Origin of the sequence: Marinobacter salinexigens, assembly GCF_008370345.1 — a bacterium.
Taxonomy (GTDB): Bacteria; Pseudomonadota; Gammaproteobacteria; order Pseudomonadales; family Oleiphilaceae; genus Marinobacter; species Marinobacter salinexigens.
In genome coordinates this window covers 172,720-229,571 of record NZ_VTUU01000001.1, presented here as the reverse complement: position 1 = coordinate 229,571, position 56,852 = coordinate 172,720, and the positions used below count along the sequence as shown (strand labels likewise).

Genomic DNA, 56,852 nt, shown 5'->3' with positions numbered 1-56,852 from the left:
CAGATACACCTCTGCTGGTGCCGGATCAGGCCAGCCCGCCACGGGTCAGTTTCAAAGGGTCCATCAGCTCTTCCAGTCGCTTCCGGCTGAGGCCACTTCGTTCTTCAGCAACATCAATCACTGGCCGGCCAGTGCTATAGGCCTCTTTGGCTATGTCCGCCGCCAGGCTGTAGCCGATTTCCGGGTTCAGGGCTGTCACCAGCACCGGATTTCTGCCCACCCCCTCATTCAGGGTATCCGCGTTAACGATAAATTCCCTGATGGCCTTATCCGCAAGCATACTCCCCGCCTTTGCGAGCAAGCTGGTCATATCCAGCAGGTTAGCGCCCACCAATGGGAGCATTACATTCAGCTGAAAGTTACCGGACTGCCCGGCTACCGCTACCGCCGTGTCCAGCCCCATCACCTGAGCTCCAACCATGGCGACAGACTCGGGTATAACCGGGTTCACCTTACCCGGCATGATGCTACTGCCTGGCTGCAATGCCGGCAGACTTATCTCTGCAAGACCATGAATAGGGCCGCTGTTCATCCAGCGCAGGTCGTTCGCCATCTTGGTCAGTACGATCGCAACACCACGGAGCTGCGCCGACAACGCAACCGGCCCGTCCACGGCGCTCTGTCCAACGAATTTGTGCTCCATCGACCGGAAACCGTACCCGGTACCAGACTTGAGGAAGCGGACGAACTGATTAGCAAACTCGGGGGCGGCATTCACACCAGTACCGACAGCGGTACCGCCCTGGGGAAGAGCCAACAGATCATCCGCAGCCCGCTCTACCCGTTCCTCGGCGGCCAGGAGCTGCTCCCGCCAGGTTCGTATTTCCTGACCAAGCGTCACCGGCATGGCGTCCATCAGGTGGGTCCGGCCGGTCTTCACCTGGTCCGAAAAATGGGCTTCCCTCTCATAGATAACGCCGCGCAGGTGCGTCAGCGCAGGGATCAGTTGTTCCTTGACCGCAATAACCGAGCTGATGTGAATAGCAGTGGGAATCACATCGTTGGAGCTTTGGCTCATATTGACGTGATCATTCGGATGTACCTGAACACCGGCCTTGCCCGCGATTGCCGAAATCACCTCATTCACGTTCATGTTGGTACTGGTTCCCGACCCGGTCTGGTAACGATCAACCGGGAACTGGTCAGCGAACTCTCCGGCAATCAACCGGTCACAGGCGTCGAGGATGGCATCGCGCTGTGGATTCTCCAGAAATCCCAGGCTCGCGTTAGCCTCCGCAGCAGCTCTCTTGATCCGGGCAACTGCGGTAATGAAATCCGGGGGCATAACCTGCCCGCTGACGGGAAAGTTCTCCACCGCGCGTTGGGTCTGCGCGCCCCAGAGCGCATCAGACGGCACCTGTACCTCACCCAGGCTATCATGCTCTACTCGGTAATCGCTCACGATACCTCCTTTCAGCGGTTACGTTCCTTCGTGGGATCTCAGCCTTACATGATCACAGATGCCGGTAACCTGCTCAAAATTCAACACCAGGGTATGCACTGTGTTGGTATAGGTATCATGCAGGTGGAACTTGAACCGCTGCTGCTTCTCGCCCTGTAACCAGGCATCGTATTCCCGCACCAGTTCGCGGACATCGCCGCCCTCTCCCTGGCTCCACGTCGCATTGAAAGGCCCCAGCACGGCACCGCCCGCCAGGCAGATGGTTACTTCATGATTGGTGAGTCGATTGTCCTGAACAGTCATCATTGCCCCCTACTGAAATTTTCGACCAACTATTCCCGGATAAGTTTAGTCGTTCCGGCGGTAAACGCCGGGGACGTGTCAGCGGGCGGACAACAGGCTGATCAGCAACGCCCTGAGGCGGTTCGGTTTGACGGGTTTGTTCAGAATCGGCAGATACTGCGCGCGGAGAAGTTGACGGGTTTCATCGCTACGGTCTGCGGTAATGATCGCGGCCGGAATATCCTCGCCCAGCGAGCGGCGAATAGCATGAATGGCTTCAAATCCGGTACGGTCGTGATCAAGATGGAAGTCTGCCAGGATGACGTCAGGGAAATCCGTTAATGCTTCCAGCGCGTCGCTGTCGCTGGCCGCGGGTGTCACCTCACAACCCCAGCGCTCCAACAGGGCCGTCATGCTCTCCTGTACTGCCGGTTCGTTGTCGATGACGAGGATTTTTACGCCTTCCAGGCCGGTATCGAATGATGGCACGGTCGTATCCCTGACCACCGGCTTATGATCCGTGAGATGCTCAGCAGGAATGGTGATGGTAAAGCGGGAGCCCCGCCCCGGTCGCGATACCACATCGATCCTGTAACCGAGTACCCGGATCATCCGCTCGACGATGGCCAGCCCAAGCCCCACGCCCTGCCTGCCACCTGTGCCCTGAGGTAATAACTGATGAAACTCGGTGAAAATATCCTTGAGTTTGTTTTCTTCGATCCCGACGCCGGTATCCCAGATTTCTATGCACAGATCGCCATCCCGGAGCCTCGTGGACAGCAGGATGCCCCCTTTTCGGGTATAGCGGAACGCATTGCTCAACAGGTTACGGACAATCCGCGCCAGCATTCGCTGGTCAGTTTTCACCACCGCCGGACAGGTCCTGACCCGAAAATCCAGCCCGGCGTTCGAGGCTACTGCATCAAACTCCTCACTCAGCGCTTTAAGCCCGAACTCCAGATCTGCGTAGATCAGGTCCGGCTGCATGGCCTGCTGATCCAGCTTGGAGATATCGAGCAGGTCCGCCAGCAGATCTTCCGCTCCCTCAAGAGCCCGATGAATCTGGTGCACCATCCGGGTTTCCGCCGGTGGCAGAGTGCTGTCCTGCAGCGCCGAGACCATCAGACGAGCGGCGTTGAGTGGCTGTAGCAAGTCATGGCTGGCAGCGGCGAGGTATTTGTCTTTGCTGCGATTGGCCTCTTTGGCAGCGTCAACTGCGACCACCAGCTCCTTTTCCACCTTTTCCCGCTCTTCGATTTGGTAGCGCAGCCCCACGTTGGCATTCTGCAGTGCCTCTGTGCGCTCCTCAACCCGGGCCTCAAGGTCCTGGTTCAGTTGTTCAAGCTTCTGCCGCGCCTGGACTCTTTCAGTAATATCAGCCACGAAGGCAACGACGATCTCCGGTCCCAGGTCCGGCCGACGGAGCAAGGTGATCGCCACATGAACGGGGGTTTGATCAGCCCTGCGAAACAGGGTTTCCCGGGCGCTCAGGCTACCGTTATCCAGAAGCTCCTGGCGGATCTTGTCGAACTCCGATACGGAGAAAAATAGCTGTTCCCGAAGCCGGATGACCCGTTTCGTCAGATCTTCCGGACTGTCATAGCCGCAGAGCCTGGCCATGGCGGGGTTGCAGGCCAGGAAGCCACCCCGGAAGTTAGCCTGAAAGATGCCGTGCAAGGCATTCTCAAACAGCCATTTGTACCGGTTACGTTCCTGTTCCAGCTCATCAATCTGTTCCTGAAGCGCCGGATAGTAGTTCTTGCGAACGGAGTGGCTGCCGAGTCCTAACAGGTCACCTATGCCGTATCGGCTGTCCTGTTCATCAGAGGGCTTCTTCATAGACAACCTGAACATCCCGCAGCGACGATTTGCGGGGATTGGTAAGAATACAGGGGTCTTGCAGGGCAAACCCGGACAGGTACGGAATATCGGAAACCGTCACGCCCAATTCAGTCAGTCTGGCTTCCAGTCCCACTTTCTTTTTCAGCTCGATGATGCGATTCATCAGGCGCGTCTTGATCTCCGGTTTGCTCATGCCACGGGTATCAATATCCATCGCTTCTGCGACCCGGCGAAAACGGTCTTCCGCTGAGGTGAAATTATAGGCAACCACATGTTCCAGCAGCAGCGCATTGCACAGGCCATGAGGCAGATCCAGGAAACCACCCAGGCTGTGAGACATGGCGTGAACCGCACCAAGAATGGCATTCGAGAACGCAAGCCCGGCCTGCATGGAGGCCAGCATGATCTGTTCCCGCAAGAAAGGATCCGAGGTGTTATTAATCAGCGGTTCCAGATTGCGGTTGATCAGTCTGATCGCTTCCAGGGCATGGGTATCGGTCAACGGGCCGCTGCCGGTGGAAACAAATGCTTCGATGGCATGAACCATGGCATCGACACCGGTACAGGCTGTCAGGTAGGCGTCCATGGTTTCGGTCACTTGGGGGTCAATAAGGGATACATCAGGTACTACGGCTTTACTGATGATCGAAAACTTGAAGCGCCGGTCCGGGTCGGAAATGATGGCAAACTGCGAGACATCTGCCGAGGTACCCGCTGTTGTAGGAATCAGGATCAGTGGCGGCGGTGGCGTGGTGATCGTATCGACACCTTCAAATTCGATAATGTGGCGGCCATCGGTCGCAACAATACCGATACCTTTCGCGCAATCCATCGGACTTCCACCGCCGATAGCCACGATGACATCGCATTCCTGGCTTTTATAGAGTTCCGCTCCGGCCATCACCTCTTCTGCTTTCGGGTTGGGCGACACTCCGGTAAATAACGTTGACCGGATGCCCGCCGCCGTCAGCAGCTCTACGATTTCCTGCACCCATCCTGCTGCCGCAACCCCCGGATCAGACACCAGAAACACATGCCGCGCACCAAAGTTGCTGGCAAAATTGGCGACCGATTTACGGGACCCGGCCCCAAAAACAATTTCCGGGGAAACAAACTTGCGGAGGGCTGAAATATCGTGACTCATGGACCTGTACTCGACGACTTGTTCTTATAGGAATAGTCGAGAGTTTAACTCAAGTTTTCCGTGGGTTCATTGGGCTTTCGGATATGTTTACGATAAAAGCTGTGAAGCCACTCCAGCATCGCCGCCTGATTTTCCTGGCGCCGGAATCCATGCCCTTCATCCTCAAACCAGAATAGTTCCGGGCTGCCACCAGCCTCCCGGATCGCCGCCACCATAGCCCGGGTCTGCTCAGGCACCACAACGCGATCCTGGCCTCCCTGAAAAAAAATGCAGGGCGCTGATATATTCGCTGCCCGGTACCGTGGTGTCCTCTCATCCCAGTGCTGTCCCGTTGAGCCCGGAGCTCCCAGCAGCCAATCCAGGTAACCGGATTCAAAACGATGAGTCACAGACCTGAGCCGCATGGGGTCACTAACACCATACAGACTGGCGCCGCCAGCAAACCTGTCGCTGCGCACCAGCGCCATTAAAGCGGTGTAACCTCCGGAACTCCGCCCCTGGATAAAGATCCGGCGGCCATCAATATTCCCATAAGCGGCCAGATAATCAGCGGCCCGCTCCATATCCTCTACATCGGCCACGCCCCACTGCCCTTTCAGGGCCATGCGGAACACCCTGCCAGCCCCCGTACTTCCCCGATAGTTAACTTCAGCCACGGCAAATCCTCGCTGACACCAGAACTGTATTTGCGGGTTGAGTACAGGGTAAACCGCCGATGTTGGCCCCCCGTGGGCAATCAGGATAAGGGGCCAAGACTGCTCTTCATCATCCCGGGGGGTGTACAGGAATCCTTGAACCGCTTCATCACCTCCCGGAAGCTGAAACCATTCCGGGAGGACCGGGGCGACATCGTCCCATGGAGCATCTCCACCGGCCAGGACCTCAATGTGGCCGGTCAACGGATCGATTCTCAGAACCGCATCCATCACAGTTGCGGAACGAGCAATGCAATAGAGATGTCCCTCGCAATAACGGAGTGCCCGAAAATCCGTCCAGTCTTCCGCTACACGGACCGGAGCCAGCAGTTCAGAATGGTTGAGCCACAATTCCCCGACACCCCTGTGATACCGAACCCTTGCCCAGCCGTCCTGAGCAAAGAGACAGTGGTGGCGTTCCCCCAACTGCCACGGGGCATTCCCGTGGTCCAGCTCAACGGTGGTGTCTTTGTGCCAGAGCCCTTGGCCCAGGCGCTCCGAAAACCGGTAGGGCTGCCACCACCCGTCGTGATCTGACAGCACCCAGAGCTGGTCACCCTCGAATACCGGCTGCTGTATGCAGCCCTGGGTCGGCGATGGCCAGCACCTGGGATTAGCCAGTTCTCCATCGGGCGTCACATCCGCTGTCCAGAGCACCGACTCTACCCACGGCATATCAGGCAACTGCCAGGACACCCAGGCCAGACGTTGACCGTCGGCCGACACCGCAGGTGCGCTATAGAAATCATTCCCCAGATGAAGAGTCCGGATCTGGCCGGTGTCGTCGATAGCAACCAGGCTCTGGGCGCCTTCATACTCCCGCACCGCCAACACCCGTGACCGCGTGTCATCGGTGACCAAACCTCCGAAATGTCCGCTGCCCTCCCGGGTAAGCTCGGTAACGTCCGAACCATCTGGCATTACCCGCAGAATCTGCTGTGTCTCTGATACGGCAAAAAGTCCTGAGGCACCTGCGCACAGCGCTCCTCCACCGTACCCATTGACCCGGCTTCGGATGGCGGCCGGCTCGACAGCCCCGGCTAACCGGACGCCCTCACGAAGGCCATCAAGAACAGCGTATCCCAGGGTCGGCTCATGGCTTAGCCAGAAAACGCCCTCCCCGGAAACCACCAGATCACCGATCTGGCGAAGCGCGCCCGCAGCCTGCCAGGCCGTCAGTCTCCTGGCAGCCAGGGAAGGAAATGGGGCGCGATCAGCCCCGGTAGAAGAGGCGAGAGTTGTCGGCATTTCGGAAGGTCAGTTCTTCAATGCCTGCCGTGGCGTGGTCGGCGGCTCTCCTCGCCGCAAGGATTCGGTCGTGATGCGGGGATTTTCCGCAAACCGGATCGGCGTTATCCGCATTGCCGGTCAGCATATAGGCCTGGCAACGGCAACCACCAAAATCCTTTGCTTTCTCATCACAGGATCGGCAGGGTTCCGGCATCCAGCTATCACCACGGTAGTGGTTGAATCCCGGGCTGTTGTACCAGACATCCCGAAGCTCCATCTCGGTTACATTGGGGAAATCGATGGGCAGTATACGTGCGCTGTGGCAGGGCAAAGCGGTACCGTCCGGCGCCACCGTCAGGAACAGGCTGCCCCAACCATTCATACAGGCCTTGGGACGTTCCTCGTAATAATCCGGGGTCACGAAGATCAGCTTCATCGCAGAGCCGGCATCCTGAAGGCGAGCCCGATAGGCATTCACCTCAGCTTCTGCCTTCTCCAGCTGCCCCCGCGAGGGCATCAGACCTTCCCGGTTTTTGAATGCCCAGCCGTAATACTGGCAGGTGGCCAGCTCGACGTAGTCCGCCCCGAGCCGGTCACACAGCTCAATGATGTCATTCATTTGGTGAATGTTGTGCCGATGGATCACGAAGTTAAGCACCATCGGATAGCCCGCCTCTTTCACCGCACGGGCCATGGCCAGCTTCTGGTCAAAGGCTTTGCGGGAACCAGCGACAGCATTATTGAGTTCAGGATCGGACGCCTGAAAACTGACCTGAATGTGATCCAGCCCGGCCTCGGCGAATGCGTCCACCTTGGCGGAGTTCAGGCCAAGGCCGGAAGTAATCAGATTGGTGTAGTAGCCCAGGTCGCGCGCTTCAGCAATCAATTCCGGGAGGTCCTGGCGAACCAGGGGCTCCCCTCCTGAGAATCCCAGCTGAGCCGCGCCCATAGCCCGCCCCTGACGCAACACACTGACCCACTGTTCTGTCGTCAGCTCACGTTCGGTCTGGGCAAAGTCCAGTGGATTGGAACAATAAGGACACTGCAGCGGGCAGCGGTAGGTCAGTTCCGCCAGCAACCACAGAGGCGGTCCAACAGAAACATTGTCGGGTTGCTTCCCCGGAGCGTTCATACCAGTTCAATCCAGTGTTGCTTCTCCGCGTCCTGCAAAAACTCCTCTACGTCCTTGCCAAGGGGCCCTGCATCGGGAAACTGCTGTTCCAGCGATGCCACAATTGAGTCTACGTTTCGCTCACCATCCACTTCTTTAAGAATAGCACCGGCGCTGCCGTTCAGCTTTACCATACCCTCTGGATAAAGCAGCACGTAGCTTTCCTGGGCTGGTTCCCACTGAAAGCGGAAGCCCCTGCGCAGCTTAGGGGTTTTAGCCATAGCTACCTCCGTCGTCTGCTCCATCACAGCCCCCGATGCCAGACTTGCTGGTCGGTGACGGTGTGATACGGGGGCGTTTGATGCATGTAAGCCATAGTCAGCGAATCCAACATAGACCATAGGATATCCAGCTTGAATTGCAGTATTTCCAGCGCCCGGCTCTGCTGGGCCGCCGTCGTGAAATGGTCGAGGGTAATCTGAAGACCATGCTCTACATCCCTCCTTGCTTCCGACAGCCGCTTGCGGAAATAACTGTATCCACCCTCTTCAATCCATGGATAGTGCTGGGGCCAGCTATCCAGCCGGGATTGATGGATTTGCGGCGCAAACAATTCGGTGAGAGACGAACATGCTGCTTCCTGCCAGGTCGCCCGGCGAGCGAAATTCAGATAGGCATCCACCGCGAAACGAACGCCCGGCAGTACATGGCGCTGATCAATCACTTCTTCCCGGCTAAGGCCGACCGCTTCCGCAAGACACAACCAGGCTTCTATGCCGCCGGCATCACCCTCATGGCCATCGTGATCCAGAATTCTTTGCAGCCACATCCTGCGCACGCTGGCATCCGGGCAATTGGCCATGATGGCCGCATCTTTCTGGGGGATATTGATCTGGTAGTAATAGCGGTTTGCCACCCAGCCGCGGATCTGCTCCGGGGTGCACTGCCCGCCATACATGGCTTTATGGTAGGGATGATGAATGTGATAAAGCTGGCCTTTGTCCCTGAGGGCCTGTTCGAAATCCTGTCGATTCATGGTGGTGTTGGCGATTGCGTTCATGACTGCCCCCACAAGTCGATGTGCATCCCATCCCAGGAAACCTCAATGCCGTGCTGACCCAGTTCGGCGCGCTCGGCAGAATCCTCATTCAGGATCGGGTTGGTATTGTTGATGTGGATTAGAATTTTACGGTCGGCCGGCATGGTATCGAGCACTTCGATCATACCGCCGGGTCCGGATTGCGCCAGGTGGCCCATCGCCTGACCTGTCTTTGTGCCCACTTCCTGACGGATCATTTCGTCATCGTGCCAGACCGTGCCATCCACCAGCAGTACATCGGCTTTACGCATCCAGCCGAGGATACGTTCATCCGGTTTACCCAGGCCTGGTGCGTACAGCACTTTCTGGCCGGTGCGGGTGTCTTCCAGGAAAATACCGATGTTGTCCCCCGGGTGCGGGTTGTCACGACGCGGCGAATACGGGGGCGCATTGCTCAACAGCGGAATGGCCGTCAATTCAATGGACGGCGCACAGGGAATGGTAAACGCCTGTTGTTCCGAGGCGACAATCTCGCGCCAGCTCAGGCCTCCGTTCCAGTGCTCAAGCATGTTAAACAACGGGAAGCCACCGCTGAGATCCTGGTGTACCTGCTCCGTGCACCAGACATCCATCGGCAGGCCCTCTCGCAGCGAGAGCAGTCCCGTAGTGTGATCCACCTGGCTGTCCATCAACAGGATGGCGTCAATGCCGGTATCCCGGAGTTGCCGGGCCGGCTGCATAGCCTCGAACGACGCCAGTTGGGCGCGGATATCCGGCGAGGCATTGAAAAGAATCCAGTGTTCTCCGTCTTCGCTGACGGCAATGGAAGATTGAGTACGTGCTTTGGCGTTCAGAGTTCCCTTGCGGAAACCATCGCAGTTGGCGCAGTTGCAGTTCCACTGGGGGAAACCGCCGCCGGCTGCGGAGCCGAGGATATGAATCTGCATGTTGGATCCCGGAAACAAATGCGGCCAGCGTTTTAGTGCTGGCCGCGCTGCCACTTAGCGGTTGGCGAAGTACATGGTGACTTCGAAACCGATGCGCAGATCTTCATAGGCTGGTTTAGTCCACATAATGCTCACCTCTTATCGTCATTGTCAGGCATTGATGGTGTATTACCGGCGTTTCCGATAACCCGAATTCCATCGTAACGGGCGTGAACAGGCCTAAATATGCTACTTTGGAACTGTTTTGGTGGGTCCAAAAGGGTGAAATTTGCTACGAAGAAAACCGTCCTGAAAGGCATAAAAAAAGGCCCTGGGAAGGACCTAAGAGAGTGACAAGAATACCCAGAAGCTCCCGCAGGAGCATCCCCGACCAGACATCGGGGATGAAGGTGCACATCCCATGTGCTGACTCACATGCGGGCCCGTGTGGATGGGCCCGTACTTCCGCTCTAGCAGATCAGAAGAAGCCCAGCGGGTTGGTGTCGTAGCTCACCAACAGGTTCTTGGTTTGCTGGTAGTGATCGAGCATCATCTTGTGGGTCTCACGACCAACACCAGACTTCTTGTAGCCACCGAAGGCAGCGTGTGCTGGGTAAGCGTGGTAGCAGTTCATCCACACACGACCGGCCTGAATACCGCGGCCCATGCGGTAGGCACGATTGGTATCACGGGTCCAGACGCCGGCACCAAGGCCAAACTCGGTGTCGTTGGCAATGGCCAGGGCTTCTTCTTCAGTCTTGAAGGTGGTCACACCCACAACCGGTCCGAAGATCTCTTCCTGGAAGACGCGCATCTTGTTGTCGCCCTTGAACAGGGTCGGCTGAATGTAGTAACCGTCATTGAACTCACCTTCCAGGTGCTCACGATCACCACCGGTCAGCACAACGGCGCCTTCCTGCTTACCGATTTCCAGGTAAGACATGATCTTGTCGAACTGTTCTTTGCTGGCCTGCGCCCCCACCTGTACATCAGTATCCAGCGGATTACCGCGCTTGATGGTCTTGGTGCGTTCAACCACCTTCTGCATGAATTCTTCAAACATGTCTTCCTGGATCAGCGCCCGGGAAGGACAGGTGCAGACTTCACCCTGGTTAAAGAACGCCAGAACCAGACCTTCCACACACTTGTCGACAAACTCAGGCTCAGCCTTCATGACGTCGGAGAAGTAGATGTTGGGGGATTTACCGCCCAGCTCAACAGTCGAAGGAATAATGTTTTCGGCAGCGCACTTCAGGATGTGTGAACCAACCGGGGTAGAGCCGGTGAAGGCGATCTTGGCGATGCGCTTACTGGTGGCCAGAGCCTGGCCAGCCTCAACGCCGTAGCCGTTGACCACGTTCAGCACGCCCGGCGGCAGCAGGTCGCCGATGACTTCCATCAGCACCAGGATGCTGGCAGGGGTCTGCTCTGCAGGCTTGAGCACGGTGCAGTTACCGGCAGCCAGACACGGAGCCAGTTTCCAGGCCGCCATCAGCAGCGGGAAGTTCCAGGGAATGATCTGACCAACAACACCCAGCGGCTCGTGGAAGTGGTAAGCCACAGTCTTCTCGTCGATATCACCGATGGTGCCTTCCTGTGCACGGAGACAGCCGGCGAAGTAACGGAAATGGTCGGCAGCCAGCGGGATATCAGCAGCCAGGGTTTCACGAACGGCTTTACCGTTGTCCCAGGTTTCTGCAACCGCGAGCTTTTCCAGGTTGGCTTCGATGCGGTCGGCAATCTTCAGCAGGATATTGGAGCGCTCGGTGACAGACGTCTTACCCCAGGCCGGAGCCGCTTTGTGTGCAGCATCCAGAGCCAACTCGACATCTTCGGCAGTGGAACGGGGAATTTCACAGATAACGCCACCGGTAACCGGGGTGACGTTTTCGAAATACTGGCCTTTAACCGGGGCAACCCACTCGCCACCGATGTAGTTCTCGTAACGGGATTTGAAAGAAACGACGGAGCCATCCTTTCCTGGTTGAGCGTAGATCATGGTGTCGACCTCTTGTTGTGTTTATCGCAGGGCAACGCGGCCTTCGCGTTTACCCATTCAATGTAGACGCCGAACCGGGATTGGTGAATGATCCGATGGAGGGGAAAAACTCATCCCTTGGTAGTAGATGGTCCGGACCGCCCTACTGGGCGGTCGCGGGAACGAGGCGACGTCCCATGAAGATGAGCAAGGCTCCGAACGCATACATCATGACACTGTAAGCGACGGCGGGAATCGACATTTCACTGGATTCAAGCAACGTGAGCGTGACCATCATTGCGATAGTTCCGTTCTTGATCCCCAATTCAACAGCTACCGCCAGCGACTCCCTCTGGGACAGGCCCAGCAAGCGGCTGCTGGCCAGCCCGATGCAGACACCGACAAGATTAAGCAGGAAGGCGGCAGGCCCGGCCTGGCTCATCAGCTCCGGAAGACGCTCCCTGGATCCCCACAGCAGGGCTATAATCAGCAACAGCAGCACCAGCCCCCCAAAAATACTGACGATGCCCTCACCTTTTTGAGCCAACTCGGGCGCGCGGGTGCGGATTAACATTCCAATGGCAACCGGCAACAGGACAATCACCACCAGCATCGCAATGGTTTTACCCACCGGCAGCGCAATACTGGCACCCTCACCGTAGTACATCTCCAGAGCATAATTGGTGAAAAACGGCAGGGTTACGATAGTGATCAGGCTGGCAGAGACGGTCAGCAGGATAGAAAGCGCAATATGTCCACGGGACAGCATCACAAACAGATTGGACGTGGTTCCTCCCGGACAGGCCGCAATGATCACGAGCCCGACAGCCAGCGCAGGGGCAAGCCCAAGCACAGCAGCCAGCGCAAAGGCTACCAACGGCATCAACAGAATCTGAGCAACGGTGCCAACCACCATGCCCTTCGGGTTTAACGTCACCTGACCGAAGTCGCGCACCGTCAGCGTTAGCCCTATACCCACCATGATGATGAACAGAGACACCGGCAAACCAATTGAAATCAACGGACTGGATTCCAAGACACACTCCTGATTTATTGTTGTTTTCGCTTTAACACCCTTTAATCGAGTGCATCTATATGTGCCTGCAGGGCAGACGGATCATTGATGGTTACCTTGCCATAAGACAGCGTCAGCAACCCGAGTTCTTCATATTCCTTGATGCGTCGATGGACACCCTGCCGGGTCATCCCCATCATATTAGCGATCTGTTCCCGGGTCAGTCTGAGGGTAACCGACTCACTACCACTCACCCGAATCCCCTGAATCTCGGACAGAAAGAGAAGCCGGCGGCCAATCCGTGCCGAGACCCCTCTCAAGGCATCATCCTCCAGAATCGAGATTGCCGACCACAACCGGCGGCTCACCATGTCCAGAACAACCGGGTAATTCTCGGGGTATTTCGCCAGCAACTGCCGGAACCCTTCCCCTGGTAATTCGATGATCGTGGCGTCCAGATGGGCCGTAACGCCGTAGACCCTGGGCATCCCGGGGGAAAACACCGCATCGCCGAACCATGATCCTGCATCGAACATGATCAGTGTGGCTTCCCGCCCCGACGCATTCACCGAGGTGATCCGCACCGTGCCACGGGCAATGACGCACAAGGTGGATTGCATCGAACCTGGATCATAGATTGGATCATCCACACTGAAACGCCGCACCCTGGCCATGGCGGCCGCTTCAGCGAGCCCCTGTTCCGGCATGGCGCCCAGCAAAGGACAGGATCCCAGCACCTCTTTGATATTTATCATTTACCCGAAAGATCCCACCAAGTCTAAAGAAACGCCCTGGCACACAATGTAAACGATTTGACAGTCTGGCGCACAATAACCAGCCTAAACTGAGATTGATCAAAGACAAAAACAACGACCGTGTCGAGAGAGGATTACGAAATGTCAGAGCCTTTAACCATTCCGTCAAAAAAAGCATTGGTCAGCGAGGAAGAGTGGCAACTCCGCGTTGATCTTGCTGCCGCCTATCGCCTGATTGCACTCTATGGCTGGGATGACCTGATTTTCACCCATATTTCGGCTCGCATCCCGGGGCCTGAGCATCAGTTCCTGATCAACCCATACGGCATGATGTTCGAAGAGATTACCGCCTCCAGCCTGGTGCGTATCGACCAGGAAGGCAACAAGATCAATCCGGATGATTTTGACGTCAATCCGGCCGGTTTCACCATCCACAGCGCAGTACACGCTGTTCGTGACGACGCCGCCTGCGTGATGCACACCCACACTACCGAAGGTGTTGCGATTTCCACCCAGAAAGAAGGCCTCCTGGCGCTGTCGCAACAAAGCCTGTTCCCGCTTTCGAATCTGGCCTACCACGATTATGAAGGTGTGGCCCTGCGTGAAGACGAAAAGGCCCGGTTGCAGGCCGATCTGGGCGAAAATAACTTCATGATCCTGCGCAACCACGGCCTGCTGACCACCGGCAGCACCGTCGCAGATGCCTTCCTGGGCATGTACATCCTGCAGACCGCCTGTGAAATCCAGCTCCAGGCCATGGCATCCGGACAACCGGTTGTAAAAATTCCGGATGAAATCCTGAGCACGATTCAGGCTCAGGCCAAACAAGCTACTAAAGGCCTGGGCGGTAAACTCGCCTGGCCAGCCCTGCTGCGCAAACTGGATCGGATTGATCCGGGCTACAGGGACTGAAGGGAGAGACCACAATGAGTGATATGAACGCCCCCAAAGCGCAATTCCACCACATGAAAGATGGCACCGCCGAGGACTGGAACCTGATTGCCAGCCAGTTCGGACAGTTTGCCAAAGGGCTTCCAGACCGGATTCTTGAACACCTGATGCTGCTGAAAGGCGACTTCGGCGGATTCCCTATCGATCGCCTGTCTCACTGTCTGCAAACCGCAACCCTCGCCCATCGTGACGGCAAAGATGACGAATACGTCGTCTGCGCCCTGCTCCACGACATTGGTGACACCCTGGGCAGCTACAACCACGCCGATGTAGCTGCTGTTCTTCTGGAACCGTTTGTCAGCGAAGAAAACCACTGGATGATCAAGCACCACGCCATCTTCCAGGGCTATTATTTCTTCCATTACATCGGCATGGACCGGAATATGCGTGATGAATACAAGGATCATCCGCACTTCAAACGCACCATCGAATTCGTCAGCAAGTACGACTCACCGGCCTTCGATCCAGAAGGTGAAATTCTGCCGCTGGAATTCTTCGAGCCCATGGTTCGCAAGGTATTCGAAAAGCCTGTGAAGTCTATCTATAAGAAGGCCGAAGCAGCCATGGAATGAGCGGGCTCCCACCCCGACTCACACAAAAAAAGGTCGCCCGGAGGCGACCTTTTTTCATCCGGCCAGACAATTACTTGCTGGCAACACGGTCCTTCGGCAGTTTGAAGGTCCAGATGGCACCACCCTGGTTGAAGTGCTTGACCACTTTGGCCACTTCACCACCCCAGAGAGGAACAGCACCACCCCAGCCGGAGGCCACGGATACGTACTGCTCACCGTCCATGGTCCAGGTGATCGGCGTACCAACCACACCGGAACCGGTGTTGAAGCGGTAGAGCTCTTCGCCGGTCTTGGCGTCAAACGCTTTCAGGTAACCTTCCGGAGTACCGGTGAAGACCAGGTTGCCCGCAGTGGTCATTACGCCACCCCACAGAGGTGCGGTGTTTTCGTAACGCCAGACTTCTTTACCTGTCTTCGGATCCATGGCGCGGAGTACACCGATGTAATCGTCGTTAGCCGGCTTGATGGTGAACCCTGCACCCAGGAACGCCGCACCTTTCTTGTAGGAGACGTTTTCGTTCCAGATGTCCATAGCCCACTCGTTGGAGGGCACATAGAAGAGTTCAGTTTCCTGACTGTAAGCCATCGGCATCCAGTTTTTGCCGCCAAGGAATGCAGGCTGGGCTAGAACCATTTCACCCTTCTTGCCATCCATATCGGCCGGGTTACCCGGGCGGCCACCTTCTTTGTAGATCGGGCGACCGGTCTTCGGATCCAGACCTTCAGCCCAGGTGATCTTGTCTACAAACGGGAAGCCCCGGATGAAGTCGCCGTTTTCACGGTTCAGGACGTACATGAAACCGTTACGGTCAGCAGTAGCTGCTGCCTTGACGGTCTTGCCGCCCTCTTTCAGATCAAAGGAAACCAGTTCGTTAACACCATCGTAGTCCCAGCCATCGTGAGGGGTGGTCTGGAAATGCCACTTTATGCTGCCGTCGTCCGGATCGATAGCCAGACGCGAGGAGGAAAACAGGTTGTCGCCCGGACGCAGGTGAGAGTTCCAGGGCGCCGGGTTACCGGTACCGAAGAACAGGGAGTCGGTTTCAGGATCGTAGGTGCCGCCCAGCCAGGTCGCCGCGCCGCCATTTTTCCACATATCGCCAGGCCAGGTCACACCAGCCTTGCCACCGGATATGCCGTTCTCGACCGCTTTGCCGTCTTTATAGACATAGCCCATGTGGCCTTCAACGGTCGGACGGGTCCATACCTTCTCACCGGTGTTGGCGTCGTAGGCTTCAACCTTGCCAACGATACCGAATTCACCACCGGAGACACCGGTAATGACCTTGCCTTTAACAACCAGCGGAGCTGCCGTGATAGCGTAACCCGCCTGGTAATCAGCTACTTTCTTGATCCACATCGGCTTGCCAGTGTCCTTGTTCAGGGCAACCAGCTTGGCATCCAGGGTACCGAAGATAACCTTGTCGTCGTACAGGGCAACGCCGCGGTTTACAACGTCACAGCAAGGCATGATGCCGTCAGGAAGGCGTGCATCATACTGCCACAGTTCTTCACCGGTCTTGGCATCGATGGCGTAAACACGAGAGTAGGAGGCGCTGACGTACATGACGCCATCCTTGATCATGGGCTGAGTTTCCTGCCCACGCATTTTTTCGCTGCCGAAGGAGAAGGCCCAGGCAGGCTGAAGGAACTTGACGTTGTCAGTATTCAGGTCAGCCAGGCTGCTGAAACGCTGGCCCTGGGTACCCATACCGTAACTGACGACGTCTTCCGGTGTGTTGGCATCGTTAAGGATATCTTTGTCGGTTACCGTTGCGTTGGCACCGTAGGACACAGCCAGTGCCAGGGCACTGGCCGCAATGCGAATCCCGAACTTGTTCGTTCTCATGGTTGCGCTCTCCAAGTCTCTTGTTGTCGGTTTCTCGGCGAACCGGGAACTTTTCCCGCCTCTGAGTTGATTCTTCTTTTTATGAGAAAGAGCAACAATTAACCCCCGGCACAGGTTTTCTCATCACTTGGTAGTAATACCTTCCCTGCAACGAAAAAACCCGCGACAGAATCGCGGGCTTTTTCAATAACCGGAGCAAGTGTCCGTCGTTCGTTCAGAGTTTGCCCTCGGCCTTGGCCAGCGCCTCCTCGCTAAGGAACTCCTTGTAGTACTGGGGCACGCCATAACGCAGATTCAGGTCCGCGAACAACTGTTCAAGCCGTCCGGATTTGACCAGCCGCCCGACAACATCCTCCAACGCATAACCCAATTGACGGTGTGACTGCTTTACCGCCATTCCCACATCCCAGACCTGCTTTCCGATTCCCGGAAAGCCATTGCCCGCCAGGCGAAACTCACGGTTCTCCGCTTTCGCCAGTTCGTGGTCAATTTCAGCCCGCATGCCCATCACTGCAGCCACTTCACCATCCCGCATCGCCCTGAACGCTTCCTCGACGTTTCTGAAATGCCTGACCTGATCCCGCAAACGGCCACGCAGACCTGATGTCAGGTAAAAATCCGGCAAAGTATCGATCTCGACGCCAATGGGGTGATACTGAAACACAGCAACGGTATCAACCGACTCCAGTCGCTCCGGGTTATAGGCAATCTGCCAGGTTTCCTGTTGATAGGGGCCGAACATCACCACCTGTTCGTTGACGTACTCACCGGTAGAGTCCTGCATGTAGGCGTATGTCTTGTCATAGGGCACCCGCAGCATGACATCCGCCAGCCTCTGCTTGGCAAGGTAATGCCCTTTCCAGACATTGTTCCGCAGATCATCACCCAGGTTTTCATCAGGCACGATCCAGTGCACCTTGAATTCCAGACCCATTTCCTCGGCGATACGTTTGCCCAGCTCAACGTCGAGCCCTCGGGGCTCGCCATTCACTTCGTAGGAATACGGAGGGAAATTCTCGTAAACACCCACTTTAAGGTAGCCGGATTCCAACACGACATCGTATGTACGATCCGCTGGCCGGTTGAGTAGCTTGTCACCGTCGCTGACTTCCTGGGCTGCGGCCCACTGGAACACCAGCATAAAAGCAAACAGTCGGGCTATTGTTTTCATTGTGAGCTCCCCGGAGAGATAGACCTGAACGACGAAAGGCCGGCACAAGGCCGGCCCGGAACCAGACCTTTTCTGATTCACCTTCTGCCCTTACTCAGGCTTGGGCAGAGACTCTACATAGGTTTTGATCGCCCACATGGCGTTCTGGTCCAGAGTCTTCTTCCAGGACGGCATGCCACGATCGGTGCCATTGCGAACACGGTTGATAAAGTATTCATCATCCCATTCGGTCAGAGCACGAAGGTCCGGTGTCAGGCCGCCGGACATGGCACGAATACCATGACAGCCCGCACAGTTACCCGCATATGCACTCTCGCCGATCTTCACCGCTTCTTCGTTCATATCCCCGTGTGCATTGCCTTCCCTGAACGGATTCTCGATCAGCACTTCGTCACCGAGCTTGGGCAGGTCGCCAGTATCCACGGCCTGAGGAGTCACGTTGCCATGAGCGATAGCCAGTCCGGCTGCACCGAAAAGCCCGGCGGCGATCAACGCTTTGAGTGAAGTGGAAATTGTCATTGTGTCTACCTCTGTTATGTCCCCGTGCGTTGGCCATTTGGAGTTATGGAAAGCCAACTTGCTGACTCCTAGTCTAGAAATACTGACACCCGATCCGAATGCCACTTTGGGGGATTCGGATTAGTTCCTTGGTAGTAGACGCCACGACCGAAGTCGAAAGCAGGAGCAAGAAACAGCACCCGACAAAAAAGCCAACGTTCCAGCCACATACCTTCCTCCTGGGAACTTTTCCCGGGTTTTTACGCTATTTTCCCGACGTTAATGCGCTGTTTTCCGTCGCAGGTGCAGCTGCCTCACGCTAAAACTCTGACCGTCGACAACACACAAGTAGGCACAACAAAAACCGAGGGAAGAGATTATGCATATCAAAACAAAGAAGAAAGCACTGCTACGGGGAATCGGAATAGCCATGGTGCTCGGCACAGCTTCCGGCCTTGCCACGCAGGCTTCAGCAAAGAACGTCACCTGGGACGACATCGCCAACGATGCCACTACAACGGAAAACGTCCTGGGCTATGGCATTGGCCCGAAGGCCCAGCGCTACAGCCCGATGACCACCGTCAACACCGACAACGTAGAGCGCCTGGTACCGGCATGGTCTTTCTCATTCGGTGATGAGAAGCAGCGGGGCCAGGAATCCCAGGCCCTTGTCCACGACGGCATCATCTATATCACCGGCTCCTATTCCCGGCTTTATGCTCTGGATGCGCGCACTGGCAAGATGATCTGGGAATACAGCCACCGCCTGCCTGAAGGGATACGTCCATGCTGCGACGTGGTCAACCGCGGAGCGGCCATCTTTGGCGACAAGGTGTTCTTTGGCACACTGGACGCCGGGATTGTTGCTCTGAACAAAGACACCGGGAAAGTGGTATGGCGCGAGAAGTTTGCCGATCACGAAGCCGGATATACCATGACTGGCGCTCCGGTTCTGGTGAAAGATCAGGAATCCGGCAAAGTTCTGCTGATTCACGGCTCTTCCGGCGATGAGTTTGGCGTGGTCGGCAAACTGTTTGCCCGTGATCCGGAAACCGGCAAGGAAATCTGGATGCGGCCGTTTGTTGAAGGCCACTACGGTCGCCTGAACGGCAAGAAAAGCACTCCGACCGGCGACCCCGATGCGCCGAGTTGGCCAGATGATCCAAATACAGAAACCGGCAAGGTTGAAGCCTGGAGCCATGGCGGCGGCGCCCCCTGGCAAAGTGCCAGCTTTGACGCCGAAACCAACACCATCATCATCGGTGCCGGCAATCCAGCACCCTGGAACACGTGGAAGCGCACCTCACCCGGCGGTAATCCTGCAGACTATGACAACCTTTACACCTCCGGTCAGGTGGGCGTAGACCCGACAACCGGTGAGGTTAAGTGGTTCTACCAGCATACCCCCAACGATGCCTGGGACTTCTCCGGCAACAACGAGCTGGTCCTTTTCGAATACACCGAAGATGGTGAGACCGTCAAAGCGACAGCCCATGCCGACCGGAACGGATTCTTCTACGTGGTGGACCGCACCAACGGCGAATTCAGGAAAGGTTTCCCGTTTGTGGACAACATTACCTGGGCCAAGGGTATTGGCAAAGATGGTCGCCCTATCGAAAACGAGGGCCAGCGGCCGCCAGCACCAAAAGACGGCGAAACCCGTGGCGAATCTATTGAAGTCTCGCCACCGTTCCTCGGCGGCAAGAACTGGAATCCCATGGCATACAGCCAGGATACCGGTCTGTTCTATATACCGGCCAACCACTGGAAAGAAGACTACTGGACCGAAGAAGTCACCTATAAAAAAGGTGCCGCTTACCTGGGCCAGGGCTTCCGCATCAAAAGGATGTACGACGACCATGTGGGCACGCTCAGGGCAATGAACCCACTCACTGGCAAGATCGAATGGGAACACCAGGAACCCATGCCACTGTGGGCCGGTGTTCTCACCACCAAGGGCGGCCTGGTATTCACCGGCACCGGTGACGGTTTCCTCAAGGCCTTCGACGCCAAAACCGGCGAAGAACTCTGGAAGTTCCAGACCGGCTCCGGAATCATTTCCTCTCCGATTACCTGGGAAATGGACGGCGAACAATATATCGGTGTGGCATCGGGCTATGGCGGGGCAGTTCCCCTTTGGGGCGGGGATATGGCTGAACTGACAAAGCCGATCTCCCAGGGCGGGTCATTCTGGGTCTTCAAGCTGCCATCATGGGCGCAAGCATCTCGGTAAACGCCTTCTGGTATTGGCCCGGCACCTTGCCGGGCCTTCCCATTCATTTCTGGAGTTCGTACCATGAACAGATTCCGCCTTGCCCCCATTCTCCTTGTAACCACACAGGCATTTGCCGGCGATTACATGGCCGAGATCGACAAAGCCCGGATTATCAACGGATGCGTGATTGAACGGGAAGCTCAATGTGCTGGCATGGACCTCAGTGGCGCCGACCTTTCCAATACGGACCTTCGCTCAGCCGACTTGAGAGGTGCCAATCTCAGTAATGCAACGCTGAACCACGCAAACCTGCGCGGAGCAAACCTCAATGGCGCCAACCTCGACCATGTAACCGGTTACCGGCTACAGGCGTATCGTGCCAGCATGCGAGGCGTAAAAGCCCGGAATGCCCAACTGCAGGGTATGCAGGGGGCGTATCTGTTCGCACAGGGCGCAGATTTCAGCGAGTCCAATCTGGCTGGCGCCAATTTCGATTTCTCACGCTTTTCCGGGGCGACGTTGCAAAACACCAATCTCGAATTCAGCAGCTTCGAAATTTCATGGTTGCCAAAAGCTAACCTCGAAGGCGCCAATCTGCATGGAGCAAACCTGCAGGAGGCTAAGCTGGGGCTTGCCAATCTGGCCGATGCCGACCTGTCAGGGGCTCGTATTCACTATGCAACTTTCGAAGGCACTCATATGGAAGGCTGCACAAACTGCCCCTTTAACTGGTGATACTCAGCGGGCTCCGGCCCGCTGCCTTTCGTCTAACTGGCCATAGCGAACCAACCCGGCATCCACCGCCAGGTGGATCAGTTCCACCGACGACTCAACATTCAGTTTGCTCTTCAGTAACGCCAGATGGTTTGACACCGTCTTGTTGCTGACACACAACCGCTGTGCGATGCCGGGTATATTTTCCCCCCGGGCATACATCAACAGCACTTCCATCTCCCGCTGGGTAACATCCCGCAACCGGTTATCCACAGGCCGCTCCTGATTCATCGCCAGGCGAGTCGCAACGGGATGCTCAATGTAGGGCTGCCCTGCGGCGACTCGTTTAACTGCTTCCAACAGTTCTTCCGGCGCACAACTTTTGGAGACAAACCCCATCCCACCCACATCAAGCGCCTGCCGGACCATCGGCAACTCATCATGCATGGTAAAAAACACAATGGAAGCACCCCGCCAGCGCTGTCGAATACGACGACCGACTTCAAGGCCAGAAATATCCGGCAGGCCCATATCCAGCAGCACCACATCCGGTTGCAGCCGCGCATACCCGCTCACTGCGTCCTGCCCATTGTCCACTTCAGTAACTTCCAGCCCGGGCATCATCGAGCGTAGAAGGTTTGCAATACCCTGACGGACCACCTGATGGTCGTCCACGATCATCAGTTTCATAATGCACCTCCACCGTATAGAGAACTCGCAGACAGAGGGATTGCAAGCAGGACACGCGTTCCGCCCCCCGCTCCGCTCCTGAAACTCACCCGACCGCCCATACAACGTGCTCGTTCACGCATCGACATCAACCCCAGCCCAGCCTTACTGTCGATGTCGTCAATGCCATCGCCATCATCATGAACTTCAACCCTGAGATTTGTGGGCGTGGTATCAACGGCGAGATAGGCATGCGAGGCCCTGGAGTGGCGGGAAATATTATTCAGCGCTTCCTGCAGGAACCGATAGAGGTGAGTCTGCTGCTCGCCGGTGAGTGCCGGCAAGGCGTCATCAAGATCCAGATGACAATTCAGACCACTGAGCTGCTGCCATTGTTCAACCAGGTGCCGGATGGCACTGCCCAACCCGAGTTTCTCCATAACCAGCGGGTGAAGATCCTGGAGCAGGTGCCGAAAATGGTTCTGAACCGTCTCACAGTGCCCCGCCAGATCCTTCGCCTGCTGTTTCTGGAGGTCACTCAGGTCCGGATCATAAACCCAGCTTTGGGCCTGCGCCCGGATGCCCGTCAGATACTGGCCCAGATCATCATGCAGAACCCTGGCAATATGCTCCCGTTCGCGGTCCTGTAATTGCAGTAATTCATTCATCAGACGGCCAACCGTGTTCTGCTCTGCTTCCAAAGCCTCCGCCATGGCGTTAAAGCGCTTTGCCAGCGAGTCCAGCTCATTCACCGACTGTGGGGGCAGACGCGATGCCAGCTGCCCTTCTCCAACAGCCTCCATCGCCCCGGACAGCGCCCTGAGTGGTTTGACCCCGGCAGACACCGCTTGGTAGAGAGCCAGAAAGCACAATGCCATGCCCACTGTGTAGGCAATCGATATCAGAACGAAGCTCTCCCAGATTTCCTCGGCCTCATCGGCGGGGGCAAAACGCCAGCCATTCGCCAGTGCCCGGCTATCACCCGCACCGATCATGTCCGCAAACCACTCGGGTGCACCTGTACGAGCTTCCGCAACAGGCACTATTGCCGGTTCCAGGTGACGGATATTGGCCACCAATGTGGTGGGCAGGTTTTCCGGGGAGTTCAGTATGTCTGCCAACCCGGCAATCCCTGCCAGTTCCCGTTGAACATCGTGCCGGGCCTGTTGCACGTAGAACAGGGCACCGGCCAGGTAAATCGCCGCAAACACGGCCAGCATGATAAGGAAGATCTTCCGGTATGCGGTCATTCTTGTTGTCCAGTCAGCGAAGAAAATGTCCTTGGTAAACCATGCTAAAGCGCCGGTTTCTGACAGGAATAGTTCTTTAGTACCGCCACTTTCCTACTTTCTGAATATTTTATGGGTTTGCCCCCTTTACTAAGCTGGAGACACAACAATAATCCGGAGAATGCGATGTCCTTTTGCCGTCGGCTAGCCGCCGCAAGCCTTATCATCAGCCTGCCAGTATCCGCGCAAGCGCTGGAGGCCCGGATTGGCTATGTGCAATGGGTTCCGGATTCCGGCCCGGTACTGTCAAACGTCATTCCCGAGCCGGAAGATGCCGGGCTGCGTGGGGCCGAGCTGGCGATCGAGGACAACCGCACAACCGGGAAGTTCCTCGGCCAGGAATACCATCTTGAAAGCCGGATTACCGATTCTGAGTCCTCCGCCCTCGAAGCCTTTGAAGCCATGCAGCAAAGTGGCGTGGATCTGTTCGTGGTCAATGCCCCGGCCGACACTTTGAAAACCATGTTCAACAAGGCTGGCGAACACACCCTTGTATTCAATGCGGGCGCAAAAGACGATGCCCTGCGCACCGCCGACTGTCAGGTTAATCTCCTGCACAGCATTCCCAGCTACAGCATGCTCACAGATGCCCTTGGCCAATGGCTGAACCAGCGTCGCTGGGATGAAGTTTTTCTGATTACCGGTCCGACGCATGCCGACAAGGCCTGGGCCAATGCCTTCCGCCGCTCGGCCAAGCGCTTCGGACTTGAGATTGTGGAAGACAAACCCTGGACGTTTGAGGCCGACTTGCGGCGCACCGCGTCGAAGGAACTCCCCCTGTTCACTCAGGCCGACGATTACGATGCCGTGGTGGTTGCCGACGTGCGCGGTGACTTTGGTGAATACGTGCCCTTCAATACCTGGCTGCCAAGACCAGTGGTGGGTACCCAGGGCATGACACCCGTCACCTGGCATCGCGTCGTGGAAAGCTGGGGAGCGGCCCAGTTGCAAAGCCGCTTCCAGGAGCTGGCTGGCCGCGACATGAACAACGAGGACTATGCTGCCTGGGCCGCTATTCGCTCCATCGGGACTGCGATCACGCAACTCAACACGACAGCACCCGCTGACATTCGATCCTTCCTGTTCAGCGACAAGTTCCAGCTCGCCGCATTCAAAGGCCGGAAACTGACCTATCGCGACTGGAACGGACAACTGCGCCAGCCCATCCCTCTGGTTCATCCACGGGGGGTTGTCGCCCAGGCGCCGTTCGAAGGTTTCCTGCATCCCGAATCACAAATGGACACGCTTGGCTATGACAGGCCCGAAAGCCAGTGTCGGATCAATGGCTGAACCATCCCTGAATCATGGCGGTTCAGCGTTCAGAACAAAAAGGAGCAAGATCGATGCACACTCTTCTTAAGCACACCGTCCTGGCGACGATGATTGGCCTCTCGGGGCCTGCCATGGCAAGTATGGCCTATGTTTCCAATGAAAAGGACAACACCCTGTCGATCATCGACACTAACACCCGGGAAGTCGTTGACACCATTGATGTCGGCCAGCGCCCCCGGGGTATCCTGCTGTCGAAAGATCACACCAAACTGTACATCTGCGCCAGTGACGATGACACCGTTCAGATCATGGATCTGGCTACTCGCAAGATCATCGACACACTGCCGTCGGGGGAAGATCCCGAGCAGTTTGCCCTGCACCCGAACAACAAGCACCTGTATATCTCGAACGAAGACGATGCCATTGTGACCGTCGTGGATGTCTCCACCAAGGAAGTTCTGGCCCAGATCGACGTTGGTGTTGAACCCGAAGGCATGGCCGTCAGCCCCGACGGCAAGTGGGCCGTGAACACCTCGGAAACCACCAGCATGCTGCACTGGATCAACACCGAGACGTTCGAGATAGAAAAGAACATCGTGGTCGGGCAGCGTCCGCGCCACGTGGAATTCAGCAAGGACAGCAAGGTCGCCTGGGCTTCTGCTGAAATCGGGGGCACCGTGCACATCATTGATGTGGACAACCTCGAACAGATCCACGAAATGACCTTCAAGGTTCCCGGAGTGAACCAGGACCGTGTTCAGCCGGTAGGTATCGAACTGACCTCCGACGGCAAATACGCCTTCGTTGCCCTTGGGCCCTCTAACCATGTTGCCGTGGTGGACGCGAAAACCTATGAGGTACTGGACTACCTGCTGGTCGGCGCCCGGGTATGGCAACTGGACCTGGACAAGGATGAAAAACACCTCTATACCACGAACGGTGTGTCCGGCGATGTGTCCATCATCGATATAGAGGACATGAAGGTCGTCAAATCCATCAAGGTAGGCCGCTACCCGTGGGGTGTGGTTATCGATCCGACATCATGACCATTGAAGCCCGAAGCCTCAGTTTTCGCTACGGTGACAAACCGGTTCTGAGAGAGGTCAGCTTCGCGCTGACCTCCGGGCGATTTCACGCCTTGCTGGGACCAAACGGCGCGGGAAAGTCTACCCTGTTTGGCCTCCTGACCCGCCTCCTGGCCCTTCAGCAGGGCGATATTTTTCTGGCCGGTCAGTCCCTCAAGAAGCAGCCCGCAGAAGCCATGCGCCAGATTGGCGTAGTGTTCCAGCAGAACGCACTCGACCTCGACCTCACCGTTCGCCAGAACCTTCAGTACCACGCGGCCCTGCACGGACTTTCCCGCAAAGAGGCCCGGTTCAGGGGAGACCAGGAACTGGAACGATTCAACCTACTGGACCGGGCCAACGATGCCGTTCGGCAGTTGAACGGCGGTCACCGTCGCCGGGTCGAAATCGCCCGAGCCCTGCTCCACAAGCCTTCGCTACTGCTGCTGGATGAGCCCACGGTCGGCCTGGACGTCGCCAGCCGAAAAGCTCTGAATGCTCATGTTCGAACGCTATGCGACGAAGACGGACTGACCGTACTCTGGGCAACACACCTGATAGAAGAAGTCAGCAATGACGACCGGGTGCTGATCCTGCATCAGGGGCAGTTGCTGGCCGACGGCGACGGACACCGGATCTGCGAGACTGAAGGCACCCGGAATCTGGCAGAAACCTTCCATACACTGACCGGAGCCGGCTGACCATGAAAGCCTCTCAATACTGGCACTGCTTTGTCGGCATCCAGACCCGGGAATGGTTGCGTTTCTGGCAACAGAGAACCCGCTTCGCCAGCGCACTTGTCAGACCGCTGCTATGGCTTGTGGTGTTTGCCGCAGGCTTCCGGGCGGTACTGGGCATTTCCATCATTCCGCCGTATGAAACCTACATCACCTACGAAACCTACATTGCGCCGGGTTTGTGCGGAATGATCATCCTGTTCAACAGTATGCAGGGCGCTCTGTCCATGGTGTACGACAGAGAACTGGGCAGTATGCGTGTGCTACTGATGAGCCCGCTGCCCCGCCCTTTCCTGCTGGTGACCAAACTACTGGCCATGGGTGTGGTGTCTGTTGGTCAGGTTTACGTCTTCCTGCTCCTGGCCTTGCTGGTCGATGTTGAACCGCCTGCCTGGGGCTATCTGGCAGTTCTGCCCGCGCTGATCCTGACCAGCCTGATGCTCGGCGCACTGGGGCTCCTGATTGCCACCTGGATCAAGCAGCTGGAAAACTTTGCGGGGGTGATGAACTTCGTGATCTTCCCGATGTTCTTCATGTCCTCGGCACTCTACCCGCTGTGGCGAATGAACGAAGCCAGTCCCTGGCTCTACTGGATCTGCCAGTTCAATCCCTTCACCCACGCCGTGGAAGCGATCCGGTTTTCACTGTATCTGGAATGGAATCCGATGGCTTACGGGATTACCGCAGGCGTAACGGTCGTGCTGGCGTTACTGGCTACCGCCGGATTCCGCCCCCAACGCACGAAGATTCTGGGAAGCAAACCCGCGTAGGACGATAAACCAGAACAAGGTCATGGCCAGGGTCGCCACCACGATGGCCGGCCCGACCGGTACATCGAAGGCCACTGAAACACCGATGGCTGCCAGGTGCCCGGCGATGGCGCAGCAGGAGGAGAGAAAAGATCCTTTTCCCACGAGCGTGCCAAGGACCAGCGGTGTCATGATCAGCGTCGCAAATACCACGTAGATGCCGGCCAGCGAGACTGAATAGGTCACTGCCACCGCAAACACCGGCATAAAAACAGCCCCGCTCATCCAGCCGGGGCACCACCACGCCAGCAGCCAGACCAACGCGGCGAGCGTGGCTACTGCAAGAACCAGAGGCCAACTGGCCCACAGCAGGTCCCCGGACGCAGCTCTGTGCAGTGCCTGGGCACCGTGGGGATCGCCACTGACCAGCAGCACGGCGAGACTCGCCCCGATCACGTAGAGAATGCCGATCCAGGCTTCCTTGGCATCCGCCAGCCTCCGGAAGATCAGGTGAACCGCCACGGCAGCCAGCAGTGCAAAGATCAGGCTGCTGACCGGTGCCCCGGCGAGGGTATGCTTGGGTAGAAAATACAGACCGGCCAGGGTGCCCAGTGCTGCCCACTGGGCAATGGCCAGATCCGCAAAGATGACACCGCGGGCAATCACCTGGTACCCCAAAGGGACCAGTAGCAGACAGAGCATGGCACTGCCCGCTGCCGGTAGGAGCAGCCACTCATAGGCCGCCATGGGACACTCCGGATGCCGCCGACTCAATCTGACGGATGATCTCACTGATGAGACCGCCCAGTGTCTCTGTCGGCCCCTCGCCCGTAACGGTACCGGGCACCACAACCACTCGTATGCCCGTATGCTCCGACAGCCATTCAGCGGGCTGAGGATCCTGATGGCTGGCGATCAGTATGGCGCTGGCCTTACCAAGGTTTGGCTCAGCCAGCAACTGGCTCAGATGGCTGGCACTGGGTGGCAGCCCCGGTTTGGGCTCCAGATCCACGGCTGTTTCCACACCAAGCCATCGTAGCAGGTACTGGAAACTTGAATGCTGAACCACGACGGAATGGCCCTCAAGCTCTTTCGCCTTCTCCCGCCATTCGGCTCGCATGCGGCTCCAGTGCCCCCGCCAACGGATATACCGCCCCTGAATGGCGGCAGAGGCCCCCGGCTCAATCTCCCCGAGCCGGTCAGCCAAAGCCCGGGCGATGTCTGGCAGTTCATCCGGCGCCAGGTGCACATGGGGATTACCCTCCGGGTGGACATCCCCCATGCTGCGATCCACATGATCATGGGGCGCATGCAAGCGGGCGTGGTCGGCGGCGAAGAACAAGCCCGGGCGGCCGGGCTGAATGTCCGGATTGGAAGCACGCTGCAGCAACATGGGCAACCAGCCCGCTTCCAGCGAGGCGCCCGTACAGACTGCAATATCCGCACGCCGCACGGCCGCGATCAGACTGGGACGTGCCTCGATGTAATGAGGGTCCTGGAGGTAACTGGTCGCCGTGGTGAGCTCGGCATCCGGGGCGAGTTCCCGAACCAGAGCCGCCCATTCCGGTTCACAGGCGAAGACACGAAGCTGCGCCTGAGCCGGCAATGCTGACACCATCAGCAGCAGTGTCATGATTGCGTGTCTGAATCCCATATCAGAAACCATGTGCGCCGTGGGCACCCAGGGACATCACATACTGCACCATCACGGTATTGTCGGCATTGCTGAAGCCAGTTGCTTCCTGATGCGTGTACTGCAACCTTACCGTAGAGAAATGCGAACGGGACCAGGACAGCATCACGTCGGTCTCATCCAGGGTCTGGTTGTGGAAGTGATCGCCGTGGGCTTCCTGAAGGTCAACTTCACCGTAGCGAACACCAGCCGACCACTGAGGAGCGAACTGGTATACGCCGGAAACGTACCAGCCTTCATTGGTGTCATCAGACGCCGCAAACTGGTTCAGTTCATCTGCGTAGAGGTATTCGCCGCTGAGGGTTAGCTGCTGTTCGCGGTTGTTGCCATTGGGGGACCACTTCCAGACCACGTCAGCGATATACAGGTTTTCGCCGGTATAGCCCGCACCATGACTGTGATCATGATCTTCCTCATGGTCATGATCGTGACTGCCGTCGCCGGTTTCCGCCAATTTTGCGTGCCGGTTCCGTAGCCAGGAGAGCCCCAATTGCCAACTCTGGGACAAACTGATGTCGCCACCAAACCGCGTATTGACCGTGTACACGCCAATGTCTTCCTCCCCCTCCGTCAGCTGGTCACCGGCGAAGGCTTCCGCACCGACCTGCCAGAAAAAGGGTGTAGGCATCAGGGCATTCAGGCGCACGCCGGTGTCATAGTAGTGGCTGCCGAGCATGGCGCGATAAGCCGCGGGACGTTCGACAAAGTCATCCTCATGCATATGACGCCCGTTGAGGTAACCCACTTGCGACAGGAATCGGCCGGCCCTGACGTTAAGTGCGTATGGTAAGCCGTTCGTTTGCAGATAAGCCTCTTCAATCAGTACCTCACTTTCACCGTCGTGCTCTTCGAACACAGCGGTGAGGCGACCTGAAAACAGATCGTCGATAGGAGAAGACAGCGAAAGCTCCGTATGGCCAAGCCCGAAGCCCTGCTCCCGGTGGGAGAGCGCAGTGTCGTTCTGTTTGTAGTAGCCGTCCAGGGTGACACTGACATCCGGGTTCAGTTCGTTGGCAACAACCCCGACTGAAGTGATCGCCAGCGGGAGCATTGCAAAAGGTACAAAACGTTTAAACATTACAACTCCAGAGATAATGCAGCAGAACGCGCCAGCAGCGGGCCGGCACGTTCTCTCAGGTTTAACGCAGATTAGTGTGAATGCTCTTCTTCGTGGTCATGCCCCTCTTCCGCCAAACCCAGCCAGGCAATGGCCGTAGCGCTGAACCCGAGATCAATGGTCCGCACAATATCGCCATTGGTGGTATCAACTTCGACAACAGACTGGTTGTGCAACACGAACAGGCGTTCCTGAGCAGCCGACACGGTCACCGCCAGGGTGCCTCCCTCAGCAGGCGCGTTGATCAGTGCAGCCGTGGTAATCAGTTCCCAGTGGTGGGCCGGGTTAAACAGCCGCAGGCCGCCATCGTCGCCGAGCACGTAGAACACTTCACCATGGGTGGTGAAGCCCTGAGCCAGCCGGCCCACGCCCTCACCCAGCGCCAGCTCGTTGTAGACCTCAGTTTCCGACTCCGGATCGATCACGAACAGACGATCACCCGCGATTCCGACCAACGCCTCGACATCGTGATTCGCAACCACCGTTCCGATTCGTACCCCCTCAGCCAGGCCTTCCGGGTTGCTCAGTTTGTTGGCCGGGTAACCCGCTTCGTGCAGATCGATCACCAGCACACCATCACTGCAGCCAAAACCAAGGCTATGGGCGTTGGCGGCGGCGCCATGAAGGCTCGGGCAAGCCTGGCTGTAGCGTTCTTCAAACTCGAAGCTTCCGCCATCCAGGTGATAGCGCTCCACGGCTGCCGGCAGGGTGGTGTCCGTAATTGAACTATCGCGATAGGTCACAAACAGATGGCCATCGATCATCTTGGCCACGCCATGCATGTTGTTCTCAAGCTCCAGGCTGGCCACCATCGAGCCGCTGCCCAGCGTTGCATCCGAAAACACGGTCACTTTTGAGCTCGCGGCGTCACCGCCGTCAAAAAACACAACACCTTCCGACTCGCCGGGTGAGTAATGTGTTGGTTTGTGATCGTTCAGAGTCAGGGCCAGCATGCTGGGCGGCTCGGCGTAGTCGTGCATATGATCGCCGTGGTCCTCGGTATAGAGCCCGCCATCAACAAAGGACACCCGGTCGTCGCCCCGCTGAATGGCGACCGCATACCGGCTGCCGGGTGATGCATAAAGGCCTGGTGCCTCGCCATCCATCGCCATGCTGGCCAGCACTTCACTGCTATCGAGGTCCAGAACTTTAAGCTGTGACGCATCGACATCAAACAGGGCCAGGCGACCTGCAGTCTCGATATCAGTATGCTCATGCCCATCGTCGGAATTGCCACTACTGCTGCCACCACAGGCCGCCAGCATCACTGCTGAGACCATCAGCAACGGCGCAGCCATCGGGCGCAGCAATGGGGAAAGTAGGCGAGATTGTTCAGACATCAAGAACTCCTTAACGTTATAACGTATCTTTCTGTGCTTCAGAGTCGCAAAATGTTATGTTATAACATATCCAATGTAAAGCAGCCGCACTTGCGGCAAACACAGACCATACGCAGGAGCATAACGATGAACCATTCCGACCCGCGACTTCCGGTTACGGTACTGTCTGGCTTTCTGGGCGCCGGCAAGACCACGGTTCTCAATCACATTCTCAACAATCGGGATGGCAAACGTGTTGCCGTGATCGTGAACGATATGAGCGAAGTGAACATCGATGCCGCCCAGGTACAGCAGGAAGTCACGCTCAACCGCTCGGAAGAAAAATTGGTCGAGATGAGCAACGGTTGCATTTGCTGCACGCTGCGCGAAGACCTTTTGATCGAAGTGCGTAAACTTGCAGCCGAGCAACGCTTTGATTGCCTGGTGATTGAATCGACCGGCATTTCAGAACCGCTCCCGGTTGCTGAGACTTTTACTTTCGCGGATGAGGACGGCGTCAGCCTGTCCGATATCGCTCGCCTGGACACCATGGTCACCGTGGTTGATGCGGTGAACTTCCTGAAAGATTACGACGAAGCCCAGTCACTGCAGGAAACCGGAGAGAGTCTAGGAGAGGAAGATGAGCGCAGCGTTGCCGATTTGCTGGTAGACCAGATTGAGTTCAGTGACATTTTGCTGATCAGTAAGACCGATCTGGTGTCTCCGGAAGACCTGAATCGGCTCAAGGGTGTGCTCCGCAGCCTGAATACAGAAGCTGAAATCCTTCCGATCTCCCAGGGCGCAGTGCCGCTGGACAAGGTGTTGGAGACCGGTCGTTTCAGCTTTGATCGTGCCCAGCAGGCACCCGGCTGGCTCAAGGAAATGCGTGGTGAGCACATTCCTGAAACCGAGGAATATGGTATTTCGAGCTTCGTTTACCGGGCCCGCCGCCCGTTCCACCCGGCGAAATTCTATGATTTCCTTCATCAGCCGGTAACCGACGGCAAGCTTATTCGTTCCAAAGGCTACTTCTGGCTGGCAACCCGCCCGGAGTTTGCGGGGCACTGGAGCCAGGCAGGAGGCATCGCCCGGCACGGATTCGCAGGTATGTTCTGGAAAGCCGTTCCCGAGAGCAACTGGCCCGAAGATCCCGAGTACCGGATGTCCATCCTGCAGAGCTGGGAAGAACCATTCGGCGACATGCGCCAGGAACTGGTCTTTATCGGACAGAATCTCGACGAAAAGCACCTCAGGAGCGAACTGGACAACTGCCTTCTGGATGATGATCAGTTGCTGGCCGGCAAAACGTTCTGGCAAACACTGAACGACCCGTTCCCGGCCTGGAGTCACTAGAGAGGCGCATCGTTGGCACTGGTAATGGTAGAATTCCGGCAGCCGGTGCTCAAAGCCACGGATTCGATAACGCGCCGGATCAACATGGCAAACACCCGTACCGGTCTTTTCCCTTACTAACCCGGAGCTGCATCAAACATGACCCGCCCGAATGCCCTGATCTCACGCCATAAACTTGTATTGGTCGTTCTGGGAGCATTCATTGCGGTGATGGGACTGCTACCCACTCCCTTATTATCAGCCCTTGCCACCCATGCCGACGCCTCCCAGCCGAAAGCCATCCCGACAGCCTCCAAAGGCTCCGGGGCGACTGACGGCGCAGCCGGGCATACAACCGATTCCGCCACGGGGAACACTAGGGTCTGGCTGGTCAGGAAGGGAGATACGCTGAGTGAGATTTTCGAATCCAGCAATGCGCCACAGAGTGATTTGAAAAATATCCTGGCGGCGGACTCCGAGTACCTGGCACTGGAAACGCTCGTGCCGGGCTCTCGGCTGTCTCTTGAGTTTGACGCCCGGGACCGGTTTACAACACTGACACTCCACCTGGATCCTGCCCGTAAGGTGGTGTTCAGCAGGCAACCGGACGGCACGTTTGAATACGACAAATACGAGGCCGAAACCCATTGGATCTCGGAAGTCATAAGGGGCAGCATCAAAGGCAGTTTTTACGCCTCTGCTGCCCAGGCAGGCCTCGACCGGGGCGAGATCCTTCTGATAGACCAACTGCTGCAAAACAAGCTGAATTTCAGGAGGGACCTGCGAGCCGGTGACACCTTCAGCGCCGTTGTCGAACACGAAGTGTCAGGACAGAAGAGCACGGGCAACACCCGGCTGTCAGCCATATCCCTCGAACGAGGAAAAACAACACACTATGCGTTCCGGTTTGAGGACGGCAATTACTACGATGAGAACGGCAACAGCGTAACACCTGCATTCCTGCGCTGGCCTACCGCCAGGCATTACCGGGTGAGTTCACCGTTCAACCCGAAACGTTTGCACCCGATCACCGGCCGACGCAGTCCCCACAATGGTGTTGACCTGGCAGTACCGCTAGGCACTGCCGTTGTCAGTACCGGTGACGGGGTTGTCCGCCGGGTTGGCAACCACCCTTATGCCGGTCGGTACGTGGACATTGACCATGGCGGTGCTCACACAACGCGCTACCTTCACCTGAGCAAGGTTCTGGTAAAGCGGGGAGCCCGGGTTCAGCGTGGGGAAAGAATTGCCTTATCCGGGAATACCGGACGAAGCACCGGTCCCCACCTTCATTTCGAACTTCACCTGAAGGGTCATCCGGTAAATCCCCTGACGGCCGACATCCCGACCGCGGCTGCGATTCCGAAGACAGAATTGGCGGCCTTCAAATCAGGAGTCCGGCAGCAACTGGCCATCATGAAATATGCGGGCAGCCGCTCCGATGTCCTGTATGCGAAGGCCCCCTCACTGTTTGACTAAGACCACTGACCGCACTCAGTCCGCTGAGTGCAACTCTCGCATTTGCCCAAGAAGCTGACGGGCTCGCCCCACTCCGCGAACGGCATCGTTCCACATCAGACGGGCGGGCTTGCCATCCAGGTACCACAGGCGGTTCGCCAGGATATCCACATCGGCTTCATCATGGGTCACACAGATCATGGCCATATCCGGGTGGTCGTCGAGAATCCGGTTTATTAACCGCTTCAATTCGTTCGCCATCACCGGATCGAGAGACGCAAAAGGTTCATCCAGCAGCAACAAATCCGGCTTCACCGCCAGACATCGGGCCAGAGCAGCCCGTCGCGCCATTCCCAGGGAAAGCTGGTCGGGAAAGTAATCCGAGTAGCCATCCAGTCCGACCTGGGCCAGCAGATCTTCAGCAGCCGCTCCCGAAACACCCACCAGCTTCAGATTGGCTTTCAGGGTTCGCCAGGGTAACAGGCGATGCTCCTGAAACAGATAACCCACGTTAAGCGCGTCGCGACCAACGACCGCAGAGGCCGGAATGGACTTATCGAGCCCGGCAATGGCGTTCAGCAGAGTGGTTTTGCCTATGCCCGAAGGCCCCAACAGGCAGATCCGGTCCCCGGCTGAAATACTGGCTCGTACCTCGCCAAGCACCGGGCGATTAAAATCCCGCCCCCGAATATCTAATTCAAGCATAGACGCCCTCAGGTTGACGCCAACGGCTTGCTCTGCGTTCCAGCGGCTGCAGGATAGCCAGTTCGATCAACTGGACAACCGCGATAAACGCCAGGCTGTATGCCAGAATCAACGCCACATCGAATACCTGGAAGGCCATGTGCAGCTGAAATCCGACCCCATTGGAGCGACCCAGCAATTCAACCACCAATACGATCTTCCAGATAAGTGCCAGTCCGCCCCGGGTCGCGGCCATCAGATAGGGAAACAGTTGAGGCAACCAGACATCGTTTAAGCGTTGCCAGCGGGAAAACCCGTACACGGATGCCATGTCTTCCAGGCGGCTGTCCAGGCTACGCGCACCCTCCCGAACCGTCACGGCCACATTGGGCACCTTGTTGATCACCACGGCCATCACCGCAGCCACTTCCACCAACCCGAACCAGACGTACATCAGGATGATGGTGACCAGAGCAGGCAGGTTCAGCAATAACACCATCAGTGGATCAAACAGGGCGTTGGTTGTCTTTGAGCGCCCCATCGCGATACCGATAAACGTTCCCATCAGCATAGCCAGCACGAAGGCTACTCCCACCCTCGCCAGGGTGGCGCCAAGGTGGTGCCAGAGGGCTCCGGATTGGGACTCCTGCAGCAGTGCATTCAGCACGTCTGAGGGCATCGGCAACAGGGGTGTGTTCAGCGTGGACGCCACGCCGGCCCATACCGCCACCAGCAGAGGCAATACCACCCAGTAACACCAGGCGGGTGGTCGTCCCGTTTCCTGTTTCATCGGGGCCCCCGATAGAACAGTTCCGCCGGCATCAGATGACCGGCGTCCGCACCGGTCAATTCCAGCAGGCGATGCAGGTCTTCGATCCGTTTGTCCGTCAGCAGGGATGGCGTTCCGACCAGGAAGCCTTTCTTTAACGCTTCAAACACTCCCGTTTCTGGATTGCCCATTAGCGGCCGAAGCCTCTGCCAATAGGCAGAATGCCCCGCCAACCCGGTTTTGGCATCGCTGAGGGAGCGAGCAAAGTGGTCAATCAATGACCGGTTGTCTGCTGCCCAGTCGGCCGGGAAAACATACCCCAGTACCGGGAGGTTGCTATCAAGATCCATCGCGCGGAGCAGGTCGGCCATCCCGAAGGCAGATCGCCAGCCCCCTTCCCCTTTGAGGCGGGCCGCAAAATGCCAATAGGTAACAATGACATCCAGCTGTTCTCTTTTGAGTGCCTGGCTGAGCAAGGGTGGCGCGGCAAACTGCACCTCAGCAGTCTCCGCCAGATCCAGTCCCTGCTGTGCAGCCACCTTTTGAAGCAGGATCCAGCCTTTGCTATCCGGCCCACCCGCCACACCAATGCGCTTCCCCATCAGGTCGGCCACCGAGTTGATGGGCGAGTCGTCAGCAACAACTATGTCACCGATCTGGGCGGAGAACGGCAGGTAGAGGTATGGTACTCCAGCTTCAAAACGAGCCTGGGCCCAAAGCAGGTCAGCCACTGCACCATCGGCTGAACCACTGGTCACGGCCAGCCTTGAAGCGGGCAGATTGGCCACCGGCTTCAGAATCAACCGATATCCGTTCTGACGATCCAGTTGCTGGTGTTTAACGTGGTCCAGTTCCCAATGGGCTGTACCGAACTGCAGCACACTGACCGTGAGCACCGGCAAAGAAGAATCGCCAGCCTCGTTGCCGGAGGCTATCCCACTCCCAAACAACACGGCGATCAGGAATGCCCGGATTCTCCAGGTGCGATCCGGCTTCCGGCGACAACGGCGTATTATTGTTTTTTGTAGATTCATACCATCACGATACGAACCCTGATAACGGTCAAGAATAGTACTTTGGTGCCTGTTTTTTGGTGCGATGGTCGCATTCAACTCATGGCCGGTATGGCGTGTAATGGAATCATCACAATAATAACCAGAGGCCCGGCGCCGCATACCAGCGCAACCTGCCCTCTGCCACAGGAGGCCGCCATGTTGAATGAGCTTGATGCCGCACTCTCTTCCGAAAACAGCTATCATGATTCGGACACAATCCCTGATACCGACAATGAGCAGGTAGATACATTCATGGAGCCGGCTTACAAAATCCTGATTGCCGACGACCACCCTCTCTTCCGGGAAGCCATCACCAGCGTGATTTCTTCAGGCTTCGAAGGTAGCGAGATTATCGAAACAGACGATCTGGACAGCGCACTGGAGGTGACCCGGGAGAACGACGATCTGGACCTGATCCTGCTCGATCTCAATATGCCGGGCATGCACGGCCTCAACGGCCTGATCACCCTGAGAAACGAGGCCCCCACCATTCCCGTGGTGATTGTTTCCGCAGAGGAAGACAAACAGGTCGTTCTTCAGGCAATCACCTACGGAGCAGTTGGATTTATCACCAAGTCGTCACCCCGGGACCAGATGACCGACGCCATCCAGCAAATCCTCAATGGCAACGTGTACCTGCCCTCCGACATCATCCGTACCGGCAAGGAAAGCTCCAGCCGCCGCAACCGCAGTGATGAGAATCCCATTTCACCGGAACTGCTGAACTCCCTGACCCGTCGCCAGCTTCTGGTTCTCGAGCGTATGTCCAAGGGCGAGTCCAACAAACAGATTGCCTACAACCTGAACATCGCCGAAACCACCGTCAAAGCCCACGTTTCCGCCATCCTCCGGAAACTCGGCGTTCACAACCGGGTACAGGCCATTCTGTCCGCCAGCGATGTGGATTTCAGTCAATACCTGAAACGCTGAACGGGTATTGGTAGCCGAAAAAGCCGGGGAAAATCCCGGCTTTTTCATACCTGAGTTACGGCCCTACGCGCCCGCCGCAACGGATCAGGTGATTGAGGGTACTGCGAAGCTTGAGTGGTTTGACCGGTTTGTTCATCAACACATGCCCGAGATCCCGGATGTGCTGTTTCAGCTCGTTGGTGTAATTGGCTGTGATCATGACCACCGGCGCCGGGGTCTGGCGCCGACCGTTGATGGCTGCAACGACATTTACGCCGGTTTCGTCGTTATCCAGGTGATAGTCAGCCAGAATCACATCTACCGGGCTGCTGGCCGGGTCTAGCTGACGCTCAAGGTCCGCCAGAGAAACTGCCGTCACCACCTGGCAATCCCAACCTTCCAGAACGGTTTGCATGCCTTCGCAGATCGCATGATCGTTATCGATGACCCAGACCCGGGCTCCGCCCAGCCCCTGATCAATCAACGGCAGGCGAGACTCGTCCGTCCCCGGCCGTTTGGGCAAAAGCTTTCCGAGAGGAACCCGAACGCTGAACACAGACCCTCGTCCTTCCGTGGAGGAGACCGTCACTTCATGCCCCAGCATTCGGGATATTTTGTCCACAATGGCCAGCCCGAGACCCAACCCCTTGTCGGCAGGGGCGCCCTCCGGACGAATGCGCTTGAATTCCTGGAAGATTTCAGAAAGCTTGTCCCCGGGGATACCCGGCCCGGTATCCCAGACCTGCATCAGCACGTGATCTTCCTGTCGACGACAGCCCAGCAGAATACGACCATGTCCGGTGTAGCGAATGGCATTGGTCAGGAAATTTCTGAGGATCCGGGCCAATAGCTGGGAATCCGATTCGACAACCGCAGACGATGGCACGAAATCGAGCGTCAGCCCCTCGGCCACCGCCATCTGGCGGAACTCCCGGGCAATGTTGTTGAGCAGATCCCGGAGGTCGAAAGCCGTGACATCCGGCTTGATCACCCCCGCATCCAGTTTCGATATATCCACCAGAGTACCCAGCAGATTCTCAACATCATCCAGCGACGTGCTGACCGATCTCACCAGCCCTTCTGCCTTCGGCCCGAAAGACTGCTCCTGCAAGGCACTGGTAAACAGCCGCGCGGCATTCAGAGGCTGTAACAGGTCGTGGCTCACCGCCGCCAGGAACTTGGTTTTGGACAGGTTTGCCCGCTCCGCTTCAAGCTTGGCATCCCGCAAACGCGCTTCTACCGCAGCGCGCTCGCCGATTTCCTGACGCAACTGGTTGTTCAATCCGGTCAGGGCCGCCGTACGTTCTTTTACCCGGCGTTCCAGGTTGTCGTATGCCTGCTCAAGTGCCAGGGCCGTCTTGCGCCGTTCGGTAATGTCCCGAATCAACACAAAGAAGCCGATAATATCGCCCTGCTCATCGAAGTTCGGCACATAGGAGCGCAGCATGTATCGCTCCTCACCCCGCTCGCCGGTTTCCTCAAATTCGAACGTGACATTGTGCCCATCCAGCACTTCGAGCATGTGGGGCATCAGGCGCTCGTAGAGTTCAGGCGAGTGAACATCCACCAGGTGCTTGCCAAGGGGTGACTCTCCGCGGCGCCCGTACCAGGCTTCGTACACCTTGTTGCAGAACTGGATAGTGAGGTCAGCTCCGACATAGGCAATCAGCGCGGGAACATGGTCGGTCACCACCCGAATCCACCGCTCACTTTCTTCCAGCGCCTTGATTCGCCTCGCCATTTCACTGTTCTTGACGTCGGTGATATCGGAATACAGAACCACCAGGCCGCCTTCACGAGTCGGCCGTTCAGTCATCTGGACCCAGCGCCCATTGGACAACAGAAATACCACGCCTTCAGAATCCGGATGGCTGTGTTCTTCCACAATCAGCCCGCAGGTAAGGGCCTGCTGCTTCATATCAACAATGGCAGTACCCGGCTCCGGCGGGTTCACCCCGGCATGGCGCCAGTAGCTGCGGAAGCGACTGTTGCTCTGGATCAGGCGGTGCTGGTGATCAAACAAGACAAAGCCATCGGCAATGCTCTCAATCGCATCGCTCAGGCGCTGGCGGGTCGTTTCGGCTTCTTCACGGGCACGGCTCAGGGCCTTGTTGCTATCTTTGAGTTCCTCCATCGCCTGATTCAGCGCCTCGGTGCGCTCACGCACCTGCTCAGCCAGCACCACGGAATGCTCAAAGGCTGCGTAGGGCTCCGGCTTGTGGGAAGAACCGGATTCAACCCGTACGATCAGGGCATCACGAATCTTGCGAAGGCGTTCATTCTCCGCCTCCAGTTCGGCAATACGCTGGTCCCGCTCATCATCCCGCCCTTCATCCCAAGAGGTATCCCCGCCATTCATCGACCGGGCGCCTTTGTCAGAAGCAGAATCGCGCTCAGAATCAGGACTGCCCGGAACGGGCATCAGGCTGACCAATGACCACCCCCGTAAACGTCTGATTGATGTGCATGCCGTCAAACTGCTCGCCATAGGTGTTGAAGCCAATGACCTTGTGATGTCGCAGAAACTCCGACACGGCCTCCACTTCTCCGGTCAGCTCCGCTTCCAGGCGTCTCAGAAAGCAGTCGCAACCGATAGTGACCAGTGGCGGCCCGACGCTACGTTCAGATGCTTCAATCTGGGTGCGCACAGTGTCGAGCAGAGATTCCGGTTCCATGGCGGTCATGACGATGCCGGTTTCTACGGCACAATAGAATGTCAGGCTTCTGTCCGGATTTACCCTCTGGATTGAACGGATGAAATAGTGCCCACCGATCTTCACGCCGAGGGGCCGAAGAGCAAACACTTTCCTGTCCAGTTCATCCACGGTCAGGCCCACTGCCCTGGCGTAGGCATCGGCAGCAGGCTCGGCGTTCAGCTCATAGACGGTGCGGCTCTCCGCACAGGCACGGGTAACGACCAGTTTCTCGCTACGATCCACCATGTGGTGTGTTGAGAACACCCGGAAATCCAGTGGCGTGTTTACCAGCAGGACGGTGGCCGCCCCGGTGTGAAATTTCCCGTCATAGAAAACATGGGTATTGGCCAGTCGCTCGTCGTCTCCGGCCGAGCCGCCAAACTGAGGAATAGTGCCGAGGGCCGCATTCAGGGTTGCCAGTACCAGCTCTTCCCGGCTTGAAAGTCCATCCAGCAAGGTAATCGCAAACGTATTGCCCTTGACCGGTGCCAGCCGGGCATCCCGGCAGGTCGATAGCAAACCATCAATGACGCCCTGTGCATCCTGCAGGGTAAAATTGTCCAGCTCACTGATCAGAGCGCAATCGATGGCAAAATACCGCTCATCAAACCCGATCGCGGTAATGCAACCACGGCCATAGCCTTCGGGGGTAATTTCACCAGCAGAGGTACAACCGCACACCCTGACCTTGCCAAACGCATGTTCCAGAGCAATTCCGAGGCGCCCCAGGTCGTATTCAGCCGAGCAAAAAAACAGAACACAGCCAAGATGTTCATGGTCAAGCTGACTGGCGAGGTTGGTGGCAGCCAGCATGGGGTCACGGACGCTGGAGCTGGCGACGCGAACCGCAGGAAGAGTCGTCGCTGGCTTCATTTCAACAGGCTCCAGACGTGAATGGGATTCTTCCGATTTTACGGCATCCACATACGCAGCCAATGCGACTTCAGTGCTTTTGATAGGTGCGCCAAAATGATCATAAGCCATTGATTTAAATACCCCCTGAATCAATGCCTGGTGGCGCTGCCGGCTCACAATGGAACAAACCGGCACTTTAGTCTTAGTACAGGTGCTCCCGACAACGGCATCCTGCAGTGCCGGGAGCTGACCCTCGCTACGTAAACGCTCAGAACGTAACGATGGCACCCAGTGCGACGGTGTCCGCATCGACAGCGTCAGCACCAGACGACTTCACGGTCTGCTCGAACATGTTGTATTCGGCAACCAGCTTGAAGTTGCTGTTTACATCATGGAACACGCCGATGGTGGTGCTTTCGCTTTCGAAGTCACCCTGTTCAGAGTCGGTCTCACCATAGGAGAGAACCAGACGGTTGCTGCCCAGGGTGTAGGAACCCTGAACCAGGAAGCCATCCGCGTCTTCCTCTGAGGCCAGGGTGGCATCAGTAATCAACACCGGCACATCGCCCTTGGAGGTAAAGCCGGAAGCGGTCAGAGACAGGCCAGCGACAGCGGCTTTAACACCGTAGCCCACACCGGTTGAGTCGATGGATTCGGACGTGGTGACGTTCTCGGAACTCTGGTAACGGCCGTTCACCCAGGCTGTCAGGGCGACTCCGCTCAGGTCAGCAGCGTAGGTCGCTTCAGCTTCAAAGCGCGGTGCAGACTGCTCCGACGTTGCTCCGGTCGTGTTGGCAGGCTCAAGAATACCTGCAGCAACCTTCAGGCCACCCATATCAGGCGTACGATAGGTAATCTGGGCCGATGGATTGGGGTAGGGGTAACCGGTCCGGATATTACCAAAGGAAACACCCGTCGGCGCACCGGGAGAGCCGAAGCCCATCAGGATTTCATCAAGGAAGATGTTGTTACGTGCGTAAAGACCGAAGTCCTTACCAATCAACACCTGACCAAAGCTGCCGTCAACGGTGGCATAGAGCTGACGAACATCGATGGCGGTATCCGTCGGTGACTGCAGACTGTCGTTAATGGTGGACCAGAATGAAGAGCGGCCACCCAGAGTCAGCTCCCCCATCTCCTTACTGAAGTTGAAGCCGATGGTATTGGGCAGGAAGCCCATCTTGACGTCAGAACTGCGGGTATCCGCAATCTTGTCGTCACGGTTCACGAAGAACGCGTTGAAATAACCGTCTACAGAAAACGATGTGCCGTCTTCGTTGTACACCTCAACAGCCGCATTGGCACCCGCGCTTGCGCCCATCGCGGCAACCATGGCCATAGCCAGCCCTGACTTTCTGAAGTTGTTGTTTTTCATAATTCCCCCGGGTTGTTGTTGGAAATCTGGGTTCTGGATACCGGACAGTCCGGTCATCCGAGGCGTGGTCTGTCGCCTGAATTCCATGGTCGGCCAGAGGGGAAATTTCGGAAATGCGTCAAGGGAGCAGGTTTTCTGCTCATTTGGGAGGCATCGGAAACAGGACTTTGGGATTAATACCCGCCCGGAAACCGCTCCAGTTCAGAAAGGCAATCATTCAGGAATGCATCGGGATCGGTCAGTACCGCCTCATCAGCCACCACACCAAACTGCACCTGCCCGCCATAGCTGACGATGCTGATTCCGAGACCAATATCGCCCGCCTGGGGAACCCAGAACATCTGCTCGGTGATCGGGCAGCCTCCGAGGTATCTCGGCTCAGGTGTTCCGGGCACGTTCGAAACTACAGCACTGGCTTTGTGGTAGAGCACATCGGATATGGGTTGACGCAAGGTTTCCGGTATCAGGGAGGCGCTGGAGGCCAGCCCCCATGAAATTCCGGGCTGCCAACTCTTTTTCAGTCTGCGGGTTTCGTGCTTGATTCGGTAGAGTCTTTCAAGAGAGCTCTCCCCATCCACCGGCAAAGGGACAAAGACCGTACCAAAAAAGTTGCCCAGATCACCCGCTTCCGGCTTCAGCGACTCCGGCAAACGGCTGCGGATATCCACCGGCACCGCCGCATGCAGGACAGCGTCATCCAGTTCAGCCTCATCAAACCCAAGCCGGGGCCGAACCGCTGCAGCGACACAACTGAGCAGCACATCATTAATGGTCACCCGGGTTGCTTTCGCAATCGCCCTGAAGCGCTCCAGGGGCACCGGAGGGGACCAGCGACAGGATCGCCTACCCAACAGCGGCCGCTTCAGCTCCGAAGGAGAATCCGCAGGTTCCACCAGAAATTCACTGAGTTCATGGACCAGACGCACACTGCTGTGAGCCAACCGCTCCAGCACTCCGCCCAATTGTTGAAAACTCACGGCATCCCGCCCTTCGTGTCCCGATTCATCAGCTGGGGAGTGCGGTTGTTCAGGTGTTTTAACCAGCTCCGCCAGCCACGCCTGGGCGGATTCAGTCCAGCGGGAGAAATCAGAACTTTCAGCAGCACCGTAGACGGCGGGATGTTGCTGCGGAGATGGCGGGCAGAGACGGTCAAAGATGCCCAGCAAAGACAGCCCATCGGCGTAACAGTGATGAATCCGCAACAGCAGGGCTGCGCCACCTTCAGCGTTAGGGGCCAGCCAGAACTTCCATCGCGGTCGATACATCGCCAACGGCTGGTTCAACCGGGCAGATACCCAATCCTGAAGCTCTTCCCGGGTGAACCTGTCGAGGACAACGTCAAGGTGATGCTTCGGGTCAAAAACCGGATCAGGCTCCCACCACCAGGCGGCAGCTTTCCTGGCTGGCATATACCGGAAACGCTCCCAGGCCAGCCAGTACACGTCGAGAAACTCCCGGAAGCGGGCGGGGGTAAGGCCCTCCACCCGAAGCATGACCGTAATGGTCATGGGATTTCCGGGTCTTTCCAGGGCCAGCCAGGCTGAATCCGCAGGCAGCAGGAGGTGCGATTGCTGGTGACTCAAACCTGAACATCCCCGGGTCATTGATGGAGGTAAGTAAAAACCGAACTCCGCATTGTGCCAGACAACCCTCATCGTCTCCATATACCAGGAGGTCGCCACCATTTACAAAAAATTACACTTGAGTAATTCGCCGGCCCTATACTGGTTATAAGCCTTAATGCAATGGTTATTAATCGATAACCAAAGTAAGGGATTGGCCCTTGGGAGCCGAAAATGCAGTTTCCAGCGCCAATAAATACGCCCTGGATTCGCGGTACAAAAGAATGACCAGCAACTTCCAAGATCAATAAAAGGCCATTGCAGTGCTGGTGGGAGAGCCGTTATGAAAGCGAGCCATGTTCGTAAACTGATCAAACCAATCGACAGTGCCTATTCTGAAATGTTTTCGGGGCGCGTCTTCCGCGTTGGGCAAGGCGCTGTTTCAGTCCGCAATCACAGCGGAGAAGCCGAGCAGACAGTGATCGGTGTGCACGGTTTTCTTGAAAACCACTGCTACTTTACCCAGGCCTATGAAGCGCCAACGACCGAGCTCATTCTGCTGACCTGTAGCAACTATCACATTCCGGTCAACGGCGTGACGCCGGAAAGCCCCCAGTGGGAAGTGCCGATCAAACACCTGGAAGCCACCATTGAATACGATGCCTGTATTCTGAACCAGGCGTTGTCCAACCTGCCAACTACCCAAAACATCCGTGTGCATGGTCATTCCCGCGGCGGCGCGGTCATTCTTGAGGCCATTAGCCAGTGGCCCGAGCTTTATGAAAATGTAGAGGTCGTGCTGGAAGCCCCGGTTCTGCCGCAAGGACGCCTGCATGCACTGGTCACCATGCTTCTGGAACCGGTCAGCCATGGCATGTGGCCCTGGTTGATCCGTTTGATCAACAGTGCGCCTTCGTCAGCCTACGGACAGACGTTCTTTGGGCGGATGAACCCGCGTAAGAAGCAGCTGTTGGACAAGCTGTTCTCCTCCACCCGAGACCACCTGACCATTGTTCGCAATATCGAGAACATCATGGACTGGATGGCCCGGACGGACACGTCGGTATACCACCATGTGCGCCACGGCACCTTCCTGATCCCGGCAGTAGACCGCATTCTCGACCGCACCGCGATGCTCGCCAGCGCCCGCCAGAGCCCCACGACCATGCGAATAGTAGAAACCAAAGCTCCCAGCCACTTCATCACGCTGGACAGCAAAGAGTGGGTACCGGGATTTGACACCCTTCCCGCCGCGGCGCAAAGCTGAATACTGCATCCCCGACCAAGCTCCGTTAAACTAGCCGCCCTCTGAAATACGGTTTAACGGAGCCACAGCACCATGTACCGAGAGCGCCTGGTCAACACCCGGGTAACGTCTGACAGCGCCCATCGGCTACAGCGCCTGCTGCTGGACTATCACGATTTTCGCCAGCACAAGAATGCTCACCCGCTGCTCGACAATACCTTCCGGATTGCCGACTGGCAGGCTCAACGCCTGAAAACCACCCATAAAGATCTTTACGAACATCCGGGCTACCACACCGGACTCGAATTTCTGCTGACCGATCTGTATGCACCGGCCGGCATGACCCGCCGCGACGACAACATCGATCGAGTCTTTCCTAAAATGGTGAAATGGCTGCCAGACAACCTGCTGGACACGTTCGCCGGACTGGTGGAACTCAACATGCTCACCCAGAGGCTGGACCTTGAACTGGCGGAGCAATTGGAGCGCAACCAGATCCCGGCAGAAGCCTTCAGCACAGAACATTACTGCGAAGCATTCAGAACAAGCGGACAACGTGTTGAGAGAGAACGGCAGATTGCTCTTGTGGCTGAAGTCGGCCAGCAACTGGACCGATACGTCCGCAACCGGACACTGGGCTGGTTACTGACAATGACGCGAACCCCGGCGGAAATGGCCGATCTCAGTGACCTGCACGACTTCCTGCACCGCGGCTATACCGCGTTCCGTAAAATGGACGATGTGAATACCCTGATCGACAGGCTGGTGGTGCGGGAAAGCAGGGTGATGGCGAATGTGGTGGCAGGCCACCCGGACCCGTTCCGGCTTCCGGGCGACCTGTAAGATGGCCGGTCAGCCGTTGCCGACGATCTGATCCAGCTGGCTGTTGATTTCCTGTTCAATCTTCGCTTTGAATGGCCGCAGCAGCATACCCAGCTCCAGGCGAATATGCAGATCGGCGTGATCGATGGTGAGCTGGCCCTTGACGCCACTGCGCTTGAACCGGAGCACGTCGCCTTCCCACTGATAGTTGACGTCGAACTGCTTCGACAAATCCTGAGCCAGTGTTTCGGCGGCCTGACGGGCATGTTCCTTGTCGAGGCTATGGGGGCGGTGTACATCAATGACAGACATGGATCAGTTTTCTCTCGGAAATTGAACGTTTTTACAGTGTAAGGCCGGATTAAACTTGTCGCTACCCTTGTCGCGCCCCCCCCAACCGTTAGAATACGTGGTTCAGATTCAGACAGGACATCTCTCATGAGCGAGCAACAAACGCCAACCGGTCAGGCCCCCAACGGCCAGAACCAGGACGACGTCACCCATTTCGGCTTCCGCAATGTCCCCAAAAGTGAGAAGGCGGGCCAGGTAGCCGAGGTGTTCCACAGTGTGGCCGGCAAGTACGACCTCATGAACGATCTTATGTCCATGGGCATCCACAGGCTCTGGAAGCGGTTCACCATAGAGCTTTCCGGTGTGCGCCCTGGCCATCAGGTGCTGGACATCGCCGGCGGCACCGGTGACCTCACCATGAAATTCTCTGACCTCGTAGGCCCCGGCGGCAAGGTGGTACTGGCGGACATCAACGCCTCCATGCTGCAGGTAGGCCGCAGCCGTCTGACCGACCGCGGTTATGCCGGCAACATCGAGTATGTGCAGGCAGATGCCGAGCACCTGCCCTTCCCGGATAACAGCTTCAATGCGGTGTCCATCGCTTTCGGCCTGCGCAACGTTACCGATAAAGACCAGGCTCTGCGGGATATGGCCCGGGTACTGAAGCCTGGCGGCAAGCTGATGGTACTGGAGTTTTCCAAGCCCACCAATCCGCTGCTGAGCAAGGCTTACGACACCTATTCATTCAGTGCTTTGCCACTGATGGGCCAGCTGATTGCCGGTGACAGCGAAAGTTACAAATACCTGGCAGAGTCCATTCGCATGCATCCGGATCAGGAAACCCTGAAGGGTATGATGGAAAACGCCGGGCTGGTGAACTGCAAATATCACAACATGACTGGCGGCATTGTGGCGCTGCACGTGGGAATTAAACCCTGATGTTCCCCGGCCCCACCCTGCTTGCGGCAGTTTCCTCGATTGTTGAGGGCGCATTGAACCGTGCCCTCGATCTGGATCCGGCCGGACAAAAAGCATTGCTCGACGCACTGCAGGGGCCGGTACAGTTCAATGTCACGGCACCTGTGCATCTCACCTATTCCCTGCAGCGAACCGGAGAACGGGTCCAGGTCAGCAGCCAGCCGGCGGAAACGCCAGCACTCGAAATCAGTGGCCGCCCGATTGCGTTCGCGGCACTGGCACTCGGTGACGACGCCGTGTTCGGTGATGGGCGACTGGATGTCGCGGGGGACACAGCCCTTGCCCACCAGCTACAACGGGCACTGAATCAGCTTGACCCGGACTGGGAAGCCGCCATGGCCAGCCACATCGGCGATATTCCCGCGCACTTTCTTGGCAAGCGCATCCGCAAAGCTGTCAGGTGGAGTCGCCAGGCCTTTGATTCAATGAACGCCAATCTCGAAGAGTATGTGCACGAAGAAAGCCGTCTGCTACCCGGCAGTCGCGAACTGAATGCCACCTTTGAGGATATTGATGATCTGAGCCTTCGCACTGAGCGCCTCGAAGCCCGCCTCAACATGATCGATAGCCGCGGTAAGACAGACCAATCGGAGAACTCGTGACCCGCCTGCAACGCCTGTTTCGAATTGCCTGGGTATTCTGCCGTTACCGGCTGGACACATTCCTTCCGCTGGCAGAACTGCCCGGGCCACTGAAAGTCTTTTTCCTGCTGGCGCCCTGGCACCTGTTTCCGCAACCCAAACTCAGTCGCGGTGACCGCTTGCGGCTTGCTCTGGAGGAACTGGGGCCGGTATTCGTCAAGTTCGGACAGATCCTGTCTACCCGCCGTGATCTGTTACCAGACGACATGGCCGAGTCCCTGAAACAGCTGCAGGATCGTGTACCTCCGTTCCCGAGTGATACCGCCCGACAGATTATCGAAACGTCTCTCGGGGCTCCGGTCTCGGAGTTGTTCAGCGAGTTCAGCCCGGACCCCATGGCCTCGGCTTCGGTGGCCCAGGTTCATGCCGCAACACTACCTAATGGCCAGCAGGTGGTCGTGAAAGTTCTGCGCCCCGGTATCGAACGGGTCATTCGTCAGGATCTGGCGTTGATGTATCTGATGGCAGGGCTTCTGGAAAAATACTGGTCCGAAGGTAAACGCCTGCATCCGTTGGAAGTGGTCGAAGATTATGATTCCACCATTCACGACGAACTCGACCTCCAACGCGAAGCCGCCAACGCCAGCCAGCTACGCCGGAATTTCGAGAACTCCTCGCTGATCTACATCCCGTTCATCGACTGGAACTACACCCGTAAATCCGTGCTGGTGATGGAACGCATTCACGGCATCCCTATTGCGGATGTTCCGGCGCTGACGGCGGCGGGCGTCAACATGAAGTTGCTGGCCGAGAAAGGTGTGGAGATCTTCTTTACCCAGGTGTTCCGTGACAGCTTCTTCCACGCTGACATGCACCCGGGCAACATCTTTGTGGATGTCAGCAACCCTGCCGACCCGAAATATATTGCCATCGATTTCGGCATCGTCGGCACCCTGGCGCCCGATGACCAGAGCTATCTGGCCCGTAACCTGCTAGCCTTCTTCCGACGCGACTACCGGCAAGTAGCTCAGTTGCACATTCAATCCGGCTGGGTACCACCAGAAACCCGGGTGAACGAATTCGAGGCGGCAATCCGGACCGTCTGCGAACCGATTTTCGAGAAACCGCTCAAGGACATCTCTTTCGGCCATTTCCTGCTGCGACTGTTCCAGACTGCCCGGCGCTTCAACATGGAGGTGCAACCCCAGCTGGTCCTGCTGCAGAAAACACTGCTGAATGTTGAGGGGCTTGGCCGTCAGCTCTATCCGGACCTGGACCTCTGGAGCACCGCGCAACCGTTCCTGGAAAGCTGGATGCGCAAACGGATTGGCCCGTCCGGCCTGATCAAGTCCCTGCAAAGCCATTTGCCTTCATGGCTGGAGCAATCACCGGAAATGCCACAACTGGTGCACGACGCCCTTTTGCAACTACGCCACACCGGGCCTACCGAGCAACAGAACAATGCTACCCTCGAGTTGCTGCGCGAACAGCAGATCCGGACCGACCGGCGCTGGCGACGCGGTCTGCTGGCCATCATGCTGGTGGCCGGTGCAGTTCTCAGTACGCAACCGGAAGCGTTCGAGTGGGTTCAGGAAACCCCGGTCTGGAGTTGGGTTCTACTCGGTGCAGCCGGCGTACTGGTTTTTCGTGGCAGCCGATAACTATCTAAGCGATCAGGATTCACAAAAATGCAAAATTCCTCCGATAACGTCGACAACCCTGACTGGATCGAAGCCGTGCGCTGGAACGACGACGGCCTGGTCCCGGCCATTGCCCAGGATGCAGCCACCGGTGACATCCTGATGATGGCCTGGATGAACCGTAAATCCCTGCGCCTGACGGCAGAGGAAGGCCATGCGATATATTGGTCCCGGTCTCGTAGCAAGTTGTGGCGCAAGGGTGAAACCTCTGGCCACCAACAGATCGTCAAGGATATTCGCCTCGACTGTGACGAGGATGTCATACTGCTGAAAGTGGAACAGAAAGGCGGCATTGCCTGTCATACAGGGCGACGCAGCTGCTTTTACCGAACTCTGAAAGACGGGCAATGGACCAGTGTCGAACCCGTTTTGAAAGACCCGGATGCCATCTACGGCAGCAAATGAAAGGAGCAAACAAGGTGAGTGACGTACTGGTACGCCTGGCACAGGTACTGGAAGACAGGAAAAACTCAGACCCGGACAAGTCCTATGTCGCGAGCCTGCACGCCAAGGGCCTGAACAAAATCCTCGAGAAGGTGGGCGAGGAATGCACGGAAACCCTGTTGGCTGCCAAGGACGCGGAGCACTCGGGTGAGATTGAAGATGTCATCTATGAAACCGCAGACCTGTGGTTTCACAGCATGGTGATGCTGTCCCGGCTGGGACTTGGGCCCACAGAAGTGCTGGACGAACTGGCACGACGCTTCGATCTGTCCGGACTGGAAGAAAAAGCATCCCGGAATAAATAATTCGGCCTACCCCTTCCGGGGGTTTCCGAACCCATGCTCTGTTAACGTACAATGCAATAAAACGGCAACATTAAGACGAGGACCCCCTGATGGGTATCAGTATCTGGCAACTACTTATCGTACTCGGCATTGTTATCCTGTTATTCGGAACCAAGAAACTGCGTAACATTGGCACCGACCTGGGCGGTGCTATCCGCGGCTTCAAGAAATCCATGAATGAGGATGACAAGCCTGCGGGCCAGGACTCCCTGGAAAACGAAGACCAGGCGCAAAACCAGCAGGCAACCGCTGATGACAAACAACGGGACAAGTCCCACAGCTGAGAGTGGCTGAATGTTTGATATCGGCTTCCTTGAGCTGCTGATCTGCGGCATCATCGCCCTGCTTGTTCTGGGCCCCGAACGATTGCCAACGGCAGCCCGTGCTGCCGGTCGGTGGATCGGTGGTGCCCGGCGCATGGTGAACCAGTTTACCTCGGAGCTGGATCGGCAACTGAAAGCCGAAGAGCTCCGGGAAGAGCTCCGCAAAGCCGGTGACGTGGGACTGGATGATGTCGAAAAGACGGTTCGTGGTGCGCTGGATGAAGCCAGGCAATATGAGCACATGATCCTGTCCGATAATGAGGCAAAAAAACCTCGCCCGGCCCCCGCAACCCGCCGGGTCGCGGCGCGCCAGGATTCAACGTCAGCAGACATCAGCTCACCCTCCGGTGAGCCCACCAAAGCGTCTCAATCCCAGGAAATCACCAAAGAGTCCGGCCACACAACGCCGACGGACTCAGAGCAAGCAGCCTCCCCGGAAAACCGTTCATGACTTCACAGCCAGCCGGCAATCAACTTCCCCCTGAGCAACAGGAAATGCCCCTCGTCGAGCATCTGCTGGAGTTGCGTAACCGGCTGCTGAAAATGGTGCTGGCGGTCATTATCTGCTTCGCGGTAGTTTATCCGTTTGCCAACGAACTCTACCTGTGGCTGTCCCAGCCCCTGCGGGAGCTACTGCCCGTCGGTCAGACCATGATCGCTACCGATGTAACCTCGCCGTTTTTTGCCCCGCTCAAACTGGCGCTGGTTGTATCACTGTTTGCCGCCATTCCCATCATTCTCTACCAGCTTTGGAGCTTTGTGGCCCCAGGGCTTTATGCGCACGAAAAGCGGCTGGCCTTCCCGTTACTGTTCACCTCGGTATTGCTGTTCTATGCCGGCGCCGCGTTCGCCTACTTCGTGGTCTTTCCTCTGGTTTTTGGTTTTTTCACCGCCATTGGCCCGGAAGGGATTGTTGAGCTGCCGGATATCAGCAGTTACCTCAACTTCGTCCTGAAAATGTTTTTCGCCTTCGGTGTGGCCTTCGAGATACCCATCGCTACGGTTCTGCTGATCCTGACTGGCGCCACAACGCCTGAGGATCTCGCCTCCAAACGCCCATACGTGGTCGTGGCCTGTTTCATCATCGGCATGTTGCTGACACCGCCTGACATCATCTCCCAGACCCTGCTGGCCGTTCCCATGTGGATTCTGTTCGAGTTCGGCATCATTTTCGGCCGACTTGCCCGTCGTAAAACGGATGATTCTGAGACGGACGAGTCTGCCAGCGAATGAACCTCGCTCTGCTCTTTGACGAAGACTTCACTGCCCCGGACAGAGTTATTCTGAGTGGTCGGCGCCTTCAGCATTTACACACGGTACTGAAGGCAAGCACCGGTGAGACCATTACCGTGGGCCGTGTAAACGGTGACATGGGCCGCGGTCGCCTGGTCCGGATGACGGAATCGGAAGCCGAACTGGAAGTGACGCTCAATACACCTCCACCCGCCCCACTGCCCCTTACCCTGATTCTCGCCATGCCCCGGCCCAAAATGTTCCGCCGGGTACTGCAAACCAGCGCCACCCTCGGGGTAAAGGACATCTGGCTGATCAACAGCTACAAGGTGGAAAAGAGTTTCTGGCAGACACCGTGGTTATCGGATGACAACCTGCTGGAAAACCTGACCCTGGGCCTGGAGCAGGCCCGGGACACCATCATGCCCGCAGTGCACATCCGCAAGCGCTTCAAGCCATTCGTGGAAGATGAGTTGCCGGCGCTGCTCGCAGGCAAACAGGCCTTTGTAGCCCACCCAGGAACAGCCACTCCCTGCCCGACGCACCTGAATGCAGCAGCGGCCCTGTGCATCGGCCCGGAGGGCGGTTTCATCCCTTATGAAGTTGAAAAACTGCAGGAAGCAGGCTGCCAGGCCGTTCACCTTGGAGCCCGGATTCTCAGGGTGGAAACGGCCGTACCCGTGCTGGTGAGTCGGCTGTTTGATGCCAGCCTTTGAGTCCGAATCTCAGGCTTTAGCGGCAGACTTCTCATTCCAGAATTTGATCAGCGGTGTCAGCACAAGCACCAGCACACCACCCGCCAGCACACCAAACAGGCCATCCGCCAGGGTCGGAATTACCGCTGCCGTCACACCGCTGAACCCCTCAGCGAAATGATGAATCGCCTCATACACCGGGTGCAGACCGTGGGTAAGAATTCCGCCACCTACCAGGAACATGGCGATGGTGCCGAGAATGGACAAGGTTTTCATCATATAGGGCGCCAGCCAGAGTATCGCCCGGCCCGCTTTTTGGGAGAACGCACCGTCACGCTGACTCAGATACAGTCCGCCATCGTCCAGTTTCACAATACCGGCCACCAGCCCATAGACCCCAACCGTGATCATAACGGCAACCACCGTCAACACGACGAACTGCATGCCAATACTCTCGCCGGTAACCGTTCCAAGGGTTATCGCAATGATTTCCGCAGACAGGATGAAGTCGGTACGCACTGCCCCTTTGATCTTGTCTTTCTCCAGGGTTTTCATATCCGTCGCAGGATTCTTCAGGGCCTCTTTCAGTTCAGACTTGTGGGCCTGCTCTTCTTTGCCATGAAAAAACTTGTGCGCAAGCTTTTCAAACCCTTCAAAACAGAGAAAAGCACCGCCAAGCATCAGCAGCGGGGTCACCAGCCAGGGGATGAAAAAGCTGATTGCCAGGGCAGCGGGTACCAGGATGGCCTTGTTGAGCAGTGACCCTTTGGCCACCGCCCACACCACCGGCAGTTCCCGAGCCGGGCTCACCCCCGTAACCTGCTGCGCATTCAGAGCCAGGTCGTCCCCGAGAACACCGGCCGTTTTCTTGGTGGCGGTTTTGGTCATCAACGAGACATCGTCCAGGATGGTAGCGATGTCATCAATCAGCGCAAGCAGGCTGGCTCCGGCCATGGGGTGTTGTTCCTTGAAATTGCAGAATCAGATACGCCGAGTTTATCTGAAACCCCACCCCTTCAGGAACCCAACCGGTTCAGGGCACCGACCACATCTGCCAGGGACGATTCGCCCACCAGTTGATTGTGCGGTTTCTCCGGCCGCCCCCTGAAGAAGAGAACCGCCGGCGGCCCCGGAACACGCCAGCTTTCGAGCTGTGCCTTCTGGGCATCGGAGAAATCAGTCACATCGAGCTTGATGAACTGCACCCGGTCCGCCCAGGCCATTACATCCGGTGTCTGAAACACTTCTTCGTCCATGATCTTGCAACTGATGCACCAATCGGCGTATATGTCGACCATCACCGGCTGTCCCTCCCGGATCACTGCCTGCAACCGATCCACATCCTCAATCACCTCAAAACGCTCAGAGGGCACACTGACTTGCGTTGCCGCCACACCGATGCCTTCCAAAGGCTGCCAGACTGAACCCTGCCCACGGGCAGCACCGACCACCAGCATGAGCCCCCACAAAGACAACAGTATCCCGGCGGTCTTGCGGGAACCTGACCAGCCCGCAGATACCTTGTCCAATGCACCCAACTGAATCCCGCACCACAGCAGCAAGGCACCCCACAGAGCCAGAGCTGCAGCTTCAGGAAGTATGCGTTCAAGCAAGCCCACTGCCACAACCAGCAGGCCGACACCAAACAACTGCTTGACCCGCTCCATCCACATACCGGCCTTCGGCAGGATTCGCGAACCGGTGGTACCGATCAGGATCAGCGGCACGCCCATACCCAGCGCCATGGAGAACAATGCACCACCGCCGATTACTGCATCTCCGGTGGTGGAGATATAGAGCAACGCGCCCGCCAGCGGAGCCGATACACACGGCGACACCACCAGGGCTGAGATCAGGCCCATCAGTGCAACACCCAGCCACTGACCACCTTTGGATTTCTGCCCAAGGCGATCGAGCCGATCACGCAGACCTGTGGGAAGCTGCAACTCATAGAGTCCGAACATAGCCAGAGCCAGCAGCACGAACAGTGCCGAGAACACGATGATCACTGCGGGTTGTTGCATCGCGGCCTGCAAATTGGCACGAGCGCCCAGGTACCCGACAGCCACCCCCAATGCGGTGTAGGTCGAAGCCATTCCCATCACATAAGCGGTCGACAGCGAAAAACCCCGGGCCGTGGACACGGGCTGATTCTGGCCGACAATAATGCTGGACAGGATCGGCACCATCGGCAGTACGCAGGGAGTGAATGTCAGCCCCAGCCCCAACAGAAAGAAGGTACCCAGGATAACCGGCAAGCCCGCATTACTGAGAAGACCCGCCAGCCCCTCAGCCTCGCTCACACCACCAGGCTCGGCAGTATCCGCGAGCCGCTCATCAGGTACTGACAGCCCCGCAGCCGCGGGTGCGGGCGCCGGAGACTTTGCCGTCGGCATTACGGTGGATGCTGCCGGGCCAATGGTCAGTTTTCTGGTCTGCGGTGGATAACACAGCCCCGCTTCTGCACACCCCTGATAACTGTATTTGAGCTCCGTCGGCTGGTTCAGTGGCACCTCTGCCGCCCAGCCCGCCCGGCCATGGAACACGGCCTGTTCACCAAACCAGGGATCGTTCTTGATCTCGGCATCCACGGTAAAAGCTCCGGGCACCTTTTCGCCACCTACCCTGGCCGAAATTCGGGACTGATAGAGGTAGTAACCGGGGGCAATCGACCAGTCTATGGCGAGCTCACCATCCTCATAACTGACCTTCGGCTGGAATGCCTGATCGACGGGTAGAAACTCCTCATCAGCTTCCGCCGCCGAGACCGGCACCAGCACCATCATACAAACCACAAAAAACAGGGCATCCAACCAGGGAAGGCCCATGGCCGACTGCCGGGATGGCAAAAAGTCGCAGCGAGTGAGGATCATATTGTTTCTCCGGAATACACAATGGCTGCAGTATCGGTGCAAAGCCTTAAGCCTTCCTTAAGCTTCCCCTCATACACTGGCTTCAGTTACCTACCGGAGCCTTGCCTATGACACAGATCTCACTTTCGCCGCTTCGCCATCTCGGTGTTGCTACCAGCCTGGCCCTCGCCATCGGCATACCTGCCCTGACCCAGGCTGCGGAGCCTGCTCCAGCTCTGAACCTGCCCACCGAGAACGGTTCTGTCAGCCTCAGCGACCTGAAAGGCAAGGTGGTTCTGCTGGATTTCTGGGCATCCTGGTGTGGCCCCTGCCGCCAGTCGTTTCCCTGGATGAACGATATGCAAGCCAAATATTCCGATCAGGGCTTTGAAGTCGTTGCCGTCAACCTGGACCAGGACAAAGAGGCCGCCACCGAATTCCTCGATCAGATTCCGGCCAACTTCACCATCGCTTACGACACCGAGGGAGCAACCCCTGAAGCCTATAGGGTCATGGGCATGCCCAGCGCCTATCTGATTGACCGGGACGGCAATATCCACAGCCAGCACATTGGTTTCCACAATGATCGCAAGGACAGCTACGAAGAGGATATTCGCGGCCTTCTGAGCACAGCACAGAATTGATAAGGAGAAACATATGCCCACAAGCATCCTGTTTTCCCGCCGCCGTCTCAGGCAGGTGGGTACATGGCTGACACTATCGGCAACCCTGGCAGCCTCGGGCTGTAGCAACCTTGGCGTTAAACCCTGGGAGCGGGACCTTCTGGCCGATTCCGATATGCAACTGACGGTTTCCGGAGTCGATGCCGGGCTGGACGATCACATTTATTTCAGTAAGGAAGCGTCCAGCGGTGGACGTGGCTTTGGTGGAGGTGGCTGCGGATGCAACTGATCAACGATAAGAAGAACGGAAAGCCCGTCGGGCGTGCTCTTGCAACAGCGACCTGTGCTTTGCTCGGTGTCCAGGCAACAACGACCCTGGCCAAAGACCAACCCGGAGAATGGGATGTCGAAACAGCGCTGTTGATCTATTCCGAGACTGACGACCGGGTCCAGGCCGCCGAACCGGTGATCAGCGCGACCCGGAACTTCGATGGCGACAAAAAGCTGAACCTGAAACTGGTGGCAGATACCCTTACCGGTGCCTCACCCTCCGGTGCCACCCCAAGCGATCTGCCGCAAACCTTTACCCGTCCGTCCGGCAGTGGAAGCTACACAGTGGATGCAGGCGAAGCGCCGCTCGATGACAGCTTCAAGGATACCCGTGTTGCCGTATCCGGTTCCTGGACTGCGCCACTGAACCGGGACTACACCTACTCTGTCGGCGCCT

General features: G+C 57.2%; 57 protein-coding genes (1 of these 57 running past the window's edge). 25 read left to right on the top strand and 32 right to left on the bottom strand.

Going from position 1 to position 56,852, the window contains the following annotated elements:
* Positions 1-25: 25 nt before the first annotated feature.
* The 13 genes from FWJ25_RS01105 to FWJ25_RS01045 form a co-directional block, all read right to left on the bottom strand.
* Positions 26-1,402 carry a class II fumarate hydratase gene (locus tag FWJ25_RS01105; protein ID WP_149598403.1) on the bottom strand — a complete coding sequence of 459 codons (1,377 nt, stop codon included), beginning with the start codon at positions 1,400-1,402 and terminating at the stop codon, positions 26-28.
* Between the two features lie 18 nt (positions 1,403-1,420).
* On the bottom strand, positions 1,421-1,705 hold the full coding sequence (locus FWJ25_RS01100) for a hypothetical protein (RefSeq protein ID WP_149599033.1): 285 nt from the start codon (positions 1,703-1,705) through the stop codon (positions 1,421-1,423).
* A gap of 78 nt (positions 1,706-1,783) precedes the next feature.
* Positions 1,784-3,523: a PAS domain-containing hybrid sensor histidine kinase/response regulator gene (locus FWJ25_RS01095; RefSeq protein WP_149598402.1), complete on the bottom strand. Its 1,740-nt coding sequence runs from the start codon at positions 3,521-3,523 to the stop codon at positions 1,784-1,786.
* Positions 3,507-4,670, bottom strand: a complete 1,164-nt coding sequence (gene ercA / locus FWJ25_RS01090) for an alcohol dehydrogenase-like regulatory protein ErcA (protein WP_149598401.1) — start codon at positions 4,668-4,670, stop codon at positions 3,507-3,509. Before ercA ends, FWJ25_RS01095 begins: the two co-directional genes overlap by 17 nt.
* Before the next feature lie 44 nt (positions 4,671-4,714).
* Positions 4,715-6,613 (bottom strand): S9 family peptidase, encoded by a 1,899-nt coding sequence (locus tag FWJ25_RS01085; RefSeq protein ID WP_246166624.1) that lies wholly within the window; start codon positions 6,611-6,613, stop codon positions 4,715-4,717.
* On the bottom strand, positions 6,579-7,727 hold the full coding sequence (gene pqqE, locus FWJ25_RS01080; RefSeq protein WP_149598400.1) for a pyrroloquinoline quinone biosynthesis protein PqqE: 1,149 nt from the start codon (positions 7,725-7,727) through the stop codon (positions 6,579-6,581). Before pqqE ends, FWJ25_RS01085 begins: the two co-directional genes overlap by 35 nt.
* The gene (pqqD, locus tag FWJ25_RS01075) at positions 7,724-8,011 is read right to left on the bottom strand and encodes a pyrroloquinoline quinone biosynthesis peptide chaperone PqqD (protein WP_149598399.1); all 288 of its coding nucleotides are present in this window, start codon (positions 8,009-8,011) and stop codon (positions 7,724-7,726) included. Before pqqD ends, pqqE begins: the two co-directional genes overlap by 4 nt.
* Positions 8,011-8,766 (bottom strand): pyrroloquinoline-quinone synthase PqqC, encoded by a 756-nt coding sequence (pqqC, locus tag FWJ25_RS01070; RefSeq protein WP_149598398.1) that lies wholly within the window; start codon positions 8,764-8,766, stop codon positions 8,011-8,013. Before pqqC ends, pqqD begins: the two co-directional genes overlap by 1 nt.
* Entirely contained in the window at positions 8,763-9,692 is a 930-nt protein-coding gene (pqqB, locus tag FWJ25_RS01065) for a pyrroloquinoline quinone biosynthesis protein PqqB (protein WP_149598397.1), read from the bottom strand. The genes pqqC and pqqB overlap by 4 nt, the downstream gene beginning before the upstream one ends.
* Positions 9,693-9,746: 54 nt before the next feature.
* On the bottom strand, positions 9,747-9,818 hold the full coding sequence (pqqA, locus tag FWJ25_RS01060) for a pyrroloquinoline quinone precursor peptide PqqA (protein WP_007153157.1): 72 nt from the start codon (positions 9,816-9,818) through the stop codon (positions 9,747-9,749).
* A gap of 331 nt (positions 9,819-10,149) precedes the next feature.
* Positions 10,150-11,670, bottom strand: coding sequence for an acetaldehyde dehydrogenase ExaC (gene exaC, locus FWJ25_RS01055; protein WP_149598396.1), 1,521 nt, complete (start codon positions 11,668-11,670; stop codon positions 10,150-10,152).
* Positions 11,671-11,812: 142 nt separating this feature from the next.
* Positions 11,813-12,685, bottom strand: coding sequence for a bile acid:sodium symporter family protein (locus tag FWJ25_RS01050; protein WP_149598395.1), 873 nt, complete (start codon positions 12,683-12,685; stop codon positions 11,813-11,815).
* A 41-nt stretch (positions 12,686-12,726) separates the two neighbouring features.
* Complete coding sequence (locus FWJ25_RS01045; RefSeq protein WP_149598394.1) at positions 12,727-13,419, bottom strand: Crp/Fnr family transcriptional regulator; 693 nt, start codon at positions 13,417-13,419, stop codon at positions 12,727-12,729.
* A 141-nt stretch (positions 13,420-13,560) separates the two neighbouring features.
* Between FWJ25_RS01045 and FWJ25_RS01040 the strand changes: the two genes are divergently transcribed.
* Together FWJ25_RS01040 and FWJ25_RS01035 are read left to right on the top strand one after the other, a co-directional pair.
* Positions 13,561-14,331, top strand: a complete 771-nt coding sequence (locus tag FWJ25_RS01040) for a class II aldolase/adducin family protein (RefSeq protein WP_149598393.1) — start codon at positions 13,561-13,563, stop codon at positions 14,329-14,331.
* A 23-nt stretch (positions 14,332-14,354) separates the two neighbouring features.
* Positions 14,355-14,942, top strand: a complete 588-nt coding sequence (locus tag FWJ25_RS01035) for an HD domain-containing protein (RefSeq protein WP_246166645.1) — start codon at positions 14,355-14,357, stop codon at positions 14,940-14,942.
* A gap of 70 nt (positions 14,943-15,012) precedes the next feature.
* On the opposite strand, the gene FWJ25_RS01030 is transcribed toward FWJ25_RS01035, so the two are convergent.
* From FWJ25_RS01030 to pedF, 3 genes are all read right to left on the bottom strand, one after another.
* Positions 15,013-16,791 (bottom strand): PQQ-dependent methanol/ethanol family dehydrogenase, encoded by a 1,779-nt coding sequence (locus FWJ25_RS01030; RefSeq protein ID WP_149598391.1) that lies wholly within the window; start codon positions 16,789-16,791, stop codon positions 15,013-15,015.
* 214 nt (positions 16,792-17,005) lie between these two features.
* The gene (locus FWJ25_RS01025) at positions 17,006-17,962 is read right to left on the bottom strand and encodes a substrate-binding periplasmic protein (protein WP_149598390.1); all 957 of its coding nucleotides are present in this window, start codon (positions 17,960-17,962) and stop codon (positions 17,006-17,008) included.
* Positions 17,963-18,052: 90 nt separating this feature from the next.
* Complete coding sequence (gene pedF, locus FWJ25_RS01020; RefSeq protein WP_149598389.1) at positions 18,053-18,481, bottom strand: cytochrome c-550 PedF; 429 nt, start codon at positions 18,479-18,481, stop codon at positions 18,053-18,055.
* 409 nt (positions 18,482-18,890) lie between these two features.
* On the opposite strand from pedF, the gene FWJ25_RS01015 reads away from it, so the two are divergent.
* Together FWJ25_RS01015 and FWJ25_RS01010 are read left to right on the top strand one after the other, a co-directional pair.
* On the top strand, positions 18,891-20,693 hold the full coding sequence (locus FWJ25_RS01015; protein ID WP_246166644.1) for a methanol/ethanol family PQQ-dependent dehydrogenase: 1,803 nt from the start codon (positions 18,891-18,893) through the stop codon (positions 20,691-20,693).
* Between the two features lie 63 nt (positions 20,694-20,756).
* Positions 20,757-21,410, top strand: coding sequence for a pentapeptide repeat-containing protein (locus tag FWJ25_RS01010; RefSeq protein ID WP_149598387.1), 654 nt, complete (start codon positions 20,757-20,759; stop codon positions 21,408-21,410).
* 3 nt (positions 21,411-21,413) lie between these two features.
* Here FWJ25_RS01010 and FWJ25_RS01005 read toward each other — a convergent pair whose 3' ends face one another.
* Positions 21,414-22,079 carry a response regulator gene (locus tag FWJ25_RS01005; RefSeq protein WP_149598386.1) on the bottom strand — a complete coding sequence of 222 codons (666 nt, stop codon included), beginning with the start codon at positions 22,077-22,079 and terminating at the stop codon, positions 21,414-21,416.
* Positions 22,076-23,308 carry a HAMP domain-containing sensor histidine kinase gene (locus FWJ25_RS01000; RefSeq protein ID WP_149598385.1) on the bottom strand — a complete coding sequence of 411 codons (1,233 nt, stop codon included), beginning with the start codon at positions 23,306-23,308 and terminating at the stop codon, positions 22,076-22,078. Before FWJ25_RS01000 ends, FWJ25_RS01005 begins: the two co-directional genes overlap by 4 nt.
* Before the next feature lie 165 nt (positions 23,309-23,473).
* Between FWJ25_RS01000 and FWJ25_RS00995 the strand changes: the two genes are divergently transcribed.
* The 4 genes from FWJ25_RS00995 to FWJ25_RS00980 are packed head-to-tail and all read left to right on the top strand — an operon-like array spanning position 23,474 to position 27,190.
* Positions 23,474-24,637, top strand: coding sequence for an ABC transporter substrate-binding protein (locus FWJ25_RS00995; RefSeq protein WP_149598384.1), 1,164 nt, complete (start codon positions 23,474-23,476; stop codon positions 24,635-24,637).
* A 53-nt stretch (positions 24,638-24,690) separates the two neighbouring features.
* On the top strand, positions 24,691-25,665 hold the full coding sequence (locus FWJ25_RS00990; RefSeq protein WP_149598383.1) for a YVTN family beta-propeller repeat protein: 975 nt from the start codon (positions 24,691-24,693) through the stop codon (positions 25,663-25,665).
* The gene (locus tag FWJ25_RS00985; protein ID WP_149598382.1) at positions 25,662-26,384 is read left to right on the top strand and encodes an ABC transporter ATP-binding protein; all 723 of its coding nucleotides are present in this window, start codon (positions 25,662-25,664) and stop codon (positions 26,382-26,384) included. The genes FWJ25_RS00990 and FWJ25_RS00985 overlap by 4 nt, the downstream gene beginning before the upstream one ends.
* 2 nt (positions 26,385-26,386) lie before the next feature.
* Positions 26,387-27,190, top strand: coding sequence for an ABC transporter permease (locus FWJ25_RS00980; protein ID WP_149598381.1), 804 nt, complete (start codon positions 26,387-26,389; stop codon positions 27,188-27,190).
* On the opposite strand, the gene FWJ25_RS00975 is transcribed toward FWJ25_RS00980, so the two are convergent.
* The 4 genes from FWJ25_RS00975 to FWJ25_RS00960 form a co-directional block, all read right to left on the bottom strand.
* Complete coding sequence (locus FWJ25_RS00975; RefSeq protein WP_149598380.1) at positions 27,128-27,916, bottom strand: ABC transporter permease family protein; 789 nt, start codon at positions 27,914-27,916, stop codon at positions 27,128-27,130. The two genes, FWJ25_RS00980 and FWJ25_RS00975, sit on opposite strands and share 63 nt — an antisense overlap.
* A complete protein-coding gene (locus FWJ25_RS00970; protein WP_149598379.1) occupies positions 27,903-28,823 on the bottom strand; it encodes a metal ABC transporter solute-binding protein, Zn/Mn family in 921 nt (306 codons plus the stop codon). Before FWJ25_RS00970 ends, FWJ25_RS00975 begins: the two co-directional genes overlap by 14 nt.
* A 1-nt stretch (position 28,824) precedes the next feature.
* The gene (locus FWJ25_RS00965) at positions 28,825-29,940 is read right to left on the bottom strand and encodes a hypothetical protein (protein ID WP_149598378.1); all 1,116 of its coding nucleotides are present in this window, start codon (positions 29,938-29,940) and stop codon (positions 28,825-28,827) included.
* 71 nt (positions 29,941-30,011) lie between these two features.
* Positions 30,012-31,319, bottom strand: coding sequence for an SdiA-regulated/phytase-like domain-containing protein (locus FWJ25_RS00960; RefSeq protein ID WP_246166623.1), 1,308 nt, complete (start codon positions 31,317-31,319; stop codon positions 30,012-30,014).
* 126 nt (positions 31,320-31,445) lie between these two features.
* On the opposite strand from FWJ25_RS00960, the gene zigA reads away from it, so the two are divergent.
* Together zigA and FWJ25_RS00950 are read left to right on the top strand one after the other, a co-directional pair.
* On the top strand, positions 31,446-32,651 hold the full coding sequence (gene zigA, locus FWJ25_RS00955; RefSeq protein WP_149598377.1) for a zinc metallochaperone GTPase ZigA: 1,206 nt from the start codon (positions 31,446-31,448) through the stop codon (positions 32,649-32,651).
* Between the two features lie 138 nt (positions 32,652-32,789).
* Positions 32,790-34,109 (top strand): peptidoglycan DD-metalloendopeptidase family protein, encoded by a 1,320-nt coding sequence (locus FWJ25_RS00950; RefSeq protein WP_149598376.1) that lies wholly within the window; start codon positions 32,790-32,792, stop codon positions 34,107-34,109.
* Positions 34,110-34,124: 15 nt separating this feature from the next.
* On the opposite strand, the gene FWJ25_RS00945 is transcribed toward FWJ25_RS00950, so the two are convergent.
* From FWJ25_RS00945 to FWJ25_RS00935, 3 genes are read right to left on the bottom strand one after another with little or no spacing between them, the layout of a single operon-like run.
* Complete coding sequence (locus tag FWJ25_RS00945; protein WP_149598375.1) at positions 34,125-34,793, bottom strand: ATP-binding cassette domain-containing protein; 669 nt, start codon at positions 34,791-34,793, stop codon at positions 34,125-34,127.
* Positions 34,786-35,562 carry an ABC transporter permease gene (locus FWJ25_RS00940; RefSeq protein ID WP_149598374.1) on the bottom strand — a complete coding sequence of 259 codons (777 nt, stop codon included), beginning with the start codon at positions 35,560-35,562 and terminating at the stop codon, positions 34,786-34,788. Before FWJ25_RS00940 ends, FWJ25_RS00945 begins: the two co-directional genes overlap by 8 nt.
* On the bottom strand, positions 35,559-36,575 hold the full coding sequence (locus FWJ25_RS00935) for an ABC transporter substrate-binding protein (RefSeq protein ID WP_149598373.1): 1,017 nt from the start codon (positions 36,573-36,575) through the stop codon (positions 35,559-35,561). The genes FWJ25_RS00940 and FWJ25_RS00935 overlap by 4 nt, the downstream gene beginning before the upstream one ends.
* A gap of 273 nt (positions 36,576-36,848) precedes the next feature.
* On the opposite strand from FWJ25_RS00935, the gene FWJ25_RS00930 reads away from it, so the two are divergent.
* A complete protein-coding gene (locus FWJ25_RS00930) occupies positions 36,849-37,526 on the top strand; it encodes a response regulator transcription factor (RefSeq protein ID WP_149599030.1) in 678 nt (225 codons plus the stop codon).
* Positions 37,527-37,581: 55 nt separating this feature from the next.
* Here FWJ25_RS00930 and FWJ25_RS00925 read toward each other — a convergent pair whose 3' ends face one another.
* The 4 genes from FWJ25_RS00925 to FWJ25_RS00910 form a co-directional block, all read right to left on the bottom strand.
* A complete protein-coding gene (locus FWJ25_RS00925) occupies positions 37,582-39,864 on the bottom strand; it encodes a hybrid sensor histidine kinase/response regulator (RefSeq protein ID WP_149599029.1) in 2,283 nt (760 codons plus the stop codon).
* A gap of 40 nt (positions 39,865-39,904) precedes the next feature.
* Positions 39,905-41,074, bottom strand: coding sequence for a nitric oxide-sensing protein NosP (gene nosP, locus FWJ25_RS00920; RefSeq protein ID WP_438616550.1), 1,170 nt, complete (start codon positions 41,072-41,074; stop codon positions 39,905-39,907).
* Positions 41,075-41,324: 250 nt separating this feature from the next.
* Complete coding sequence (locus FWJ25_RS00915) at positions 41,325-42,431, bottom strand: porin (protein ID WP_149598371.1); 1,107 nt, start codon at positions 42,429-42,431, stop codon at positions 41,325-41,327.
* Between the two features lie 173 nt (positions 42,432-42,604).
* On the bottom strand, positions 42,605-44,014 hold the full coding sequence (locus FWJ25_RS00910) for a WS/DGAT domain-containing protein (protein ID WP_246166622.1): 1,410 nt from the start codon (positions 44,012-44,014) through the stop codon (positions 42,605-42,607).
* A 322-nt stretch (positions 44,015-44,336) separates the two neighbouring features.
* On the opposite strand from FWJ25_RS00910, the gene FWJ25_RS00905 reads away from it, so the two are divergent.
* Positions 44,337-45,260, top strand: a complete 924-nt coding sequence (locus tag FWJ25_RS00905) for an alpha/beta hydrolase (RefSeq protein ID WP_149598369.1) — start codon at positions 44,337-44,339, stop codon at positions 45,258-45,260.
* 72 nt (positions 45,261-45,332) lie between these two features.
* Positions 45,333-46,082 (top strand): DUF8198 family protein, encoded by a 750-nt coding sequence (locus tag FWJ25_RS00900; RefSeq protein ID WP_149598368.1) that lies wholly within the window; start codon positions 45,333-45,335, stop codon positions 46,080-46,082.
* A gap of 9 nt (positions 46,083-46,091) precedes the next feature.
* Here FWJ25_RS00900 and FWJ25_RS00895 read toward each other — a convergent pair whose 3' ends face one another.
* Positions 46,092-46,373, bottom strand: coding sequence for a polyhydroxyalkanoic acid system family protein (locus FWJ25_RS00895; protein WP_149598367.1), 282 nt, complete (start codon positions 46,371-46,373; stop codon positions 46,092-46,094).
* 126 nt (positions 46,374-46,499) lie between these two features.
* Here FWJ25_RS00895 and ubiE point away from each other — a divergent pair, with 126 nt between their 5' ends.
* The 9 genes from ubiE (at position 46,500) to FWJ25_RS00850 (ending at position 52,671) form a co-directional block, all read left to right on the top strand.
* Entirely contained in the window at positions 46,500-47,291 is a 792-nt protein-coding gene (gene ubiE, locus FWJ25_RS00890) for a bifunctional demethylmenaquinone methyltransferase/2-methoxy-6-polyprenyl-1,4-benzoquinol methylase UbiE (RefSeq protein ID WP_149598366.1), read from the top strand.
* Positions 47,291-47,932 (top strand): ubiquinone biosynthesis accessory factor UbiJ, encoded by a 642-nt coding sequence (locus FWJ25_RS00885; RefSeq protein ID WP_149598365.1) that lies wholly within the window; start codon positions 47,291-47,293, stop codon positions 47,930-47,932. The genes ubiE and FWJ25_RS00885 overlap by 1 nt, the downstream gene beginning before the upstream one ends.
* Positions 47,929-49,572, top strand: coding sequence for a ubiquinone biosynthesis regulatory protein kinase UbiB (gene ubiB / locus FWJ25_RS00880; RefSeq protein WP_149598364.1), 1,644 nt, complete (start codon positions 47,929-47,931; stop codon positions 49,570-49,572). Before FWJ25_RS00885 ends, ubiB begins: the two co-directional genes overlap by 4 nt.
* A gap of 27 nt (positions 49,573-49,599) precedes the next feature.
* Complete coding sequence (gene hisI, locus FWJ25_RS00875; protein ID WP_149598363.1) at positions 49,600-50,016, top strand: phosphoribosyl-AMP cyclohydrolase; 417 nt, start codon at positions 49,600-49,602, stop codon at positions 50,014-50,016.
* A gap of 14 nt (positions 50,017-50,030) precedes the next feature.
* Complete coding sequence (locus FWJ25_RS00870) at positions 50,031-50,360, top strand: phosphoribosyl-ATP diphosphatase (protein WP_149598362.1); 330 nt, start codon at positions 50,031-50,033, stop codon at positions 50,358-50,360.
* 89 nt (positions 50,361-50,449) lie between these two features.
* Positions 50,450-50,683 carry a Sec-independent protein translocase subunit TatA gene (gene tatA / locus FWJ25_RS00865; protein WP_149598361.1) on the top strand — a complete coding sequence of 78 codons (234 nt, stop codon included), beginning with the start codon at positions 50,450-50,452 and terminating at the stop codon, positions 50,681-50,683.
* A 10-nt stretch (positions 50,684-50,693) separates the two neighbouring features.
* Positions 50,694-51,173: a Sec-independent protein translocase protein TatB gene (gene tatB / locus FWJ25_RS00860; RefSeq protein ID WP_149598360.1), complete on the top strand. Its 480-nt coding sequence runs from the start codon at positions 50,694-50,696 to the stop codon at positions 51,171-51,173.
* A complete protein-coding gene (gene tatC, locus FWJ25_RS00855; protein ID WP_149598359.1) occupies positions 51,170-51,955 on the top strand; it encodes a twin-arginine translocase subunit TatC in 786 nt (261 codons plus the stop codon). The genes tatB and tatC overlap by 4 nt, the downstream gene beginning before the upstream one ends.
* Positions 51,952-52,671, top strand: coding sequence for a 16S rRNA (uracil(1498)-N(3))-methyltransferase (locus FWJ25_RS00850; RefSeq protein WP_149598358.1), 720 nt, complete (start codon positions 51,952-51,954; stop codon positions 52,669-52,671). The genes tatC and FWJ25_RS00850 overlap by 4 nt, the downstream gene beginning before the upstream one ends.
* Positions 52,672-52,680: 9 nt before the next feature.
* Here the strand turns inward: FWJ25_RS00850 and FWJ25_RS00845 are convergent, their stop codons facing one another.
* Positions 52,681-53,604 carry a DUF808 domain-containing protein gene (locus FWJ25_RS00845; protein WP_149598357.1) on the bottom strand — a complete coding sequence of 308 codons (924 nt, stop codon included), beginning with the start codon at positions 53,602-53,604 and terminating at the stop codon, positions 52,681-52,683.
* A 62-nt stretch (positions 53,605-53,666) separates the two neighbouring features.
* Complete coding sequence (dsbD, locus tag FWJ25_RS00840; protein WP_149598356.1) at positions 53,667-55,523, bottom strand: protein-disulfide reductase DsbD; 1,857 nt, start codon at positions 55,521-55,523, stop codon at positions 53,667-53,669.
* A 107-nt stretch (positions 55,524-55,630) separates the two neighbouring features.
* On the opposite strand from dsbD, the gene FWJ25_RS00835 reads away from it, so the two are divergent.
* The 3 genes in view from FWJ25_RS00835 to FWJ25_RS00825 are tightly spaced (at most 13 nt apart) and all read left to right on the top strand, a layout consistent with a single transcriptional unit that may run on beyond the window.
* Positions 55,631-56,146, top strand: a complete 516-nt coding sequence (locus tag FWJ25_RS00835) for a TlpA family protein disulfide reductase (RefSeq protein WP_149598355.1) — start codon at positions 55,631-55,633, stop codon at positions 56,144-56,146.
* A 13-nt stretch (positions 56,147-56,159) separates the two neighbouring features.
* Positions 56,160-56,414: a DUF4266 domain-containing protein gene (locus tag FWJ25_RS00830; protein ID WP_149598354.1), complete on the top strand. Its 255-nt coding sequence runs from the start codon at positions 56,160-56,162 to the stop codon at positions 56,412-56,414.
* Positions 56,405-56,852 carry the 5' portion of a DUF3570 domain-containing protein gene (locus tag FWJ25_RS00825; protein ID WP_149598353.1) on the top strand. It continues 905 nt past the right edge of the window, so only the first 448 of its 1,353 coding nucleotides appear in the window; it begins with the start codon at positions 56,405-56,407; the stop codon falls past the right edge of the window. Before FWJ25_RS00830 ends, FWJ25_RS00825 begins: the two co-directional genes overlap by 10 nt.

Coding starts and splice junctions, on each gene's coding strand:
- FWJ25_RS00980 (WP_149598381.1), top strand. CDS start 26,387: ATGAAAGCCTCTCAATACTGGCACTGCTTTGTCGGCATCCAGACCCGG.
- tatA (WP_149598361.1), top strand. CDS start 50,450: ATGGGTATCAGTATCTGGCAACTACTTATCGTACTCGGCATTGTTATC.
- pqqD (WP_149598399.1), bottom strand. CDS start 8,011: ATGGAGCAGACGACGGAGGTAGCTATGGCTAAAACCCCTAAGCTGCGC.
- FWJ25_RS00965 (WP_149598378.1), bottom strand. CDS start 29,940: ATGTTTAAACGTTTTGTACCTTTTGCAATGCTCCCGCTGGCGATCACT.
- FWJ25_RS00975 (WP_149598380.1), bottom strand. CDS start 27,916: ATGGCGGCCTATGAGTGGCTGCTCCTACCGGCAGCGGGCAGTGCCATG.
- FWJ25_RS00970 (WP_149598379.1), bottom strand. CDS start 28,823: ATGGGATTCAGACACGCAATCATGACACTGCTGCTGATGGTGTCAGCA.
- tatC (WP_149598359.1), top strand. CDS start 51,170: ATGACTTCACAGCCAGCCGGCAATCAACTTCCCCCTGAGCAACAGGAA.
- FWJ25_RS00990 (WP_149598383.1), top strand. CDS start 24,691: ATGCACACTCTTCTTAAGCACACCGTCCTGGCGACGATGATTGGCCTC.
- tatB (WP_149598360.1), top strand. CDS start 50,694: ATGTTTGATATCGGCTTCCTTGAGCTGCTGATCTGCGGCATCATCGCC.
- nosP (WP_438616550.1), bottom strand. CDS start 41,074: ATGAAGCCAGCGACGACTCTTCCTGCGGTTCGCGTCGCCAGCTCCAGC.
- FWJ25_RS01025 (WP_149598390.1), bottom strand. CDS start 17,962: ATGAAAACAATAGCCCGACTGTTTGCTTTTATGCTGGTGTTCCAGTGG.
- FWJ25_RS00850 (WP_149598358.1), top strand. CDS start 51,952: ATGAACCTCGCTCTGCTCTTTGACGAAGACTTCACTGCCCCGGACAGA.
- FWJ25_RS00845 (WP_149598357.1), bottom strand. CDS start 53,604: ATGGCCGGAGCCAGCCTGCTTGCGCTGATTGATGACATCGCTACCATC.
- ubiE (WP_149598366.1), top strand. CDS start 46,500: ATGAGCGAGCAACAAACGCCAACCGGTCAGGCCCCCAACGGCCAGAAC.
- FWJ25_RS00940 (WP_149598374.1), bottom strand. CDS start 35,562: ATGAAACAGGAAACGGGACGACCACCCGCCTGGTGTTACTGGGTGGTA.
- FWJ25_RS01095 (WP_149598402.1), bottom strand. CDS start 3,523: ATGAAGAAGCCCTCTGATGAACAGGACAGCCGATACGGCATAGGTGAC.
- pqqB (WP_149598397.1), bottom strand. CDS start 9,692: ATGCAGATTCATATCCTCGGCTCCGCAGCCGGCGGCGGTTTCCCCCAG.
- ercA (WP_149598401.1), bottom strand. CDS start 4,670: ATGAGTCACGATATTTCAGCCCTCCGCAAGTTTGTTTCCCCGGAAATT.
- hisI (WP_149598363.1), top strand. CDS start 49,600: ATGCAAAATTCCTCCGATAACGTCGACAACCCTGACTGGATCGAAGCC.
- FWJ25_RS00985 (WP_149598382.1), top strand. CDS start 25,662: ATGACCATTGAAGCCCGAAGCCTCAGTTTTCGCTACGGTGACAAACCG.
- FWJ25_RS01040 (WP_149598393.1), top strand. CDS start 13,561: ATGTCAGAGCCTTTAACCATTCCGTCAAAAAAAGCATTGGTCAGCGAG.
- zigA (WP_149598377.1), top strand. CDS start 31,446: ATGAACCATTCCGACCCGCGACTTCCGGTTACGGTACTGTCTGGCTTT.
- pqqC (WP_149598398.1), bottom strand. CDS start 8,766: ATGAACGCAATCGCCAACACCACCATGAATCGACAGGATTTCGAACAG.
- FWJ25_RS00895 (WP_149598367.1), bottom strand. CDS start 46,373: ATGTCTGTCATTGATGTACACCGCCCCCATAGCCTCGACAAGGAACAT.
- FWJ25_RS00935 (WP_149598373.1), bottom strand. CDS start 36,575: ATGAATCTACAAAAAACAATAATACGCCGTTGTCGCCGGAAGCCGGAT.
- FWJ25_RS01030 (WP_149598391.1), bottom strand. CDS start 16,791: ATGAGAACGAACAAGTTCGGGATTCGCATTGCGGCCAGTGCCCTGGCA.
- FWJ25_RS01010 (WP_149598387.1), top strand. CDS start 20,757: ATGAACAGATTCCGCCTTGCCCCCATTCTCCTTGTAACCACACAGGCA.
- FWJ25_RS01000 (WP_149598385.1), bottom strand. CDS start 23,308: ATGACCGCATACCGGAAGATCTTCCTTATCATGCTGGCCGTGTTTGCG.
- FWJ25_RS00950 (WP_149598376.1), top strand. CDS start 32,790: ATGACCCGCCCGAATGCCCTGATCTCACGCCATAAACTTGTATTGGTC.
- FWJ25_RS00925 (WP_149599029.1), bottom strand. CDS start 39,864: ATGAATGGCGGGGATACCTCTTGGGATGAAGGGCGGGATGATGAGCGG.
- pedF (WP_149598389.1), bottom strand. CDS start 18,481: ATGACAATTTCCACTTCACTCAAAGCGTTGATCGCCGCCGGGCTTTTC.
- FWJ25_RS00885 (WP_149598365.1), top strand. CDS start 47,291: ATGTTCCCCGGCCCCACCCTGCTTGCGGCAGTTTCCTCGATTGTTGAG.
- FWJ25_RS01005 (WP_149598386.1), bottom strand. CDS start 22,079: ATGAAACTGATGATCGTGGACGACCATCAGGTGGTCCGTCAGGGTATT.
- FWJ25_RS01085 (WP_246166624.1), bottom strand. CDS start 6,613: ATGCCGACAACTCTCGCCTCTTCTACCGGGGCTGATCGCGCCCCATTT.
- FWJ25_RS01015 (WP_246166644.1), top strand. CDS start 18,891: ATGGTGCTCGGCACAGCTTCCGGCCTTGCCACGCAGGCTTCAGCAAAG.
- FWJ25_RS00995 (WP_149598384.1), top strand. CDS start 23,474: ATGTCCTTTTGCCGTCGGCTAGCCGCCGCAAGCCTTATCATCAGCCTG.
- FWJ25_RS00915 (WP_149598371.1), bottom strand. CDS start 42,431: ATGAAAAACAACAACTTCAGAAAGTCAGGGCTGGCTATGGCCATGGTT.
- FWJ25_RS01045 (WP_149598394.1), bottom strand. CDS start 13,419: ATGATAAATATCAAAGAGGTGCTGGGATCCTGTCCTTTGCTGGGCGCC.
- FWJ25_RS00960 (WP_246166623.1), bottom strand. CDS start 31,319: ATGTCTGAACAATCTCGCCTACTTTCCCCATTGCTGCGCCCGATGGCT.
- FWJ25_RS00830 (WP_149598354.1), top strand. CDS start 56,160: ATGCCCACAAGCATCCTGTTTTCCCGCCGCCGTCTCAGGCAGGTGGGT.
- FWJ25_RS01100 (WP_149599033.1), bottom strand. CDS start 1,705: ATGACTGTTCAGGACAATCGACTCACCAATCATGAAGTAACCATCTGC.
- FWJ25_RS00900 (WP_149598368.1), top strand. CDS start 45,333: ATGTACCGAGAGCGCCTGGTCAACACCCGGGTAACGTCTGACAGCGCC.
- FWJ25_RS00835 (WP_149598355.1), top strand. CDS start 55,631: ATGACACAGATCTCACTTTCGCCGCTTCGCCATCTCGGTGTTGCTACC.
- dsbD (WP_149598356.1), bottom strand. CDS start 55,523: ATGATCCTCACTCGCTGCGACTTTTTGCCATCCCGGCAGTCGGCCATG.
- FWJ25_RS00905 (WP_149598369.1), top strand. CDS start 44,337: ATGAAAGCGAGCCATGTTCGTAAACTGATCAAACCAATCGACAGTGCC.
- pqqE (WP_149598400.1), bottom strand. CDS start 7,727: ATGAACGCTCCGGGGAAGCAACCCGACAATGTTTCTGTTGGACCGCCT.
- FWJ25_RS00930 (WP_149599030.1), top strand. CDS start 36,849: ATGGAGCCGGCTTACAAAATCCTGATTGCCGACGACCACCCTCTCTTC.
- FWJ25_RS01035 (WP_246166645.1), top strand. CDS start 14,355: ATGAACGCCCCCAAAGCGCAATTCCACCACATGAAAGATGGCACCGCC.
- FWJ25_RS00945 (WP_149598375.1), bottom strand. CDS start 34,793: ATGCTTGAATTAGATATTCGGGGGCGGGATTTTAATCGCCCGGTGCTT.
- exaC (WP_149598396.1), bottom strand. CDS start 11,670: ATGATCTACGCTCAACCAGGAAAGGATGGCTCCGTCGTTTCTTTCAAA.